Annotated in this window: 59 protein-coding genes and 1 other RNA gene (1 of these 60 only partly in view); 46 read left to right on the top strand and 14 right to left on the bottom strand. The window is 64.3% G+C overall.

Annotation, left to right across the window (positions count from 1 at the left end; all coding sequences use genetic code 11):
- The 12 genes from ASD80_RS16760 to ASD80_RS16705 all read left to right on the top strand — a co-directional run.
- On the top strand, positions 1–134 hold the 3' portion of the coding sequence (locus ASD80_RS16760) for an ABC transporter ATP-binding protein (RefSeq protein WP_156460515.1). The gene continues 1723 nt to the left of window position 1, outside the view; 134 of the gene's 1857 nt are visible here — the last part of the coding sequence; its start codon lies beyond the left edge, outside the window; it ends in the stop codon at positions 132–134.
- Positions 131–2029 carry an ABC transporter ATP-binding protein gene (locus ASD80_RS16755; protein ID WP_056235379.1) on the top strand — a complete coding sequence of 633 codons (1899 nt, stop codon included), beginning with the start codon at positions 131–133 and terminating at the stop codon, positions 2027–2029. The genes ASD80_RS16760 and ASD80_RS16755 overlap by 4 nt, the downstream gene beginning before the upstream one ends.
- A gap of 264 nt (positions 2030–2293) precedes the next feature.
- Entirely contained in the window at positions 2294–3031 is a 738-nt protein-coding gene (locus ASD80_RS16750; RefSeq protein ID WP_056235376.1) for a TSUP family transporter, read from the top strand.
- A gap of 35 nt (positions 3032–3066) precedes the next feature.
- Positions 3067–3978, top strand: coding sequence for a LysR family transcriptional regulator (locus tag ASD80_RS16745; RefSeq protein WP_056235373.1), 912 nt, complete (start codon positions 3067–3069; stop codon positions 3976–3978).
- Between the two features lie 102 nt (positions 3979–4080).
- The gene (locus tag ASD80_RS18990) at positions 4081–4461 is read left to right on the top strand and encodes a hypothetical protein (protein WP_056235371.1); all 381 of its coding nucleotides are present in this window, start codon (positions 4081–4083) and stop codon (positions 4459–4461) included.
- A gap of 50 nt (positions 4462–4511) precedes the next feature.
- Positions 4512–4997: a copper chaperone PCu(A)C gene (locus ASD80_RS16735; protein ID WP_056235369.1), complete on the top strand. Its 486-nt coding sequence runs from the start codon at positions 4512–4514 to the stop codon at positions 4995–4997.
- Positions 4997–5587, top strand: a complete 591-nt coding sequence (locus tag ASD80_RS16730) for an SCO family protein (RefSeq protein WP_056235366.1) — start codon at positions 4997–4999, stop codon at positions 5585–5587. The genes ASD80_RS16735 and ASD80_RS16730 overlap by 1 nt, the downstream gene beginning before the upstream one ends.
- Positions 5588–5749: 162 nt before the next feature.
- A complete protein-coding gene (locus ASD80_RS16725; RefSeq protein ID WP_056235361.1) occupies positions 5750–6670 on the top strand; it encodes a siderophore ABC transporter substrate-binding protein in 921 nt (306 codons plus the stop codon).
- A 77-nt stretch (positions 6671–6747) separates the two neighbouring features.
- The gene (locus ASD80_RS16720) at positions 6748–7710 is read left to right on the top strand and encodes an ABC transporter permease (RefSeq protein WP_056235360.1); all 963 of its coding nucleotides are present in this window, start codon (positions 6748–6750) and stop codon (positions 7708–7710) included.
- Positions 7711–7874: 164 nt separating this feature from the next.
- Entirely contained in the window at positions 7875–8834 is a 960-nt protein-coding gene (locus ASD80_RS16715) for an iron chelate uptake ABC transporter family permease subunit (RefSeq protein ID WP_056235357.1), read from the top strand.
- On the top strand, positions 8831–9589 hold the full coding sequence (locus ASD80_RS16710) for an ABC transporter ATP-binding protein (protein WP_056235354.1): 759 nt from the start codon (positions 8831–8833) through the stop codon (positions 9587–9589). Before ASD80_RS16715 ends, ASD80_RS16710 begins: the two co-directional genes overlap by 4 nt.
- 84 nt (positions 9590–9673) lie before the next feature.
- Positions 9674–10072: a VOC family protein gene (locus tag ASD80_RS16705; protein ID WP_056235351.1), complete on the top strand. Its 399-nt coding sequence runs from the start codon at positions 9674–9676 to the stop codon at positions 10070–10072.
- Between the two features lie 81 nt (positions 10073–10153).
- On the opposite strand, the gene ASD80_RS16700 is transcribed toward ASD80_RS16705, so the two are convergent.
- The 3 genes from ASD80_RS16700 to ASD80_RS16690 are packed head-to-tail and all read right to left on the bottom strand — an operon-like array spanning position 10154 to position 13914.
- Positions 10154–11713, bottom strand: a complete 1560-nt coding sequence (locus ASD80_RS16700) for a hypothetical protein (RefSeq protein WP_056235348.1) — start codon at positions 11711–11713, stop codon at positions 10154–10156.
- 4 nt (positions 11714–11717) lie between these two features.
- The gene (locus ASD80_RS16695) at positions 11718–12656 is read right to left on the bottom strand and encodes a DUF6384 family protein (protein WP_156460514.1); all 939 of its coding nucleotides are present in this window, start codon (positions 12654–12656) and stop codon (positions 11718–11720) included.
- Between the two features lie 31 nt (positions 12657–12687).
- A complete protein-coding gene (locus tag ASD80_RS16690) occupies positions 12688–13914 on the bottom strand; it encodes a hypothetical protein (RefSeq protein ID WP_056235343.1) in 1227 nt (408 codons plus the stop codon).
- A gap of 234 nt (positions 13915–14148) precedes the next feature.
- Between ASD80_RS16690 and ASD80_RS16685 the strand changes: the two genes are divergently transcribed.
- From ASD80_RS16685 to upp, 13 genes are all read left to right on the top strand, one after another.
- Positions 14149–14613 (top strand): CoxG family protein, encoded by a 465-nt coding sequence (locus ASD80_RS16685; protein WP_056235340.1) that lies wholly within the window; start codon positions 14149–14151, stop codon positions 14611–14613.
- 250 nt (positions 14614–14863) lie between these two features.
- On the top strand, positions 14864–14986 hold the full coding sequence (locus ASD80_RS19225) for a hypothetical protein (protein ID WP_274532325.1): 123 nt from the start codon (positions 14864–14866) through the stop codon (positions 14984–14986).
- Positions 14987–15196: 210 nt separating this feature from the next.
- A complete protein-coding gene (locus ASD80_RS16680) occupies positions 15197–16186 on the top strand; it encodes a BMP family lipoprotein (protein WP_413813386.1) in 990 nt (329 codons plus the stop codon).
- A gap of 28 nt (positions 16187–16214) precedes the next feature.
- Complete coding sequence (locus ASD80_RS16675) at positions 16215–17825, top strand: ABC transporter ATP-binding protein (RefSeq protein WP_056235444.1); 1611 nt, start codon at positions 16215–16217, stop codon at positions 17823–17825.
- On the top strand, positions 17822–18952 hold the full coding sequence (locus ASD80_RS16670; RefSeq protein WP_056235335.1) for an ABC transporter permease: 1131 nt from the start codon (positions 17822–17824) through the stop codon (positions 18950–18952). The genes ASD80_RS16675 and ASD80_RS16670 overlap by 4 nt, the downstream gene beginning before the upstream one ends.
- 1 nt (position 18953) lies before the next feature.
- On the top strand, positions 18954–19919 hold the full coding sequence (locus ASD80_RS16665; RefSeq protein WP_056235332.1) for an ABC transporter permease: 966 nt from the start codon (positions 18954–18956) through the stop codon (positions 19917–19919).
- Between the two features lie 21 nt (positions 19920–19940).
- Positions 19941–20351: a cytidine deaminase gene (locus tag ASD80_RS16660; RefSeq protein ID WP_056235328.1), complete on the top strand. Its 411-nt coding sequence runs from the start codon at positions 19941–19943 to the stop codon at positions 20349–20351.
- Between the two features lie 166 nt (positions 20352–20517).
- Positions 20518–21312 (top strand): purine-nucleoside phosphorylase, encoded by a 795-nt coding sequence (locus ASD80_RS16655; RefSeq protein ID WP_056235325.1) that lies wholly within the window; start codon positions 20518–20520, stop codon positions 21310–21312.
- Complete coding sequence (gene deoC / locus ASD80_RS16650) at positions 21309–22298, top strand: deoxyribose-phosphate aldolase (RefSeq protein ID WP_056235323.1); 990 nt, start codon at positions 21309–21311, stop codon at positions 22296–22298. The genes ASD80_RS16655 and deoC overlap by 4 nt, the downstream gene beginning before the upstream one ends.
- Positions 22299–22474: 176 nt before the next feature.
- Complete coding sequence (locus tag ASD80_RS16645; protein WP_056235442.1) at positions 22475–24874, top strand: aldehyde dehydrogenase family protein; 2400 nt, start codon at positions 22475–22477, stop codon at positions 24872–24874.
- Positions 24875–25021: 147 nt separating this feature from the next.
- The gene (gene deoA / locus ASD80_RS16640; protein ID WP_056235319.1) at positions 25022–26341 is read left to right on the top strand and encodes a thymidine phosphorylase; all 1320 of its coding nucleotides are present in this window, start codon (positions 25022–25024) and stop codon (positions 26339–26341) included.
- Between the two features lie 181 nt (positions 26342–26522).
- Positions 26523–27740 carry a phosphopentomutase gene (locus tag ASD80_RS16635; protein ID WP_056235315.1) on the top strand — a complete coding sequence of 406 codons (1218 nt, stop codon included), beginning with the start codon at positions 26523–26525 and terminating at the stop codon, positions 27738–27740.
- A gap of 23 nt (positions 27741–27763) precedes the next feature.
- A complete protein-coding gene (upp, locus tag ASD80_RS16630; protein ID WP_056235310.1) occupies positions 27764–28399 on the top strand; it encodes a uracil phosphoribosyltransferase in 636 nt (211 codons plus the stop codon).
- A gap of 227 nt (positions 28400–28626) precedes the next feature.
- Here upp and ASD80_RS16625 read toward each other — a convergent pair whose 3' ends face one another.
- The 4 genes from ASD80_RS16625 to ASD80_RS16610 all read right to left on the bottom strand — a co-directional run bounded on the left by ASD80_RS16625 (position 28627) and on the right by ASD80_RS16610 (position 31049).
- Positions 28627–29244, bottom strand: coding sequence for an HAD family hydrolase (locus ASD80_RS16625; RefSeq protein WP_162247386.1), 618 nt, complete (start codon positions 29242–29244; stop codon positions 28627–28629).
- A gap of 73 nt (positions 29245–29317) precedes the next feature.
- Positions 29318–29902 (bottom strand): TadE/TadG family type IV pilus assembly protein, encoded by a 585-nt coding sequence (locus ASD80_RS16620; protein ID WP_082555378.1) that lies wholly within the window; start codon positions 29900–29902, stop codon positions 29318–29320.
- A complete protein-coding gene (locus tag ASD80_RS16615; RefSeq protein WP_082555377.1) occupies positions 29899–30480 on the bottom strand; it encodes a TadE/TadG family type IV pilus assembly protein in 582 nt (193 codons plus the stop codon). The genes ASD80_RS16620 and ASD80_RS16615 overlap by 4 nt, the downstream gene beginning before the upstream one ends.
- A 113-nt stretch (positions 30481–30593) precedes the next feature.
- A complete protein-coding gene (locus tag ASD80_RS16610; RefSeq protein ID WP_056235297.1) occupies positions 30594–31049 on the bottom strand; it encodes a pilus assembly protein N-terminal domain-containing protein in 456 nt (151 codons plus the stop codon).
- 390 nt (positions 31050–31439) lie between these two features.
- Here ASD80_RS16610 and ASD80_RS16605 point away from each other — a divergent pair, with 390 nt between their 5' ends.
- The 8 genes from ASD80_RS16605 to ASD80_RS16570 all read left to right on the top strand — a co-directional run bounded on the left by ASD80_RS16605 (position 31440) and on the right by ASD80_RS16570 (position 39807).
- Positions 31440–31643 (top strand): Flp family type IVb pilin, encoded by a 204-nt coding sequence (locus ASD80_RS16605; RefSeq protein ID WP_056235295.1) that lies wholly within the window; start codon positions 31440–31442, stop codon positions 31641–31643.
- 126 nt (positions 31644–31769) lie between these two features.
- Positions 31770–32297: a prepilin peptidase gene (locus ASD80_RS16600; RefSeq protein WP_082555376.1), complete on the top strand. Its 528-nt coding sequence runs from the start codon at positions 31770–31772 to the stop codon at positions 32295–32297.
- A 322-nt stretch (positions 32298–32619) separates the two neighbouring features.
- Positions 32620–33552: a Flp pilus assembly protein CpaB gene (gene cpaB, locus ASD80_RS16595; RefSeq protein WP_056235290.1), complete on the top strand. Its 933-nt coding sequence runs from the start codon at positions 32620–32622 to the stop codon at positions 33550–33552.
- 13 nt (positions 33553–33565) lie between these two features.
- On the top strand, positions 33566–34963 hold the full coding sequence (locus ASD80_RS16590) for a type II and III secretion system protein family protein (RefSeq protein ID WP_162247385.1): 1398 nt from the start codon (positions 33566–33568) through the stop codon (positions 34961–34963).
- 27 nt (positions 34964–34990) lie between these two features.
- Positions 34991–36262 carry an AAA family ATPase gene (locus ASD80_RS16585; protein WP_056235285.1) on the top strand — a complete coding sequence of 424 codons (1272 nt, stop codon included), beginning with the start codon at positions 34991–34993 and terminating at the stop codon, positions 36260–36262.
- Positions 36263–36301: 39 nt separating this feature from the next.
- Positions 36302–37804 (top strand): CpaF family protein, encoded by a 1503-nt coding sequence (locus ASD80_RS16580; protein ID WP_056235282.1) that lies wholly within the window; start codon positions 36302–36304, stop codon positions 37802–37804.
- Positions 37804–38778 (top strand): type II secretion system F family protein, encoded by a 975-nt coding sequence (locus tag ASD80_RS16575; protein ID WP_056235279.1) that lies wholly within the window; start codon positions 37804–37806, stop codon positions 38776–38778. Before ASD80_RS16580 ends, ASD80_RS16575 begins: the two co-directional genes overlap by 1 nt.
- 15 nt (positions 38779–38793) lie before the next feature.
- Complete coding sequence (locus tag ASD80_RS16570; RefSeq protein ID WP_056235267.1) at positions 38794–39807, top strand: type II secretion system F family protein; 1014 nt, start codon at positions 38794–38796, stop codon at positions 39805–39807.
- A 2-nt stretch (positions 39808–39809) separates the two neighbouring features.
- Here ASD80_RS16570 and ASD80_RS16565 read toward each other — a convergent pair whose 3' ends face one another.
- Positions 39810–40037, bottom strand: a complete 228-nt coding sequence (locus ASD80_RS16565; RefSeq protein WP_056235265.1) for a hypothetical protein — start codon at positions 40035–40037, stop codon at positions 39810–39812.
- 72 nt (positions 40038–40109) lie between these two features.
- Positions 40110–40844, bottom strand: coding sequence for a tetratricopeptide repeat protein (locus tag ASD80_RS16560; RefSeq protein ID WP_056235262.1), 735 nt, complete (start codon positions 40842–40844; stop codon positions 40110–40112).
- A 432-nt stretch (positions 40845–41276) separates the two neighbouring features.
- Between ASD80_RS16560 and ASD80_RS16555 the strand changes: the two genes are divergently transcribed.
- Both ASD80_RS16555 and ASD80_RS16550 read left to right on the top strand, forming a co-directional pair.
- Positions 41277–42617, top strand: coding sequence for a leucyl aminopeptidase family protein (locus ASD80_RS16555; RefSeq protein WP_056235258.1), 1341 nt, complete (start codon positions 41277–41279; stop codon positions 42615–42617).
- A gap of 58 nt (positions 42618–42675) precedes the next feature.
- Positions 42676–43599 (top strand): helix-turn-helix domain-containing GNAT family N-acetyltransferase, encoded by a 924-nt coding sequence (locus ASD80_RS16550; protein WP_056235255.1) that lies wholly within the window; start codon positions 42676–42678, stop codon positions 43597–43599.
- Between the two features lie 58 nt (positions 43600–43657).
- Here ASD80_RS16550 and ASD80_RS16545 read toward each other — a convergent pair whose 3' ends face one another.
- The gene (locus ASD80_RS16545) at positions 43658–44596 is read right to left on the bottom strand and encodes a 2-hydroxyacid dehydrogenase (protein ID WP_056235252.1); all 939 of its coding nucleotides are present in this window, start codon (positions 44594–44596) and stop codon (positions 43658–43660) included.
- 66 nt (positions 44597–44662) lie between these two features.
- The gene (locus ASD80_RS16540; RefSeq protein WP_082555373.1) at positions 44663–45418 is read right to left on the bottom strand and encodes a c-type cytochrome; all 756 of its coding nucleotides are present in this window, start codon (positions 45416–45418) and stop codon (positions 44663–44665) included.
- A gap of 262 nt (positions 45419–45680) precedes the next feature.
- On the opposite strand from ASD80_RS16540, the gene ASD80_RS16535 reads away from it, so the two are divergent.
- The 3 genes from ASD80_RS16535 (at position 45681) to ASD80_RS16525 (ending at position 47166) form a co-directional block, all read left to right on the top strand.
- Entirely contained in the window at positions 45681–46511 is an 831-nt protein-coding gene (locus ASD80_RS16535) for a prephenate dehydratase (protein WP_056235249.1), read from the top strand.
- 77 nt (positions 46512–46588) lie between these two features.
- Positions 46589–46849, top strand: a complete 261-nt coding sequence (locus ASD80_RS16530; RefSeq protein WP_056235439.1) for a CopG family ribbon-helix-helix protein — start codon at positions 46589–46591, stop codon at positions 46847–46849.
- Entirely contained in the window at positions 46849–47166 is a 318-nt protein-coding gene (locus tag ASD80_RS16525; protein ID WP_056235248.1) for a type II toxin-antitoxin system RelE/ParE family toxin, read from the top strand. Before ASD80_RS16530 ends, ASD80_RS16525 begins: the two co-directional genes overlap by 1 nt.
- A 45-nt stretch (positions 47167–47211) precedes the next feature.
- Here ASD80_RS16525 and ASD80_RS16520 read toward each other — a convergent pair whose 3' ends face one another.
- The gene (locus ASD80_RS16520) at positions 47212–48072 is read right to left on the bottom strand and encodes an LOG family protein (protein ID WP_056235245.1); all 861 of its coding nucleotides are present in this window, start codon (positions 48070–48072) and stop codon (positions 47212–47214) included.
- 75 nt (positions 48073–48147) lie between these two features.
- Between ASD80_RS16520 and ASD80_RS16515 the strand changes: the two genes are divergently transcribed.
- Complete coding sequence (locus tag ASD80_RS16515) at positions 48148–49005, top strand: DUF817 domain-containing protein (RefSeq protein WP_056235242.1); 858 nt, start codon at positions 48148–48150, stop codon at positions 49003–49005.
- Positions 49006–49009: 4 nt separating this feature from the next.
- Here the strand turns inward: ASD80_RS16515 and ASD80_RS18855 are convergent, their stop codons facing one another.
- On the bottom strand, positions 49010–49177 hold the full coding sequence (locus ASD80_RS18855; protein WP_156460510.1) for a hypothetical protein: 168 nt from the start codon (positions 49175–49177) through the stop codon (positions 49010–49012).
- Positions 49178–49321: 144 nt separating this feature from the next.
- Here ASD80_RS18855 and ASD80_RS16510 point away from each other — a divergent pair, with 144 nt between their 5' ends.
- Complete coding sequence (locus tag ASD80_RS16510; protein WP_056235239.1) at positions 49322–49990, top strand: class I SAM-dependent methyltransferase; 669 nt, start codon at positions 49322–49324, stop codon at positions 49988–49990.
- 425 nt (positions 49991–50415) lie between these two features.
- Here ASD80_RS16510 and ASD80_RS16505 read toward each other — a convergent pair whose 3' ends face one another.
- Positions 50416–51066 carry a glutathione S-transferase family protein gene (locus ASD80_RS16505; protein WP_056235236.1) on the bottom strand — a complete coding sequence of 217 codons (651 nt, stop codon included), beginning with the start codon at positions 51064–51066 and terminating at the stop codon, positions 50416–50418.
- A gap of 130 nt (positions 51067–51196) precedes the next feature.
- Here ASD80_RS16505 and ASD80_RS16500 point away from each other — a divergent pair, with 130 nt between their 5' ends.
- From ASD80_RS16500 to ASD80_RS16480, 6 genes are all read left to right on the top strand, one after another.
- Entirely contained in the window at positions 51197–51727 is a 531-nt protein-coding gene (locus ASD80_RS16500; protein WP_056235233.1) for a sugar O-acetyltransferase, read from the top strand.
- A gap of 139 nt (positions 51728–51866) precedes the next feature.
- Positions 51867–52121, top strand: a complete 255-nt coding sequence (locus ASD80_RS16495; RefSeq protein WP_056235230.1) for an AbrB/MazE/SpoVT family DNA-binding domain-containing protein — start codon at positions 51867–51869, stop codon at positions 52119–52121.
- Positions 52115–52435 carry a type II toxin-antitoxin system PemK/MazF family toxin gene (locus tag ASD80_RS16490; protein ID WP_056235227.1) on the top strand — a complete coding sequence of 107 codons (321 nt, stop codon included), beginning with the start codon at positions 52115–52117 and terminating at the stop codon, positions 52433–52435. The genes ASD80_RS16495 and ASD80_RS16490 overlap by 7 nt, the downstream gene beginning before the upstream one ends.
- Positions 52436–52475: 40 nt before the next feature.
- Positions 52476–52571, top strand: an RNA gene (ffs, locus tag ASD80_RS18620) — signal recognition particle sRNA small type.
- A 117-nt stretch (positions 52572–52688) separates the two neighbouring features.
- On the top strand, positions 52689–54431 hold the full coding sequence (locus tag ASD80_RS16485) for a DNA polymerase III subunit gamma/tau (RefSeq protein ID WP_082555372.1): 1743 nt from the start codon (positions 52689–52691) through the stop codon (positions 54429–54431).
- Positions 54428–54751, top strand: a complete 324-nt coding sequence (locus tag ASD80_RS16480; protein WP_056235222.1) for a YbaB/EbfC family nucleoid-associated protein — start codon at positions 54428–54430, stop codon at positions 54749–54751. Before ASD80_RS16485 ends, ASD80_RS16480 begins: the two co-directional genes overlap by 4 nt.
- Positions 54752–54800 lie beyond the last annotated feature (49 nt).

Genomic DNA, 54800 nt, shown 5'->3' with positions numbered 1-54800 from the left:
TCCTCGAAGGCGGCAAGATCGTCGAGCAGGGCAGCCACGAGGAATTGCTGGCCCTGGGCGGCCGCTATCGCGCGCTCTATGACCTGCAGACCCGCCCCACCGAAGACATCGAAATCGGGAGCGCCGCCCAATGAGCGCCATCGAGGAAGACGACCGCGAAGTCGCCGCCTTTCCGGGCCAGCGCCCGCCGCGCGCCAGCGTCGGCAGTCACCGCATCGAAGAAGAAATCTTCGGCAAGGCCTACGATCCCCATACGGTGCGCCGCATCTGGGCTTTCGTGCGCCCATATCAGACCAAGATCTACCTCTCGGTCGGCGCCGTGCTGGTCTTCACCGCCACCCAGCTCGCCATCCCGCTCATCATCGGCCGCGCCATCGACAGCGGCATGACCCAGGGTGGCAATTCGACCAACCTGGCCTGGGCCGTCGCCGCCTTCGCCTTCGCCGTGCTGGTCAATTACGCCGCCTCCTGGATTCAGGAAAGCCAGGTGGGGCAGGTGGCCGAGAATGTGCTGTTCGACATGCGTCGCGCCATGTTCGCCCAGCTTCAGCGTGTCTCGCTGAGCTTCATGGACAAGACCGAGGTCGGCCGGCTGATGAGCCGGCTGCAGGGCGACGTCAATTCCATGCAGGAATTCCTCGAGACCTCGGTGATCTCGGTCGGCGACATGGTGCTGCTGTTCGGCATCGTCTTCGTGCTGCTGTCGCTCGATTTCCGGCTGGGCCTGCTGACGCTCTCCACCATGCCGGTGCTGTTCATCGTGCGTATCTTCTGGCTGCCGCCGGCCAAGCGCGCCTTCTGGGCGGCGCATGAGACCAATTCGATCACCGCCGGCGCCATGGCCGAAGGCATCAACGGCGTCCGCACCGTGCAGAATCTCGATCGCCAGAAGGTCAATTTCGACCTCTACGACGACAAGGCCTACAACAATCTGCAGACCCAGCTCACCGGCTCGCGCTTTGCCCAGGTCATGGTGCCCATCGTCGACAGCCTCACCGGCATCGCCATGGCCACGACAGTCGTGGTGGGCGGCTCGCTGGTGCTCAATGGCAGCCTCGAGATCGGCGTCATCGTCGCCTTCATCTTCTATATCCAACGCTTCTTCGATCCGATCCGCTCGCTGACCATGCAATATTCCATCATGCAGCGCGCCATGACCTCGGGACGCCGCATTACCGAAGTGCTCGATATCCCGGCCTCGATCAACGACAAGCCGGACGCCGTGGCGCTGACGCCCGACATGGATGGCTCGGTCGAGTTCAAGGACGTGGTTTTCGGCTATGCCGCCGACCGCCCGGTGCTGCGCAATGTCAGCTTCAAGGTCAATCCGGGCGAGACGGTCGCCCTGGTCGGCCCCACCGGTTCGGGCAAGACCAGCGCCATGTCGCTGGTCCACCGCTTCTACGAAGTCCAGTCCGGGGCTGTGCTGGTCGGCGGGCACGATGTGCGCGACGTGACCCAGGAGAGCCTGGGCGAACAGGTCGCCATGGTGCTGCAGGAGCCATTCCTGTTCACCGGCAGCGTCTTCGACAACATCCGCTACAACAAGGCCTCGGCCACACGCGAGGATGTCATTGCGGCCGCCAAGGCCGTCGGAGCGCATGATTTCATCACCCGCCTCCCCGGCGGCTATGACGGCATGCTGGAACAGCGTGGCTCCAACCTGTCGCTGGGCCAGCGCCAGCTGCTGAGCTTCGCCCGCGCCCTGGTCGCCGATGCCAAGATACTCGTCCTCGACGAGGCCACCGCCAATATCGACTCCTACACCGAGCGCCAGATCCAGAAGGCCCTCCTGACCCTGCTCGAAGGCCGTACGGGCATGGTCATCGCCCACCGCCTCGCCACCATCCGCGGCGCCGACCGCATCATCGTGCTGCAGAATGGCGAACTGATCGAAACCGGCAATCACGACCAGCTCATGGAAAAGCAGGGCCTCTACGCCAAGCTCTACAACATGAACTATGCCAGCTTCGACGATATTCCCGACGAACTGGTGGCGCAGGTCAATGCCAAGGCGGCGAATACGTAAGGCTGGATTTCGCCGAATCCGCTGAGCCCCCTCGCCCCTTGTGGGAGAGGATGGTTCTCCGCGTCCAGCGGAAACCGGGTGAGGGGTTTGCGCCATCCATGCTTCCATGTTGTGGATAGCACGGTGCCCCCTCATCCACCCTTCGGGCACCTTCTCCCACAAGGGGAGAAGGGAGCTCTGCGCATGGGCACCCCCTCTTGCCGCATCCGTCATGGCGCCGCCCCGCCGATAGGCGCATGACACCACCATGTTGGGGAAAATCACATGAGTCTTCTGGTGACCGCCGCCTTGCTGGTGGTGGTGTTCTTCACCTCCATGCTGTCGGGCATTTTCGGCATGGCCGGCGGTCTGGTGCTGCTGGGCGTCCTGCTCTTCATGCTGCCGGTGGGCACCGCCATTGCCGTGCAGGGCGCCATCCAGATCATCGCCAACGGCTCGCGCGCCTGGTTCTCCCGCGCCTTCATCGACTGGAAAATCCTCGGCATCATCTGCCTCGGCCTAATCGCGGCCGGGGTGATTCTCGTCGTCGTGCGTTATACGCCGGACCTGGCGACGGTCTGCATTGCCATCGGCCTGCTGCCGGTCCTGTTGTGGATTCCGCAGTCCTGGCTGGCGCTGGACGCCAGCAAGCCCCACCATGCCTTCGTCTGCGGGCTGCTCGGCGGCGGCCTCAATCTCACCGTGGGCGTGTCCGGCCCGACGGTGGACATCTTCTTCATCCGCACGCCGATGGATCGGCGCACCATCATCGCGACCAAGGCGGCAACGCAGGTGGTGTCCCATGCCGCCAAGGTGGTGTTCTACTGGCAGGCCGCCATGGTGCTGGCGCCGCTCGAATGGGGCGCCATCGCGCTGGCCGCCCCCTTCGCAATAGCGGGCACCAGCGCCGGCTATTGGGTGCTGCAGCGCCTCACCGACGCCAATTTCAAGTCGTGGACGCGCTGGATCGTCACCGCCATCGGTATTTACTACCTGATCCGCGGCATCTTCTTGCTGATCTGACGGCGATGAGTATGGTGCCGTTTCAGGGAGACGACATGGCACCATTCGATAGCGTCACGGCGCGCCTTATCCTTTTGCTGGCCGAAACCGGCTCCATCGGCCGCGCCGCCGAGCGCGAGGGCATTGCCTCTTCAGCCGTCAGCCGTCGCGTGTCGGACCTCGAAAGCCGGCTCGGCGTCGTGCTGTTCGACCGCTCGGCCCATGGCGTCAAGCTGACCTCGGCGGGCGAGGCCTATGCCCAGGGCTGTCGCACCGTGCTGCGCGCCATTGCAGACCTCGATGCCGTGATGTCCGATTTCGGCAGCGGCATGCGCGGCAGCTTGCGCCTGGCCTGCACCAGCTCGGCCCTGACCGGCCGGCTGCCGGAACTGCTGGCGCGCTACGCCGCCAAGCATGACGGCATCGCCCTCGATATCCAGGAAATGGGGGCCGCCAAGGCGCTGCTGGCGCTGGACGAGGGCAGGGCGGATATCGCCATCGTCTCGGATAATTACGATTTCACCCGCTTCGAGATCAAAGCCTTCGAGGATGATCGCGTCTGGGTGCTGGTGCCGCCCGACCATCCCCTCGCCGGGCAGATTGAGCCGCGCAAGGATATCGGCTTCGATACCGTGATCGACTACCCGATCGTCGGCATCCATCAGGCCGGCTCGCTCGACCGGCTGGTGGGTGAGGCCGCGAAAAAGGCCGGCAAGCCGCTGGTCGAGAGCGTGCGCGTCGAGAGCTTCCCCGCTTTGGTCCGCATGGTCGAAGCCGGATTCGGCATCGGCTTCCTGCGTTCGACGAGCCTGCACCTGCTGGCCGGCACCGATCTGGTCTGCGCCCCCCTGGCCGAGCCCTGGGCCCTGCGCCAACTGCTGGTCGCCCGCCGCAAGACCTCGCCGTTGTCGGCCGCCATGAAGAGCTTCATCGCCCTGTGTAGCGAAACCTATGTGCCGAGCGTCTAGGGTGGTTGCGTCGAGATATCCCCGGTCTCGCGACCGGGTGTACTCTTGCTTGCGACACTTGATCCCTTTCGCCGTCCGGCCCGCCGTCCTATGAGTGGCCACATGCACCAGACTCGCAATATCGGCAGGGAGATCGGGACGGCTTTTGCCGTGCTGGCCATCTATCTGCTGACCGTGCTGGCGCCGATGCACCATGCCCGCGCCAGCCAGCTTGCCTTCGAAGAGCTCGGCTATGCCACGATCGAAGCCAGTTGGGTGCTCTGCACGCCATCAGGCATCGACAGCCAGGACAAGGATGCCCCCGTCGCCAAATGCCCGGCGACCGGTGTCGGCAAGACCGAGCTGGTCCTGCCCATGCTCGACGCCGTGCCGGTCAGCCACGAGATTGCGCTGGCCGCCCCGCTTTCCATCCCGCTCCCGGCCTTCCTGCCGCGTGCCATCGCGCCGCCATCCGGCCCGCGCGCGCCCCCGGTTTCGATCTGACCCACCGGCCTTGCGGCCGTCCAGATCACTCAAATCACCGGAACATCATCATGATCAAACTGCTTCGTGCCGCCCTTGCGGCCGCCATTCTTGTCGCCACGCCCGCTTTCGCCCATAACGGCGTCACCCATCTTGGCGATATCAACATTTCGCTGCCCTTTACCCGCGCCACCCTGCCCAATGCGCCGGTGGCCGGCGGCTTCCTCACCATCGAGAATATCGGCAGCGAGCCGGACCGCCTGATCTCGGTCAGTTCGTCCATCGCCGGGGAAACCCAGATTCATGAAATGGCCATGCAGGGCGACGTCATGAAGATGCGCCCGCTCGCCGATGGTCTCGAAATTCCCGCCGGCGAAACCGTTGTCCTCGCCCCCGGCGGCTTCCACATCATGTTCATGGGCCTCAAGCAGACGCTGGTCGAAGGCGAAACCGTTGCCGTCACCCTGACCTTCGAAAAGGCCGGCTCGGTCGAAATCCTGCTGCCGGTCGAGGCCGCAGCGGCCGATGCCCCGACGGCCATGGAGCACGCACACTGATGGCTCTCCGCACCATCCGCACCTGGCTCTGGGTGGCGGTGATTGCGCTGGCGCTGGTGGGGGGCACTGCTGCCTTCCTGCTGCGCCAGTCGCCGCCCGCCAGCGGCTTCGGCGTGGCCGAATTCGACCTCGTCGACCAGAACGGCAACCCGGTCGATGAGGCCGTGTTTGTCGGCCATCCCTCGGCTTTGTTCTTCGGCTTCACCCATTGCCCGGAAGTCTGCCCCACCACCATGGCCGAGATGAGTGCCTGGTTCGACGCCCTGGGCGATGAAGGCGCCGACCTCCGCGCCTGGTTCGTCAGTATCGACCCCGAACGCGATACGCCCGAAGTGCTGGGCGATTATGTGAGCTGGGTCAGCGATCGCATCACCGGCATTACCGGCGCCCCCGACCAGATCGATCGTCTGGCCGATGCCTGGGGCGTGTTCCACGAAAAGGTGCCGCTCGAAGGCGGCGACTACACCATGGACCATACGGCCTCGGTTTTCCTGCTCGATGCCAGGGGCCAGTTCCAGGGCACCATCGCCTACCGCGAAGACATGGCGACGGCGCTCGGCAAGCTGCGCAACCTGCTCGCCAAGTCCTGACGCGCATGCCCGATCCGATTAAGTTCGGGTCGGGCAATTTAAAGATGACAGACTGCGTCATATTATCTTTTGACTCCGCCAATCGCTGTGGCTACGAAACCGGACAGACGTAATCATGTTTGATTGCGCGCCCCGTTCATTGCACCCGATTGGAAGAATCAGATGCTCAACCGTTCTCCCGCCATTCTCGCCGCTTTCGTTGCCGGCGCCCTGTCGTTCACGGCCATGACCGCCGTCGCGCAGGACAAGGTCATCACCCACCCGCAGGGCGAAACCACTATTTCCGGCGTTCCCGCCAAGGTGCTGGTGCAGGATTGGGCGGCCTTCGACAATCTCAATGCCCTCGGCGTGGCCGTTGCCGGTGTCCCGTCCTCCAACGGTCCGAGCTATCTCGCCGACGCCGTTCCGGCCGACGCTATCCAGATCGGTTCGCTGTTCGAGCCCGATTTCGAAGGCATCGCCGCTGCTGAAGCCGATGTCTATTTCGTCGCCGCCCGCTCGGCCTCGGCCTACGAGACCTCCAAGGATCTGGTCCCCACCATCGATCTGAGCGTCAACAACGGCGCCATCATCGAAGGCGTCAAGGCCAACATCACCAAGCTCGGCGACGTCTTCGACCTGCAGGACAAGGCCGCTGAACTCAACGCCGCGCTCGATGCCAAGGTCGACGCGGTCAAGGCCGCTGCCGAAGGCAAGGGCGATGCCCTGGTCCTGGTAACCAATGCCGGCAATCTCGGTGTCTACGGTCCCGACTCGCGCGTCTCCTGGGTCTATAACGAAGTCGGCATCGCCTCGGCTTTGGCCGACGTGAAGGATGGCGACCATGGCGGCGACGCCGTGTCGTTCGAATTCCTGCTCGAAGTAAACCCCGACTGGGTCTTTGTCGTCGACCGCGATGCCGGCACCGGCGAAAACACCGGCGCCGCTGCCGCCCTGCTCGACAACGAGCTGTTCAACCAGACCACCGCCGCCCAGCAAGGCCACGTCGTCTATCTCGACCCCCAGGCCGCCTACATCACCATGCACGGCTACCAAGGCGTGATGTTGCTGCTCGACCAGGTCCTGGCCGGCCTCAACGGCTGATCTGACTGGCGCTTCTGCGCCGACCCTGACCCGGCGTGCCCTGCACGCCGGGTTGTCTCGTGAAAGGAAGTCCCCGATTGCGCTGGCTAGGCCTTGCCATTGTGGTGACCATCGTTCTGGCCATCATCAGCCTCTTCGTCGGCGTCAGCGACGTGTCGCTGGGCGCGCTGCTGTCCTCCAGCCCCGAAGATCGCCCCATGCAGGTGCTGCTGATCAGCCGTATCCCGCGCACCCTCGCCATCATCCTCTCCGGCGCCTCCATGGCCATTGCCGGGCTGGTGATGCAGATGGTCGTGCGCAATCGCTTCGTCGAGCCTTCCACCGCGGGCACCACTGAATCCGCCAGCCTCGGTTTTCTCGTTATAACCCTCCTGGCCCCCGGCTGGCCGCTCATGGGCAAGATGCTGGTTTCGGCGCTGTTTGCCTTGGCTGGCACCGCGCTCTTCCTGCGCATCCTGCGCGCCGTGCCTTTGCGCGACGTGCTGCTGGTGCCGCTGGTCGGCATCATGCTGGGCGGCATTATCGGCGCCGTCACCGCCGTCATCGCCTATCGCTACGGCCTCATGGCCTCGCTCCTCGCCTGGAGCATGGGCGATTTCTCCGGCATCCTGCGCGGCCGCTATGAACTGCTCTGGATCGGGCTGGCTTGCTGCATCCTCGCCTATATCGCTGCCGACCGTTTCACCGTGGCCGGCATGGGCAAGGATTTCACCACCAATCTGGGCCTCAATTACCAGCGCGTCATGGTGCTGGGCCTGGTCATCGTCTCGCTGGTCAGCGCGGTCGTGCTGGTCTCGGTCGGCTCGATCCCCTTCCTCGGCCTCATCGTGCCCAATCTCGTCAGCCTGATGGTCGGTGACAACATGCGGCGGACTGTGCCCTGGGTGGCCCTGGGCGGTGCCGGCTTCGTGCTGGCCTGCGATATCGTCGGGCGCATCGTGCGCTATCCCTACGAAATCCCGATCAGCGTCGTGGTGGGTGTGCTCGGCAGCATGATCTTCCTGTTCCTCCTGCTCCGGACGCGCCGCCATGCTGCATGAGCGGCCCGTATCTGTGATCGCTGAAGGTGCACTTCCCTCCCCCTTGAGGGGAGGGATCGAGGGTGGGGGTGTCGAGCTACCAGCGCGCTCGACATCCGACACCCCCACCCCAGCCCTCCCCTCAAGGGGGAGGGAGCAGACCGTGCGTGGGGAAGCTGCGCAGCATGACTAGGCTCTCGCGCCCCGCGCTCGTCCTCATCACCCTCTGCCTCCTGGCTTTGGTCTCCATCGCCTGCTTCATGACGCTCGGCGCCAAGGGCAACTGGAGCTTCGTGCTCTCCTTCCGCGGCAAGAAGCTCGCCTCGCTCCTGCTGGTGGCCCACGCGGTGGCCGTCTCCACCGTCCTGTTCCAAACCGTCACTAACAACCGCATCCTCACGCCCTCGATCATGGGCTTCGACGCGCTCTACGTGCTGATCAAGACCGGCGTCGTCTTCTTCCTCGGCGTCGGTGCGCTGACATCGATCGACTCGCAGATGCAGTTCGGCCTCGAAGTGCTGGTCATGGTGGCCTTTTCCGGCCTGCTGTTCCGCTGGCTGTTCCTCGGCGAGGAGCGGAGCCTGCACCTGCTGGTGCTGGTCGGCATCGTCTTCGGCATCCTGTTCCGCAGCCTCAGCCAGTTCATGCAGCGCATGCTCGATCCCGGCGCCTTCAACGTGCTGCAGGACACCTTCTTTGCCAGCTTCGCCACCACCGATCCCACCCTGCTGCTCATCTCCGCCATCATTGTCGGCCTCGTGACGATAGCGGCCCTGCGCATGCTGCACAGCTTCGACGTGCTCTCGCTGGGCCGCACCCATGCCATCAACCTGGGCGTCAACTACAAGCGCACTGTCGTCATCATCCTGATCCTGGTGTCCATCCTCGTCGCCGTCTCCACGGCCCTGGTCGGCCCCGTCACCTTCTTCGGCCTGCTCGTCGCGACTCTCGCCCATTCCCTCATCGGCAACAGCCGCCATCACTTTGTGCTGCCGGCCGCGGTGCTGCTGGCCATCATCTGCCTCGTCGGCGGCCAGACCCTGCTCGAACGCGTATTCGCGTTCGACACGGCCTTGTCCATCATCATCGAATTTCTGGGCGGCATCGTCTTCATCGCCCTCGTCCTGCGGAGAGCTGCCCGATGATCGTCACATCAGAGGTCACCAAATCCTACGGCGCGACTGCCGTGGTCGATGGCGTCAGCCTCACCCTGCCATCAGGCGGCATCACCTCCATCATCGGCCCCAATGGTGCAGGCAAGTCCACGCTCCTTTCCATGGTCAGCCGCCTCATGGCCATGGACAAGGGCAGTGTCACCGTGGATGGCCTCGACGTCACCTCCACCCCTAGCGACGTGCTGGCGCGGCGCCTCTCCATCCTGCGCCAGGAAAACCACATGACCGCCCGCCTCACCGTGCGCGATCTCGTGAGTTTCGGCCGCTACCCCTATACCAAGGGGCGCCTCACCCTGGACGACAAGCGCCATATCGACGAGGCCATCACCTATCTCAACCTGACCGAACTGACCGATCGCTTCCTCGATGAGCTGTCCGGCGGCCAGCGCCAGCGCGCCTTCGTCGCCATGGTGCTGTGCCAGGATACCGATTATGTCCTGCTCGACGAGCCACTCAACAATCTCGACATGAAGCACGCCATGGGCATGATGAGGCTGCTGCGCAAGGCGGCCAACGAGCTGGGCAAGACCGTGGTTCTGGTCCTGCACGACATCAACTTCGCCTCCTGGTATTCCGACTATATTGTCGCCATGAAACAGGGCCGGGTGGTCAACCAGGGCCCCGCTGCGCACATGATCGACCCCGCCGTGCTGTCCGACATCTACGACATGGAGATCAAGGTCCACGAAATCGGTGGCCAGCGGATTTCGGTCTATTACGAATAGGATCTCCGGCCACCGTGCCATTCCCGCCTTCGCGGGAATGACGTGGTGGGGTAGTCTCGTTCCTCCAGTATCAGGAGCTGCCCCATGAAGCCGTCGATTTCCATCATCACCATCGGCGTCGACGACCTGGAGCGGGCTTTCGCCTTCTATCGCACCCTGTTCGACATTGCCGACGAGCAGATCGGGGCAGGGGAGGACCATGTGGCCTTTTTCTTCCCCAACGACTTTTCCTTCGTGCTGTTCCCGCGCGACCAGATCGCCCAGACGGCGGGCAAGGACGCCGCGGTGGCCGGTACGCCCGGCTTCGTGTTGAGCCACCAGGCATCGAATCCGGCCGAAGTCGATGCCATCCTGCACAAGGTCCTGCTGGCCGGCGGCGCCATCATCACCGAAGCCACCCTGTCCGAATGGGGCTATTCCGCCTATTTCGAAGACAGCGAAGGCAATGTCTGGGAACTGATGGCCCAGCCGCCGGCGAACTGAGGCTGAGCTACCGTGCCACGCCCTCATGGTGAGGTGCGAGCCCTTTCGCGAGCCTCGAACCACGAGGCGTGGCACGATGCCCTAAAACCCGCCGCCCGTCTTGAAGCCGGAATGCTTGCGCGTGCCCACCGAGCCGGTGCGCGGGCGCGAAAATCCGCCGCCGCTGCCGGACCCGCCGCCCCAGCCGCCGCCGAAGCCACCTGAACCGCCCTTGCTCTTGGTCTTGCCGCTACCCCCGCCGCCAAAGCTGGAATCGGGCCAGTTGAAACTGCTGCCGCCGGCATCGGGCCAGGGCGAATTTGAGCGTGAGCGGCCATTATTTGGCAGCCCTACGCCGCCGCCCCAGTCACTCGTGCCGGCGCTCCAGTTCTGGCTGCGCCGCCACTGGTCCCAATAGGAGGCGGCCGAAATGCCGCCACGCAGGAAGTCGTTGAGCACGTCGCCGACCAGTTTCTCGTCGCGGAAGGTCGAGCGCGGATCGTCGAACCGCTGCTTCTTGAATTCCCACTGGATGTCTTCCAGCTCGCGCCGCCGCGCCGCCAGGGTCTTGAGGCGTTCGTTCTGCTCGCGCGTCTCGCCTTCCTCTTCCTTGGCGCGGGCACGGGCATCGTCGATCTGGGCAACGATGGTGTCGTCCTGACCGGTGCGGGTGCGGCGCGCTTCGGCCAGCAGGGTCTGGATATCCTCGCGGCCCAGCGCCGTCGCCAGTTCCGATAGCGCCCCCTCGAACGCCGGATTGCCGCCTTGGGACAGTTGGCCCAGCGATTCGGCGGCCTCGTCGCGCCGGTCTTCGGTGGCGACGATCTCGGCATCAAGCGTGTCGATCCTGCGCTGCGCCACTTCCATGGCCTCGCGTATCGGCTTGCCGCCGGCCGCGTCGATGGCCGCCGTTTCCAGCGCGTCGACCTCGGCCTCCGCCGCCTTGGCATTTTCGATCTGCCGCTCGGCATGCTCACGCAGCCGCAGCGGAATTTCGTTCAGCATGGCAAAGTTCGGCCGCGCTTTCTGGAAGGCGATGAGGTTGGCCACCAGCCCGTCGAAATAGCGGATGAGGTTGTTGGCGCGATAGCTGGCGGTGCCATAGCCGGCCTCCCACAGATACATGAACAGCGGATCGTCGCGATAGGGCTTGCCCTTCTCGTCGCGATCGGTTTCGGCCTGTTCGGTCTTGCGCATCGACTGCGCCGCCACATCGGCCAGTTCTGTCGCCCGGCTGCGCTTGCTGGAAAATTCGGGATCCTTGGCGATGCTGTCGCCCAGCCTGGCCGCCAGGGCCTTGAGTTCAGCCTGGTGCCCCTCGAATGTCTTGAGCGTTTCGGTCCGGTCCGCGGTCAGTTTCGCCAGCGCCGCGTCGATATCGGCCACGTTCTTTTCGGCCTTGCTCAAATCCTTGGTATGGGCCTTGAGCATGTCGCGCGCCTTGCCTTCGGCCGCCGAAATGCGTCCGTCCAGCTCGCCCTGCACCGCCGGGTCGAGCCGCAACTGCGCCAGTTGGCGAAACAGTTCGGCCTCGCTTTCGCGAATCTTGCCCAGCTTTTCGGCCGAACGCGCCAGGCGCCTGGAGATTTCCTCCTCTTCGCGCCTGATGTCGCGCATGGCGTCATCCAGGCTCGCCAGCGCTTCGGGTCCACGGATACTCATTGCCCTACCACCGTGTCACTGCGCCGCCGAGAACCGGCATGTTGTATTCGACATCGAGGAAGCCGTCCGATTTGCGCCCGACCTCGTTGATTTCGATGATGCCATCGTCGCTTTTGTCGGCGGCAACCCCGTCATAGACCGCCTCGGGCACGCGCAGGCCCCACATGTCCACGATTTCGGTTTCCCCGTTTTCCTCGTTGAGGATGGGCAGGCTCAGCGCCTTGCCGTCCGCGTCCAGCGCCTCGACGACGATATAGTAGTTGGTGGCGGCGGTATTGACCTCGGGAATGGTCCAGAAGCCCGAGCGCACACCGGAGCGGTTGACCACGCGCAAGGTATATTCCTGGCGCAACTGGTCGCGCAAAGCGGTCAGGTGTGCCACCGCCTCCTCGGCGGCCACACGGTTGCCCTCGGCGGCAAAGGTCTTGCCGCGGGTGCGCAGGGCCTCGGCGTCGAGCACCGCCTGCTGCACCTTGGTTTCCTCGAAAATGGTCTGGTAGAGCGCATCCATCTGCGCCGGCAGGCCCTCGCTGAGTTCAACCCGGGCCGCCTCGGCGACGCCGTTCTGATAGGGCTGCCACACCCCGAAATAGCCCACGCCCAGCACCAGCAGCGCGATTAGCGCCGCGCCCACCGGCTTGCCCCAGTTTTTGCGGCCCACATAAAGCCGGGCCATCGTCGTGCCGAAGCCCGGCTTGGGCGGGTCGTAGACGAAGCGGCTTTCCTGCAGGGCCGCCACGCCTTCCTTGAGGATATGGTCGGGTACCTCGATGCCCTGCTGGTGGTAGATGTCGCGCAGCTTGTCGATGAGCTGGCGTTCCTTGGCATCGGTGCCAAGTTCACGCACGGCCAGATCCTGCCGGTGACGGAGCGTGTCGACCACGTCCATCGCCAGCATGACTTCATCCAGGGGCGCAGCGGGTTTCGCTGTCACGTCACTCATTGTTGGCGTTCACCCTTGGTCCGTTCGCCTCTCAGTTCCTGGTTTCGAGCAGCAGCGCATTGCCATCGGCCGCCAGCGCGGCCAGCCGGCGCTTGCCGTCTTCCACCGCGTCGCGGATTTCGGCGGAATTCTTGGTCGAGGCCACGCGCATCTCGTTGATGATGGTGCGGCTCTTCTCCTGGAAATTGACCACCGAGTCGACCAGCTTCTTGACCGCATCGGCGCGCACCGTCGGACCATAGCCGGCCTTGACCGCTTCTTCCTGCACCTTGTCGCCGATTTCCGAGAGGGTTTCGAGGCTCTTGCTCATCCCTTCCTTCATGGCGTTGAGCGTCTCGGTCGATTCATGCAGCCCGAACATGCCGGTGAACGAGGCCGAAAGCGCCGTCAGCACGGTTTCGTTGGTCGAGAAGAACGAGATCGACTGCTGGTAGACGCGCTCCTTGGCATTGGTCGTCTGCATCAGCCGCGCCATCACCACTTCGGATGTATTGTAGGAAATGGTGAGGTTGTCCGAGAGGTCCTTGGCGATCTGGTAGCGCTTTTCCTCGTTCTGCATCTCGCGCAGCTTCTCGTCGCGATCCATTTCGAGCCGCGCTCGGTCGGCCGGCACCGTACCGGCATAGCCGGCAACGGCGGCAGAGGCTGTTTCAAGGATGGTCTTTTTCTCGCCCAGCCGCTTCTCGGCGGTCTGCAGCACTTCGAGCGCCATCACCTCGGACTGTTTCAGCGCGCCACGGAAATCGCGATAGGCTTCGAGGATCGTCTGCTCGCGATCGATCTGGTCCTTGGTGTCCCTGGTCACTTCGAGATAGGTGTCGCGGATCTTGTTGAAGCGCTGGGCGATATCGCCCCGGCTCACCTTCATCCACACATTGGAGGCGCGCTCCAGCAGGTCGAGTTTGTTGTCGGCCAACTGGTCGACCATGCCCTTGGCGTCGTCGCGGATCGAATCGAACCCCTTGGTGATATCCTCATAGCGCTCGCCGATCTTCATGGCGGCGATCTGCTCGCGCACCACTTCGTTGAAGGCGCTCGCCTGGCTCAGCGTGCGGCCGATCAGCACCACGCGGGTTTCGTCGAGTTCGGTGATCTGGCTGAGCAGGCCGGTGATCGGCTGTTCGCCCTGCTGCTCGGGCCACACGCCCAGGTCGCGGATGGCGTTGACCGCCTTGTCCAGATACTGCAGCGGCTTTTCCGCCAGGACGGCAACAGGACTTGCCTTGGTCTCGGTTGCAGTGGTCACTTCCTCGGCCATTATTCGCTCCCCGTATCTCGCTATGCGGCTGAATGCGCAGTACACGCCTATAGATTGCTGCTGCCCGGCCCGCTGACAATTGCAAGGCGGCGCGGCTGCAACTATTTAGACCATATTGGTGCGAAAAAGCCGCACGTAAAGAGCGGGAAGGCACGCAATGGCCGGCACTTGTTTCACGACCCATCGCGGCGGTATTGCGGCAGGGGCCTTGCCGCGCCGGTCCGGTGGCCGCTGATGGATTTCGGCGGCCGCTACCACATCGCCGCGCCGCGTGCCGCCGTCTGGGCCGCGCTCAACGATACCGCCATGCTCAAGGCCGCCATTCCGGGCTGCCATCGCATCGAATGGGCCGGCGAAACCGCGCTCGATCTCGAAATCAAGGTCAATCTCGGTGTCGTCCATCCGGTGTTCAAGGGCGACCTGACCCTGGCCGGCATTGTCCCGGCCGAGCGTTATACGCTGTCGGGCAAGGGCAAGGGCGGCCTGCTCGGACTGGCCGAGGGTTCTGCCGATATCGTGCTGGCCGATGACGGCGAGGGGACGCTGCTGGTCTTCACCGCCATTGGCGGGGCCTCGGGCCAGATCATGCGGCTGGGCAAGGCCATCATCGGCAATTCCGCCCAGAAGGTGATCGACGGCTTCTTCGAGCGCTTCGGTGACGCGATGGGGGCTGACGTGACGCCGCTGGGGGCGAAGTAGGGCACGCCCTCGTGGTTCGAGGGTCGCTGCGCTCCCGCCTCGCCATGATGGCTACTCTTGATATGGCGCTCCAGTAGCCCTCATGGTGAGGTGCGCGTCCTTCACGCGCCTCGAACCACGAGGGCGTGACCCTGCTCCGCCGCCTTAACCTCTCCCTAACCACGCCGTATTCTGCCCTCAAGGCATCACAATCGCACGACCTTTGCCGGGTTATGACGGGGCGGTCCCGTCAATTTGAAGCAAATCCGAAATGTCCGCCCGCACCCGTGATACCATCGCTCTGTTCGCCATCGCCTCGGGCGCTATCCTGGCGGTGCTTTATGCCGATGCCGACCTGGGCCAGGTGTTCCAGGCCATCCTGGCGCACTGGTGAGCGGCTGCCCAGGCGGTGGGCAATATGCTGCCGCTGCGCTGAGCGTTGCGGCCAAAATTTGACCAATCGGAAAAATATCGGCGATTCCCTCTTGCAGGCGCCCCGTTTGCACGATTTTATCGGCTGTTAGCGCACGGAGATTGTCCGTCGGAGCCTCATGCCGACGCTCATGTGCGAGACAGGGAGACGAACTCAATGAAACTTTCCACCATTACCAAGGCCATTGCTGGCGGCGTCGCGCTGAGCGCGATCCTCACCGGTGCCGCCTTCGCCGATCCCGCCGTGATCTACGATCTGGGCGGCAAGTTCGACAAGTCGTTCAACGAAGCCGCCTATAACGGTGCCGAAGCCTGGAAGACCGCCACGGGCGGCACCTATCTCGATCTCGAGCTGCAGAACGACGCCCAGCGCGAACAGGCCCTGCGCCGCTTCGCTGGCCAGGGCGCCAACCCGATCGTGATGGCCGGCTTCTCCTGGACCGCCGCGCTGACCACCGTCGCCCCGGAATTCCCCGATATCAACTTCGTGGTGATCGACACCGTCGTCGACGCGCCCAACGTGCAGTCGATCATTTTCGATGAGCATACCGGCTCGTTCCTCGTCGGCGCCCTCGCAGCTCTCAAGTCCGAAACCGGCACTGTCGGCTTCGTGGGCGGCATGGACGTTCCGCTGATCCACAAGTTCTATTGCGGCTACGCCCAGGGCGCCAAGGCCGTGAATCCGGACATCAACCTGATCGAAAACTACACCGGCACCACCCCGGCCGCCTGGAATGACCCGGTGACCGCGGGCGAACTGACCAAGGCCGCCATCGATGCCGGCGCCGACGTGATCTTCGCCGCCGCCGGTGGCTCGGGCCTCGGCGTGCTGCAGGCTGCCAAGGATGCCGGCAAGTTCTCCATCGGTGTGGACTCCAACCAGAACTACCTGCAGCCCGGCTCGGTGCTGACCTCGATGCTCAAGCGCGTCGACGTCGCCGTGGAAACCGCGCTGACCGAGGCGGCCGACGATGCCACCTTCAAGCCGGGCCTGACCATCATGGGCCTGGCCCAGGATGGCGTGGGCTATGCGCTCGACGACAACAACGCCTCGCTCATCACCGATGACATGAAGGCCAAGGTGGACGAGCTGTCGGCCCAGATCCAGTCTGGCGCCATCACCGTCCACGACTACACCACCGACTCGACCTGCCCGCTCTAAGCGACGCTGGATGAGCCAGGATGGCCCCATGAACCCGCAGCGGCCGGAAACGGCCGCTGCTTCTGCCCCGGCCAACGGCTGGGCGATCGAGCTTGAGAAGATCAACAAGCGGTTTGGCGCGGTTCACGCCAACAAGGACATCGACCTCAAGGTTCAGCGCGGCACCATCCACGGCATCGTGGGGGAGAACGGCGCGGGCAAGTCGACGCTCATGTCCATTCTCTACGGTTTCTACACCGCCGACAGTGGCACCATCCGTGTCAACGGCACTCAGCATGCCATCACCGACAGCCGCCATGCTTTGGCGCTCGGCATCGGCATGGTTCATCAGCATTTTATGCTGGTCGACAATTTTTCCGTCCTCGAAAACATCGTGCTCGGCGCCGAGGACAGCGGCTTCATCAAGCCCAGCCTCGATCGCGCCCGCAAGGAGCTCGACCGGCTCGAAGCCGAATACGATCTCGAGGTCGATCCCGATGCCATCATCGAGGATATCTCGGTCGGCCAGCAGCAGCGCGTGGAAATCCTCAAGGCGCTGTATCGCGGCGCCGAAACCCTCATTCTCGACGAGCCGACGGGCGTCTTGACGCCCAAGGAGGCCGACGACCTGTTCCGCGTGCTGCGCACCCTGCGCGAACAGGGCAAGACGGTGATCCTGATCACTCACAAGCTGCGCGAAATCATGGCCATTACCGATTCCGTCTCGGTCATGCGTCAGGGCGAGATGGTGGCGACGCTCGAAACCGCGGCCACCAGCCCCGAGGAAATCGCCGAGCTGATGGTGGGCCGCCGCGTGCTGCTGCAGGTGGACAAGGGCCCCGCCAATCCCGGCAAGACTCTGCTCGAAGTGCAGAACCTGGTCGTCGCCGACGATATGGGCGTCACGCGCGTCAAGGATGTGAGCTTTTCCGTGCGCGCCGGCGAGATCATCGGCATTGCCGGCGTTTCCGGCAACGGCCAGTCCGAATTGCTGGAATCCATTTCCGGCATGCGCGACCAGCAGGCGGGCAATGTCCTGCTCAATGGCCAACCCCTCTCGCTCGAAGGCGATGACGGCGCCGCCCGCGCCCGCGCTGCCGGCCTGGCCCATGTGCCCGAAGACCGCCAGCGTATGGGCCTGGTGACGACCTTTTCCGAATGGGAAAACGCCATCCTGGGTTATCAGGACAGCCCCGAATACGGCGCTGGCGCCCTGCTCGATATCGGCGCGGCCAAGCAGGCTGCTGCCAACCATATCAAGCTGTTTGACGTGCGCCCGGCCAATATCGGCCTCAAGACCTCGCTATTCTCCGGCGGCAACCAGCAGAAGATCGTGCTGGCGCGGGAGATGGAGCGCGACCCTGACGTGCTGGTCATCGGCCAGCCGACGCGCGGCGTCGATATCGGCGCCATCGAGTTCATTCATAAGGAAATCATCAAGATGCGGGACGAGGGCAAGGCCATCCTGCTCGTCTCGGTGGAACTGGATGAAATCCGCTCGCTCGCCGACCGCATCCTGGTGATGTTCGACGGCGTCATCGTCGGCGAGGCCGATCCGGCCACCGCCACCGAAGGCGAACTCGGCCTGATGATGGCCGGCATCAACAACAAGACCGCGCCACGCGGCCTCGGCATCGCCGAACAGGGACCCCTCCCATGAGCGCCCGCAGACCCCTCCCGCGCTGGGCCGATGTCGCCCTGCTGCCGGCCATCAACCTGGCGCTGGCCTTCCTCGTCTCCGGGCTGGTGGTGCTGCTGGTCGGCGAAAACCCGTTCCACGCCATCCAGGTCATCATCTACGGCGCCTTCGGCTATGGCGATGGTTTCGGCTATACGCTCTATTACACCACCAATTTCGTCTTTACCGGCCTTGCTGTCGCCGTGGCGGCGCATGCGGGCCTGTTCAATATCGGCGGCGATGGCCAGGCCTATGTCGCCGGGCTGGGCGCCGTCGTCGTGGCGCTGGCGCTCGACCAGACCCATTGGCTGATCGCCATGCCGGCCGCCGTGATCGCCGCCGCTGCCGTGGGCGGTTTCTGGGCCTTCATTCCCGGCTGGCTGCAGGCCAAGCGCGGCAGCCATGTCGTCATCACCACCATCATGTTCAACTTCATCGCCGCCGCGCTGATGGTCTACATGGTCAATCGCGTGCTCAAGCCCGCCAGCACCATGGCGCCGGAATCGGCGACCATCGATGTGGCCGGGCGCGTGCCGCAGCTGCGCCAGTTCTTCTCCTTCTTCGGCTATTCGCCGGTGAACCTGTCCATCGTCATCGCCGTGCTGGCGCTGATCGGGGTCTATATCCTCATCTGGCACACCAAGTTCGGCTATGCCATGCGCGTGCTGGGCGCCAATCCCACCGCCTCGCGCTATGCCGGCATTTCCAACTCCCGGATGATCATGATCACCATGACCATTTCCGGGGCTCTCGCCGGCATGGTGGCGATCAACGAGGTCATGGGCGTGCAGAACCGTCTGGTGCTCGATTTCGTCGCCGGCGCCGGCTTCGTCGGCATCGCCGTGGCGCTGATGGGCCGCAACCACCCGATCGGCATCGCGCTCGCCGCCTTGCTGTTCGGCGCGCTCTATCAGGGCGGGCAGGAGCTGCAATTCGTCATTCCCGGCATTACCCGCGAAATGATCGTGGTCATCCAGGCTCTCGTGATCCTGTTCACCGGCGCCATGGAGGGCCTGTTCCGCCCCTCGCTCGAGCGGGCCTTCATGCTGCTGACGCCCGAGCAGAAGGCCGAGGCCATCGCCGTCTCCACCGCCAAGTCGGAGAGCTGACATGGATCTCGCTGTCATCCTCTCCATTCTCGATGCCACCATCCGCCTGTCGACGCCCTTGCTGCTGGCGTGCCTCGCCGGCATGTATTCCGAGCGCGCCGGCCTGTTCGATATCGGCCTCGAGGGCAAGATGCTGGCGGCGGCCTTTGCTGCCGGCGCCGTCGCCGCCATTTCCGGCTCGGCATGGCTGGGGCTCATGGCCGGCATGGTGGTTTCCCTCGGCACTTCGCTCCTGCAGGGCGTCGCGGCCATTTCGCTCAAGGGCAACCAGCTCATTGCCGGCGTCGCCATCAACATGCTCGCCGCCGGCATGACCACATTCCTCGGCCAGACCTGGTTTCATCAGGGCGGCCGTACCCCGCCGCTGGGTGAGGGCGGCCGTTTCGAGACCATCACGCTGCCCTTCGCCAACGAACTGGCGGGCGTGCCCATTCTCGGGCCCATCTATGCCGACCTGATTTCGGGCCACTATATCCTGGTCTATATCGCCTTCATCATGGTGGCGGTCACCTGGTTCGTGCTGTTCCGCACCCGCTTCGGCCTGCGCCTGCGCGCCGTGGGCGAAAACCCCAAGGCGGTGGATACCGCCGGCATTTCGGTGGTCAAGCTGCGCTATCAGGCGGTCATCATCACCGGCCTGCTCTGCGGCCTGGCCGGCGCCTATTTCTCCATCGCCCAGGGCTCCGGCTTCGGCAACAACATGACAGCCGGCAAGGGCTATATCGCGCTCGCGGCGCTGATCTTCGCCAAGTGGAAGCCGGTGCCGGCCATGTTCACCTGCCTGCTGTTCGGCTTCCTCGATGCGCTGCAAATTCGCCTGCAAAGCGCCGAGCTGTTCGGCATCGAAGTGCCGGTGCAGGCCATCCAGGCTTTGCCCTATGTGCTGACGGTGGTCCTGCTGGCCGGCTTCATCGGCAAGGCCGTGGGCCCCAAGGCCGGTGGCGTACCCTATACCAAGGAGCGCTAGCCCGGCGGCTGGCGGCATGACATGTCGAAGACTCCGACCGACCAGGCCTTGTTCAAGGCCGCCGAAGCCGTTCGCGCCAAGGCCTACGCGCCCTATTCCCGCTTTTCGGTGGGTGCCGCCATCCTGGCCGATGACGGCAAGATTTATTCGGGCTGCAATATCGAGAATGCCGCCTATCCGGTGGGCAACTGTGCCGAGGCCTCGGCCATAGCGGCCATGATTGCGGGCGGCGGCAAGCGCATCACCCGCATCTATGTCACCGGCCCCGGCAAGGCGCCGGTCACCCCCTGCGGCGCCTGCCGCCAGCGCATCCGCGAATTCGCCGACCTTACGGTGCAGGTGATCTCCCACGGCGTCGATGGCGCGCCGCTGGTCGCCACCCTCGAACAGTTGCTGCCGCACAGCTTCGGCCCGGAGTTTTTGGGGAAATGACCGGTCTGGGCACAAAACCATCAGTATGGGTTCCCTCCCCCTTGAGGGGAGGGACAGGGTGGGGGTGTCGCGCCATCCGCGAGCTCGATGCTTGTTGGACCTTCGACACCCCCACCCCCAGCCCCTCCCCTCAAGGGGGAGGGGAGCCAGATGTCGAGATTGCCCGATGAGCAAAGCCGCCAAAACCATCCAGAAGATCGCCGGCAAGCAGCCCATAGCCGCCGCCATCGTGCTCGGCTCGGGCCTGTCGGCCATTGGCGACCTGCTCGGCGACAAGCTCGCCATCCCCTATTCCGAGCTCAAGGGCTTTCCCGGCGGCGGCGTTTCCGGCCATGGCCGCGACCTGCTGATCGGCACGCTGGGCGGCAAGCGCGTCGCTGTGCTCACCGGCCGCGAGCATTATTACGAACACGGCAATGCCGCCGCCATGCGCCCGGCGCTCGAAGCCATGGCCGACCTGGGTGCTGAAACGCTGCTGCTGACCAATTCGGCCGGCTCGGTCGATGAGCGCTTCCGCCCCGGCGACCTGATGCTGATCGCCGATCACATCAACTATGCCGGCATGAACCCGCTCATTGGCGAACCCACCGACCGCCGCTTTGTGAACATGGTCGATTGCTATGCCCCCGACCTGCGCGCCAAGGCGCAGGGCCTGGCCGAGCGCTTGGATATCAGGCTCGGGGAGGGCGTCTATCTCTGGTATTCCGGCCCGAGCTTCGAAACCGTCGCCGAAATCCAGATGGCCATTCGTCTGGGCGCCAATGCCGTCGGCATGTCCACGGCACCAGAAGTCATCCTGGGGCGTTTCCTTGGCATGAAGGTCTGGGCCTGCTCGTCCATCACCAATATGGGCGCGGGCCTGTCGGCCGAAAACATCAGCCATGAGCATACCAAGACCATGGCAGTGCAAGGCGCGGAAAAGCTGAAAAAGCTCATCCCCGCGCTGGTGGAGGAACTATGAGCCTGCGTGTCGTAGACAACAGCCATTCCGAGGCGACCCACAAGCGCAATCCCGGTTTTCCGCTCGATCTCGACTGGGTCGAGCGCATCCGCATGAACCGTTCGGCACTGGAGCGCCGCGCCGGCACTATCGGCACCCGCCGCACCGTGAAAAAGGACTACCAGCTCGCCTGGCTGCTCAAGGCGATCACGCTGATCGACCTGACGACGCTCAATTCCGACGATACCGATGGCCGCGTCGAGCGCCTTTGCGCCAAGGCCCACCATCCCCTGCGGCAGGATATTCTCGACCGCCTCGATGTCGGCAGCCTGCGCATCCTGCCCGGCGCCGTCTGCGTCTACCACAACTTCGTCAAGACCGCCGTGACGGCGCTGGACGGCACCGGCATTCCGGTCGCCGCCGTCTCCACCGCCTTCCCCCATGGCCTCGCTCCGGTCGAAACCAAGCTCCGCGAAATCGAGCTGTCAGTGGCCGATGGTGCGAAAGAGATCGATATCGTCATCGAACGCGGCATGGTCCTGCGCGGCGACTGGCAGGCGCTCTACGATCAGGTCCAAGCCTTCCGCAAGGCCTGCGGCGACGCCCATATCAAGACCATCCTGGGCACCGGCGAACTCGCCACCCAGACCAATATCGCCAAGGCAAGCCTCGTCTGCATGCTGGCCGGCGCCGATTTCATCAAGACCTCCACGGGCAAGGAAAAGGTCAATGCCAACCTGGTCACCAGCCTGACCATGATCCGCATGATCCGCTGGTTCGCCGAGGAAACCGGTATCGAGATCGGCTACAAGCCCGCCGGCGGCATCGCCACGGCGGGCGACGCCATCAAATACATGGCGCTGATGAAGGAAGAACTGGGCACCAACTGGCTCCAGCCCCACCTCTTCCGCTTCGGCGCATCGAGCTTGCTGACCGACATAGAGCGCCAACTGGAACACGGCCTCACCGGCCACTATGCGGCGGATTATCGCCAGCCGATGGTTTGAGTTTCCGAGGCGGGCTTCGTGCCCCCTCATCCGGCGCTGCGCGCCACCTTCTCCCACGAGGGGAGAAGGGGAACCGACTGAAGACTCTCTGCTCCGTCCCCTTCTCCCCTCGTGGGAGAAGGTGCCCGAAGGGCGGATGAGGGGGAGGGCGTGCAATGCGCGCCGAGGAGATTGAAATGAACAAGATCGCGCAAATCTTCCAGTCGCTCGACTATGGCCCGGCCCCCGAAGGCCCCGACCAGGCCAATGCTTGGCTCGACAGCCATGGCCGCAAGTTCGGCCATTTCATCGACGGCAAATGGACCAAGCCCGGCAAGACCTTTGCGTCGGACAATCCCGCCACCAGCCAGAAGCTGGCCGACATCACCGACGGCACCGCCGCGGATGTCGACAAGGCCGTCAAGGCCGCCCGCTCTGCCTTCAAATCGTGGTCGGCCCTTTCAGGCTATGAGCGCGGCAAATATCTCTACGCCATCGCCCGCGCCATCCAGAAGCACAGCCGGCTCTTCGCGGTGCTCGAAACCATGGACAATGGCAAGCCGATCCGCGAAAGCCGCGATATCGATATCCCCCTCGTCGCCCGCCATTTCTACCACCATGCCGGCTGGGCCCAGCATCTGAGCCGTGAATTCCCCGACGCCGTGCCCTATGGCGTCTGCGGCCAGATCATCCCGTGGAATTTCCCGCTGCTGATGCTGGCCTGGAAGATCGCCCCGGCTTTGGCCGCCGGCAATACGGTCGTGCTCAAGCCCGCCGAATTCACCTCGCTGACCGCTTTGCTCTTTGCCGAGATTTGTGAGCGCGCCGGCCTGCCCAAGGGCGTCGTCAACATCGTCACCGGCGAAGGCGATACCGGCGCCGCCATCGTCAATCACCCTGACATCGACAAGATCGCCTTCACCGGCTCCACCGAAGTCGGCAAGATCATCCGTCAGGCCACGGCTGGCTCCGGCAAGGGCCTCAGCCTCGAGTTGGGCGGCAAGTCGCCCTATATCGTCTTCGAGGATGCCGATATCGACAGCGCCATCGAAGGCCTGGTCGATGCCATCTGGTTCAATCAGGGCCAGGTCTGCTGCGCCGGCTCGCGCCTCCTCGTGCAGGAAAGCATCGAGACCCGCTTCATCGCCAAGCTCAAGAAGCGCATGTCCACGCTCCGCGTCGGCGACCCGCTCGACAAATCCGTCGATATCGGCGCCCTGGTCGCACCCGTGCAGGTCGAACGCATCCGCGACCTGATGCAGCGCGGTACCAAGGAAGGCGCCGTGATCTATGAGCCCGATGGTGAGTTGCCCGGCGGCACCTGCTTCCTTAAGCCCGTCCTCGTCACCAATGTCTCGCCCGCCAACACATTGGTAGCCGAGGAAATCTTCGGCCCGGTCCTCGTCGCCATGAGCTTCCGTACCCCCGAGGAGGCGGTGGCGCTGGCCAACAACACCAAATACGGCCTCGCCGCCACCATCTGGAGCGAGAACATCAATCTGGCGCTCGACATTGCCCCCAGGATCAAGGCCGGCGTGGTCTGGATCAACGGCACCAACAATTTCGACGCCGCCGTCGGCTTCGGCGGCTACAAGGAAAGCGGCTTCGGCCGCGAGGGCGGCCGTGAAGGCATGAGTGCCTACTTGAAGCCGGCATGGGAAAAAAACCTCAAGCCCGCATCCAAGAGTAGCCCTCATGGTGAGGCGGGAGCGCCAGCGATCCTCGAACCACGAGGGCGTGGCACGAACCCCCTCGACACCGCCCATCTCGACCAGACCGCCAAGATGTATATCGGCGGCAAGCAGGCCCGCCCCGATAGCGGCTATTCCCGCCCCGTACTCGATCCATCGAGCAAGCTGGTCGGCGAAGTCGGCGTCGGCAACCGCAAGGATATCCGCAACGCCGTCGAAGCCGCCCGCGCCGCATCAGGCTGGTCCACTTCAGCGGCCCATACGCGCGCGCAAATCCTTTATTTCCTCGCCGAAAACCTCGACTACCGCCGCGACGAATTCGCCGCCCGCCTCAAGGCCCAGACCGGCCAGGACGGCGCCGAGGAAGTCGCGCTATCCGTCGAGCGCCTCTTCGCCTTCGCCGGCTGGGCCGACAAATATGACGGTGCCATCCACAATCCGCCCCAGCGCATGGTGGCCGCCGCCATGGTCGAACCGCTGGGCGTCATGGGCATCGTCGCCCCGCAAAGCCGCCCGCTGCTCGGCTCCATCGCCCTGCTGGCGCCGGCTTTGGCCATGGGCAACACCGTGGTTCTGGTCCCCTCGGCCAACTCGCCGCTCAGCGTCACCGACCTCTATCAGGTTCTCGAAACCTCCGACGTCCCCTCCGGCGTCGTCAACATCGTCACCGGCGACGGCGTCACTCTCGCCAAGACCCTGGCCGAACATGACGGCGTCGACGCCCTCTGGTTCGCCGGCACGGCCGAAGCCTCCGCCATGGTCGAAAGGGCCTCCGCCGGCAACGTGAAACAGACCTGGACCACCCGCGGGCTCGCCTACGACCTGGCCGACCGCCGTTTCGAAGGTGACTACTTCCTGGCCAAGGCCACCCAGGTCAAGAACGTCTGGATTCCCTACGGGGCATAACGCCCCTTCATCCGGTGCTACGCGCCACCTTCTCCCACGAGGGAGAAGGGAACCGACTGAGAATTTTCGGCTCCATCCCCTTCTCCCCTCGTGGGAGAAGGTGCCCGAAGGGCGGATGAGGGGGCCTTCCAACCAGGCACCAATCCAATGGTCTTCCTCCCCCAAGAAGTCATCCTCAAAAAGCGCAACGGCGACACCCTCGCCCCCGCCGAGATCGCCGATTTCATCGCCGGCTTCGCCGCCGGCACCGTCTCGCACGCGCAAGCCGCCGCCTTCGCCATGGCCGTCTATTTCCAGGACATGACCATGCCCGAGCGCGTTGCGCTCACCCTGGCCATGCGCGACTCTGGCACCGTGCTCGATTGGTCCGACCTCGATGGCCCGGTGGCCGACAAGCATTCCACCGGCGGCGTCGGCGACAATGTCAGCCTCATGCTCGCGCCGATCCTGGCCGCAACCGGCATCTACGTCCCGATGATATCAGGCCGTGGCCTCGGCCATACCGGCGGCACGCTCGACAAATTCGATTCCATCCCCGGCTACACCACCAGTCCTGACAACACCCTGTTCCGCAAGGTCGTCCGCAAAGCCGGCTGCGCCATTATCGGCCAGACCGCCGATCTCGCCCCCGCCGACAAGACGCTCTACGCCATTCGCGATGTCACCGGCACGGTCGAATCCATCGCCCTCATCACCGCGTCGATCCTGAGCAAAAAGCTCGCCGCCGGCCTCGGCGCGCTGGTGCTCGACGTCAAGACCGGCTCCGGCGCCTTCATGCCCACGCTGGAAAAGTCCCGCGCTCTGGCCCAGAGCCTGGTCGAGGTCGCCAATGGCGCCGGCCTCAAAACCAGCGCCATCGTCACCGACATGAACGAGCCCCTGGCATCAGCCGCCGGCAATGGCCTTGAAGTCCGCAACGCCGTCGATTTCCTCACCGGCACGCACCAGGACGCCCGCCTGCGCGCGGTCACGCTCGCCCTCTGCGCCGAAGCCGCGCGCATGGCCGGCACGGCCGCCACATCCGATGCGGCCCTCGCCCTTGTCACCGACGCCCTCGATAGCGGCCGCGCCGCCGAGCATTTCGCTCGCATGGTGACAGCCCTTGGCGGCCCCGCCGATTTCACCGCCAATATGAATCGCCACCTCGCCCCGGCCCCCATCATTCGCGACGTCTTTGCCGCAGAGCAGGGCGCCATCGTCGATATCGACACGCGCGGCGTCGGCATGGCCGTCGTCGCCCTGGGCGGTGGCCGCACCATGCCCACTGATAGCATCGATCACCGCGTCGGCTTCGACCGCCTCGCCGCCCTCGGCACCACCGTTGATGCGCAGACCCCCATCGCCCGCATTCACGCGGCCGACGAAGCCAGCGCCGCCGATGCCGAAGCCCGCCTCAAATCCGCCTATCGCCTCGGCGACACCCCGCCGCGCCACGAGCTGATCGCGGACAGGATCATGCCGGTGTAGAATGACAGATCAGGCTTTGGAAGCGGCGGCCCTTTCGCCTCCCTCCCCCTTGAGGGGAGGGACCGAGGGTGGGGGTGTCGAGGTTTCAACAGACATCAGGTTCGGGGGCGCGACACCCCCACCCCTAGCCCCTCCCCCTTGAGGGGAACGACCCCATTCGATTCACTCCGGAGTAACACCCATGCCCCGCGCCATTCTCTGCATTCTCGATAGCGTCGGCATTGGCGGCGCCCCCGACGCCGACAAATATGGCGATACCGGCTCCAACACCTATGGCCACATCGCCGAATGGGCGGCCGCCGGCAAGGCCGATCGCGCGGGCCTGCGCGCCGGCCCGCTCCACGTGCCCAATATGGATGCGCTGGGCATCGGCGCCGCCATCCAGCTCTCCACCGGCAAGTTGCCGCCCAATCTGTCCGCCACGCCCAAGGGCGGTCGCTTCGGCGTCGGTCGCGAAGTCAGCAATGGCAAGGACACGCCCTCGGGCCATTGGGAAATCGCCGGGGTCCCCGTCCCCTTCGATTGGGGCTATTTCCCCCAGGCCGAGCCCACTTTCCCGCCCGAGCTGATCGAGCAATTCATCGCCCGCGCCAAGCTCCCCGGCATTCTCGGCGACAAGCACGCCTCGGGCACCACCATCATCGCTGAACTGGGCGAGGAGAGCATCCGGTCAGGCAAGCCCATCTGCTACACCTCCATCGACTCGGTGTTCCAGATCGCCGCCCACGAGACCCATTTCGGCCTCGATCGCCTCTACGAGATTTGCCAGATCGCCTTCGAGCTGACCGAGCCCCTGATGATCGGTCGGGTCATCGCCCGCCCCTTCGTCGGGGAGGATGCGGCGAGCTTCAAGCGCACCGGCAATCGCCGCGACTTTGCCATCGCCCCGCCCGAGCCGACTTTGCTCGATCGCAACCAGCAGGCAGGCAACCAAGTCTATGCCATCGGCAAGATTTCCGACATCTATGCCGGCCACGGCGTCACCCACAAGATCAAGGGCACGGGCCTGCCCCAACTCTTCGACAAGACGCTCGACGCCATGGAAATGGCGGCCGACAACGCCTTCATCATGACCAATTTCGTCGATTTCGACAGCGAATACGGCCATCGCCGCGACGTGCCTGGCTATGCCGCGGCGCTCGAATATTTCGATTCCCGCCTGCCAGAACTGATCAGCGAGCTCCGTCCCGACGATCTGCTGGTCCTCAGCGCCGATCACGGCAACGATCCCACCTGGCAGGGCACCGACCACACCCGCGAACAGGTGCCGATCCTGCTTTTTTCCCCAAGCCTGGCGCCGGGGGAGATTGGCATTCGCACCACCTTCGCCGATATTGGCGAAAGCATTGCCCACTGGCTCGGCCTCGCGCCCGGCCGTCACGGCAAGTCTTTCCTCTAGCGCGGGCGGTGATTCCAATGAGCATGAAAACCGGCAATGTCACCGTCCTCGATCACCCGCTGATCCAGCACAAGCTGACCATCATGCGCAACAAGGAAACCTCCATTGCCGGCTTCCGGCGCCTGTTGCGCGAGATTGCTCACCTGATGTGCTACGAGGTGACGCGCGATCTCGAACTGGAAATGATCCCGATCGAGACGCCGATGGCGGCCATGGATTCGCCGGCCATCAAGGGCAAGAAGCTGGTCTTCGCCTCCATCCTGCGCGCCGGCAATGGCTTGCTCGATGGCATGCTCGATCTGGTCCCCGCCGCCCGCGTCGCCCATATCGGCCTCTATCGCGATCATGAAACGCTGGAGCCGGTCGAATACTATTTCAAGGCGCCGGCAGACCTGGCCAATCGGCTGATCATCGTCGTCGATCCGATGCTGGCCACCGGCAATTCGGCCACCGCGGCCATTGAAAAGCTCAAGGAGCGCGGCGCCACCGATATCCGCTTCCTCTGCCTGCTGGCCGCCCCTGAAGGCATCAGGAACTTCACCGAAAGCCAGCCCGACGTCCCGGTCTTTACCGCCTCCATCGACAGCCATCTCAACGAAAAGGGCTATATAGTGCCAGGCCTCGGCGACGCCGGCGACCGGATGTACGGGACCAAATAGGTCCGCGGCGCAGAACCATCGGTTCCTGCCCACCCTCCCCCTTGAGGGGAGGGTAGCGTCGCTCGGCCCGCAGGGCCGTAGCAGAGCTGGGGAGGGGGTAATTGTGTGACCACCGATGGACCCCCACCCTCAATCCCTCCCCTCAAGGGGGAGGGAGGCGATGAACATTGGCGCCGCGCCCCGGTGTTCCATCTTCCCGATGGGTCAAAGCTGCAACGTTCCGTCTACTACCCCTTCAGCGGCAGCCCCAGCGCGATCAGTTCTTTCCGCAGCATCGCCGGGTCCTTGAAATGCACCCCGTGCATGCCGTATTTCCGCGCCGCCACGATATTGGGCTCGCTGTCGTCGATGAACACGCAATTGTCCGGCGCCAGGCTGTAGCGCTCGCAGAACACGCGATAGAGCCGCGGATCTGGCTTAACCAGCCCTTCCAGTCCCGACACCACTACCCCATCGAATTTTTCGAGGAAGGGCCATTCCCCCAGCCGCGTCATCCACTTTTCCCAGGAGAAATTGGTAATGGCGAAGGTGGGAATATCCTGCTCGACCAGCTCGTTATGGATATCGATCGTCCCCTGGATGAACGGTCCGAAGGTTTCCGCCCAGCGCTCGTCGAAAGCCTTGATTTCGCGCCAGTATCTGGGGAAGCGCGTGATCAGCTTGGCCACGCCCTCGGCATAGATTTCGCCGGCATCGAATTCGAGGTTCCAGTCGCCGGTGCAGATATTCTGGTGGAACCACAGCGCGTCCTCTTCGCTCTCGAAGAGCTTGCGGAACAGGTACATCGGGTTCCAGTCGACGAATACGCCGCCAAGGTCGAACACGGGAACAAGCGTATCGGTCATGAGCATACCGCCGGAGTGGGAGAGGATGCCGGCTTGTGGCATGGGCTTGTGGGCCACGCAAGCCGGTCGCGCTTTAGTTGACGGTGATGCTGCCACCGAACCGGGGCATCAGGAAATTCTCGCGATAGAGATTGATCGGCTGGTTGAGGACGAAACCATAGAGCGGGGTATGGCTATAGGTGCCCTCGGCAACGATCACGAATGTATCCTTGGCATCGTCGCGCGCCACGTTTCTCATCGCCACCGGCAGGTCGAAGGCCGAACCGGCCTCATGCGGGCCCGCGGTCAAAGCGTCATTGGCAAATTGCCATGACCACTCGACACTCGTCGTGCCGTCCGGACGCACCCGCACCTGCGACACCACCTGGCGCAAGGGGTCGGACGGATAGGGCGTCATGATCCCGCTGGCCGCCTGAAAATAGTCGGTCAGCGCCGCCGTGGTGATCGTGGTATCGGAGCGTGCGACCAGGTCGCCCAGCGTGCCGGCAACCGACTGCACCCTGCGATCCATGGCGATCGCCGCGCTGGCCTCGACCGAGCCGATATAGACCAGCAGCATGAACGGCAGGATCAGCGCGAACTCCACCGCCGCCACCCCGTCTTCGAGGCTGCGCAACTGCCGCAAGCGGGCCAGCAATCGCTGCCAGGTCGCTCTCATGTGAAGGGCTCGTTGCGGAATACGGTGGCCGCCCCCATCAGGCGGTTGCCGTCCGGCAGGTTCCCCATGCCCAGGCCGCCCAGCGGCAGGATCACCGGCCACCGGTAATAGACCTGCACGGTCACGATGCTCGACCCCTGTCCGGGGGTGAAGGCCTCGGGGCGCGTCCACGCATCGCAGCCGTCCTCGCCCGCTTCGCAGTTCCAGTTGACCGGCGGGGTCATGCTCGCCGCATTGAAATTGTTGACCACCTGCACTTCGACATGCAGGCCATCGCAATCGGCGAACAGGCCGAAGAGCCGGTCGCAGACGTTCTGCTTGAACTGGGCCGGGGTCATGCTGGCCTGCTGGGCCTGTCCGGTGCGGATCAGCCGGCTGACATCCTGCACGGCGCTGTCGAGGATTTGCCCCGACAGGAATACGACCGAGGTTTCGAGGATCGCGCCGATGATCGAAAAGAAGGGCACGGCGAGCAGTCCGAATTCCACCGCGGTCACGCCCCGCTCGTCGCGCAGGAATCCACGCCGCCGCCGGGGCAGCAGGGCTCGTCCGATCCGCGATGCAAGACGTCGGCTCATGGTCCAGCCCGGTTTGCGCGATCCGGCAAACCTAGCGGCGCATGGATAAAAGATGGTTAGGAGCGACCCCTGGCGCCGCCACAACTGCCGCCACGGTTAACGAGTCATGAATCTCAGTTGGCGAGCTGCTGGACCAGTTGCGAGGAGGCGATGGCCTGCGACGAGAAGTTCGTGTCGTCGCCCATCATGACCACCGACTGGCAGACTGGCGCACAGGCCAGGCTCGTGCGCGCCTGCCCCTGGTAGACGGTCACCACGCCGGCCTGCATCTGCACCACCTCGATCAGCGTGTCGGCGATCGGATTGCCGGCATTGTCGAGCACGATCAGGTTGGTCTGGCCATAGCTCTTGCCGGTCAGGATCAACGTCTGCGGATCCTGGATGGTCACGTCGGCGATGCCGGGATTGCCGATGATGACCGTGGCGGCGGCGGCATTGATGCGCAGGATGCGCGCCATGTTGACATTGACGTTGATCGGCGCGCCGTCACTCGCCATGGCTGGCGCCGGAACAAGGGCCGATGCCAGCGACAGGCTGATTGCGAAGGCGGCGGCAAGCATGGGGCGCATGGGACGGTTCCGGCGTACTGGTACTCGATGCTGCCATTTTCGGTGCGAATGGTTTATATTTGGCAAACGCCTGTCAACAGTGCCCGCTCCAGTTCATCCAAGTCAGTCTGCCCGGCAATGCAGTAGAACCAGGTACAATTGGCTATTCACCCAATTGGCCGCAATACCTAGGGAAATTTGCGCAATATAGGCCGCTCCGGTGGGGCTCCGTAAAATGCGACGAGATATATTAACACTTTGATTAATATAGCAAATCGGTAGAGGAAGTGCGAATGGCTGCATCCGTCAATTAACGCAATTTCAAGGACTCCCAACTAGCGTCTGGCGGTGTTCGATGTGTGACGTGTCGAACGATGACGTCTCTAGATGACGTAAAAATGGAGCCTGGGAATGAACATCTTCGCACGTTTCGCCAAGGACGAGTCCGGCGCGACCGCAATTGAATACGGCCTTATCGCCGCTCTGATCTCCGTCGGCATCATCCTTGCCGCCTCTGCCCTCGGTACCAACCTGGGTACCCTGTTCAACGGTATCGCCGGCCAGCTCAACGTGACCGTGCCCGGCGGCACCACCACTGATGGCGGCACCACCTGATACTGACGCACAACCGGATCAAAGGGAGGAGCGCCTGCGCTCCTCCCTTTTCATTTGGGCTTTCTTAACGGCGGTTTGGCACTCTGGAGGACGCGGGTTTCGCGCCACCAGCCAGGGATCTGAACCATGTCAACCGTAGCGATGCTGCTCTTTCCGCTCGGCATGGCCCTCGCCGCATCGTCCGACCTGCTCACCATGCGCATTTCCAACAAGCTGGTGCTGCTCCTGGCGATCGGCTTTGTGGTCACGGCGCTGATTGTCGAAATGCCGCTGCAGCAATTCGCCATGAATGTCCTGTGTGCCTTCGTCGTGCTGATGGTGGCTTTCGGCCTCTTCGCCTTGCGTTGGATCGGCGGCGGCGACGCCAAGCTCGCGGCCACGACCTCACTCTGGCTCGGCTTTGTCGGGCCATCGGGAGATTTCACCCTGGTCGCCTATCTTGTTTACGCCGCTCTTTTGGGTGGCGTCCTGACGCTGGCCATTCTCGCCTTGCGGCGCCTGCCGCTGGATACGGTGTTTGTCGGCAGGCCCTGGCTGGGCTGGTTGAACCGTCTGCACGACCCCAAGCAGGGCGTGCCCTATGGTATCGCCCTGGCCCTGGCCGGCATGCTGACCTACACCAATTCGACGATCTTCGAGCGCCTCACCGCCTGATCGCTCACGCCGCCGCACGTCCACGGGGTCATTCACACCCACGGCGTCATTCCGGCGCAAGCCGGAATCCACGCGGCCAGACATATCTTCAAGCCTTCACCGGCATGGCATCGTGGTCAAGATGTCGGGCAGTAACACTGCGTGCTGGCCAAGTAGCCGACGGAAATCTACTGCCTGCGGTTCGCGGCCAAGGCAAAAAGCTAAAATTTACATATTGTTAACCGCATCCGCAAAGCTCCGATTAACCAAACTTTGACCCTTTGCGTTCAAGGTTCCCCGGTGGAATTGGGCCGATTGCGCCCGCGTACAACCGGAGTGAGTCATGAAGCCGGCGCGTATCATCTTGTTGGTCGTGGCGCTTGTCGCCGGTGGCCTGGCGGCATTTCTCGTTACCCGCGGCGGCAGTCCGGCGCCCCAGCAGATCGTCCAGACCGAACTGGTCCAGGAGGCCAGGACGCAGATTCTCGTCGCCAAGGCGCCCATCGGCGTCGGTGAGCGGCTGAGCCCGGCCACGCTCGAATGGCAGGACTGGCCCGAAGGGGCGGTGCGCCCGGAATACGTGACCATTTCCGCCATGCCCGAAGCGCCCACCGAGCTGACCGGCGCCGTGGCGCGCTTCGAATTCTTCCCCGGCGAACCGATCCGCCAGGCCAAGCTGGTCCAGAACGCCCAGGGTTACCTGTCGGCGGTGCTCACCGAGGGCATGCGCGGCGTGTCGGTCGGCGTTGCCGCCGTGTCGAGCGCCGGCGGCTTCGTCGTGCCCAACGATCATGTCGATGTGGTGCTGACGCGTCAGACCGCGGCCGGCCAGCAATCCGAAGTCATCCTCGCCAATGTGCGTGTGCTGGCCATCGGCGCCCGCCTGGGTGAGATGGGCGCCAGCGGCGGCCAGGAAGACCCGGCGAACCCCACGCCCACGCCCACCACCTTCGCAAATTCCACCATCGCCACCCTGGAGCTCGATCCGGCCCAGGCCGAAACGCTGATCAACGCCGCGACCCTGGGTCAGTTGACGCTGACCCTGCGTTCGGTGGTCGATTTCGACAATACCACGGTCGCCGAAAGCCCCAGTTCCAACCAGACAGTGCGCCTGGTCCGCTTCGGCAAGACGCAATCGATCCTGGCGGGCACCAATCCGACCCTGGTTGGCCAGCAATCCGTGCCGATGACGCCCGACCTCTACCCTCAACCCGACACGTCCGGCGATGCGGCTCAGTCCCCCGAGTCCATCCAGCCCCAGGTGGTGCCCGAATAGGGCGGAGATGATCATGATCAACCAGTTCACCACGCTCAGCCGCCGGACCGCCGGTCTTTTCGCCGTCTCGGCACTGGCTATCGGCCTGGCCCTGCCGCTCATTCCGGCCGCGATGGCCGACGAAACCCACGTCACCATCTCCGCGGCGGCCTACGGCGCCACGCGCAAGTTCGAGGTCGAGATCAACAAGACCGCCCTGGTCGATCTGCCCGCCGGCGCCGCCGAGGTGATCGTCTCCCAGCCCGGCGTGGCCGCTGCGATCATGCGGACCCGCACCCGCGCCCTCATCCAGGGCATAACCGGCGGCGATACCAACATCTTCTTCCTCGACGACCAGGGACGCACCATTGCCGTGCTGGACGTACAGGTGATCGAGGAGCCCTCCCAGGTCGGCAATGCCCTGCAGATGGCCCTGGCCCGCATTCTCCCCGGTTCCAATATTCACGTTGAATCGGTGACTTTGGGTGGCGGCACCAACCGCGTCGTGCTGACAGGCAATGTGCTGTCGGGCGAAGATCGTGAACGCGCCACGGCCGTCGCCACCCAGTTTGCCGGCGGTGCGGACAACGTCGCCAATATTCTCGATGTCGCCGGTGCCCAGCAGGTCATGCTGCAGGTTACAGTGTCCGAGATCAGGCGCGACGTGGCCAAGCAGCTCGGCATCAACCTTTCTGGCACCGTCACGCTGGGCGCCCTCAATCTCGGCTTCAACAGCACGCAGACCGCCCTGCCCAATGGCATCAGCGGCGGCTACGGCGCCGGCAACCTGCAGATCGACGCGGCCATCCGCGCCCTCGAAACGCGCGGGGCCCTCCGCCTGCTGGCGCAGCCGACGCTGACGGCCATGTCGGGTGAACCCGCCGAGTTCCTCGTCGGCGGCGAGTTCCCCATCGAAACTTCCGACGGCAATGGCGGCACCACCGTCACCTACAAGCCCTATGGCGTCGAGCTGAAATTCACCCCGACCGTCAAGGCGAACGGCACTATCGGGCTGGTTGTGGATACCGGTGTTTCCGAAGTCCAGACCGGCACCTTTGCCCTGTCGCGGCGCGACGTCAAAACCACGGTCGAGCTGCCGACCGGCTCGACCCTGGCCATCGGCGGTCTGATCGACGAACGGACCACCCAGGACATCAGCCAACTGCCTGGCCTGGGTAATATCCCGATCCTGGGCGCGCTGTTCCGCTCGCGCGACTTCCGGACCCAGCAGACCGAACTGGTCATCCTGGTTACCCCCTATCTGGTCGGACCCAGCCCGGCCAATTCCATTCCCGTGCCGACCGACCGTTCGGTGGTGGCCAGCGACGCCGAGTCCATTTTCCTCGGCAAGCTGGAGACCATGTATGGGGTCGGCAATAGTGGCGAAATGCGCGGCGGTTTCAGTGGTTCGGTCGGCTTCGTCCTCGACTGAGCCCTGGCGTCAAGGAGTTTTGGTTTCATGAGTTTCCTGTCTTCCGAGCCCAAGAAGGTCGAAGAACCCGCCGCCGACATCGCCTCGGGCGCGCGCCTCATTCCGCGCATCACCATCCAGGCCTTCTGCGAGCATTCCCAGACCGCCCAACTGGTGGAAAGCGCCATTCACGACCGGCGCATGTCCAAGGTCGCCCTGACCACCCATAATGGCGGCATCGATGGCGCGGTGGAGACCTACAAGTCCAACCCCACGCCCAACCTGATCATCGTCGAGACCAACCTCATGCCCGACGAGATTCCGGGCGCCCTCGAACGTCTGGCCGAGGTCTGCGATGCCTCGACCCGCGTCGTGGTGCTGGGCCATGTCAACGACGTGCTGCTCTATCGCGAGCTGATCCGCTCGGGGATATCGGAATATATCGTGCTGCCGGCCACCGCCCAGCAGATCGTCGGCGCCATCACCGATCTCTTCGCCTCCGAGAATGCCGCCCCCATCGGGCGCACCGTGGGTTTCGTTTCGGCCAAGGGTGGTGCCGGTGGCTCCACCGTCGCCCACAACGTCGCCTGGGCCATCGCCACCGCCTTGCGGCAGGATAGCCTGATCCTCGATATGGACCTGGCTTTCGGCACTGCCGGCCTCAACTTCAACCAGGATCCGCCCCACGGCCTGGCCGATGCGCTCCTGGCCAACCAGAAGGTCGACCAGACCATGCTGGACCGCCTGATGAGCAAGGCGGCCAACCACATCAACCTGCTGACCGCGCCGGTGACGCTCGATCGCACCTATGATTTCGAGGAGCGCGAATTCGAGCAGATTCTCGAACTCTGCCAGAACACCATGCCCATCGTGGTGCTCGATATTCCCCATGCCTGGAATGCCTGGGTGCGCCAGACGCTGGCCACCATCGATGAGGTGGTGATCGTGGCCGAGCCCGATCTGGCCAACCTGCGCAATGCCAAGAACATCGCCGATACCGTCCGCGCCCTGCGGCCGACCGAAAGCGCGCCCTGCCTGGTGCTCAACAAGGTGGGCATGCCGCGCCGGCCCGAGATCAACCCCGCCGAATTCGCCGCTTCGGTGGAATGCCAGCTCATCGGCCAGGTGCCGTTCGACGCGGCACTCTTCGGCACGGCGGCGAATAACGGCCAGATGATTGCCGAAGTGGCCGCCAACAACAAGATCAACGACATCTACCGCGCCGTCAGCATGCACGTGACGGGGCGCCAGGCGACACATGCCGGGGGCAGGTCATCGAACCTGATGAAGTTGCCCTCGTTCCTCAAGAAGCGGGCCTGAGAGCGGTCACCCTAGGCTCTCCACAACGGTAGGACGACCATGTTTGGCAAGCGCACATCCTTTGGCGGCAATACTCCGGGCGTCGGTGAAGTCCAGCGTCCGGTTCCCAGCATGGCGCCGCGAGCTGACGCGCCGGCCGCGCCCGCGCCGGCACGCCGCGCTGCCGATACCGACGCCATGGCCGCCCGCATGCGCGGTGGCGATGAGGTGGTCGATGTTCGCGCTCCCGCCGACGCCGCGCGCGACAAGGAATATTTCCACACCAAGTCGGCCATCTTCAATGCGCTGATCGACTCCATCGATCTCAGCCAGCTCGCCACCATGGACCAGGATGCGGCGCGCGAGGAAATCCGCGACATCGTCGCCGAGATCATCGCGCTCAAGTCCATCATCATGTCCATTTCCGAGCAGGAAGACCTGCTCGAGGACATCTGCAACGACGTGCTGGGCTATGGCCCGCTCGAACCGCTGCTGGCGCGCGACGACATCGCCGACATCATGGTCAACGGCTCCCAGCGCTGTTACATCGAAGTCGCCGGCAAGGTGCGCCTGACCAATGTGCGCTTCCGCGACGACGCCCACCTGATGAATGTCTGCCAGCGCATCGTCAGCCAGGTCGGCCGCCGCGTCGATGAAAGCTCGCCCATCTGCGACGCCCGCCTGCCCGATGGCTCCCGCGTCAACGTCATCGCCCCGCCGCTGGCCATCGATGGCGCCGCGCTCACCATCCGCAAGTTCAAGAAGGACAAGCTGACCCTCCAGCAGCTGGTCAAATACAACTCCATCTCGCCCGAAGGGGCCGAGGTGCTGCGCATCCTGGGCCGCGTCCGCGCCAATGTACTGATCTCGGGCGGTACCGGCTCGGGCAAGACCACTCTGCTCAACTGCCTCACCGCCTTCATCGAGAAGGACGAGCGCGTCATCACCTGCGAGGACTCGGCCGAACTCCAGCTCCAGCAGCCCCATGTGGTGCGTCTCGAAACCCGCCCGCCCAATCTGGAAGGCGAGGGCGAGATCACCATGCGCGACCTCATCAAGAACTGCCTACGCATGCGTCCCGAACGCATCATCGTCGGCGAAGTCCGCGGCCCCGAGAGTTTCGACCTGCTCCAGGCCATGAATACCGGCCATGACGGCTCCATGGGCACGCTGCACGCCAACAGCCCGCGCGAAGCCCTCTCCCGCCTTGAATCCATGATCACCATGGGCGGCTACGCCCTGCCTAGCCGCACCATCCGCGAGATGATCACCTCGTCCATCGACGTGGTGGTGCAGGCCGCCCGCCTGCGCGATGGTTCGCGCCGCATCACCCACATCACCGAAATTCTCGGCATGGAAGGCGACGTGATCGTGACGCAGGACATTTTCCTCTACGACATCGTCGGCGAGGACGCGAACGGCATGCTGGTCGGCAAGCACCGCTCTACCGGCATCACCAAGCCGCAATTCGCCGAGCGCGCCCGCTACTTCAACGAGGAAGCCAACCTCGTCGAAGCGCTCGAAAAATCCAATATCGAACAGCGCCAACTGCTGGATTCGTGATGACCACTCTCCTGCTCGTCGTTTTGGCCATGATCACCGTCGGTGCGGCGGGGTTTGCCCTCGTGCCCTCGGCGCTGGGCGGCAGCCGGGCCGACAAGCGCCGCAAGGCGCTGCAGGGCGATATGCGCGTCAACCGCCTCGAAGCCAGCGCCGCCCGCACCCGCGACGACCGGCGCAAGTCCGTGCAGCAGGCATTGAAGTCGCAGACCGATGCGCTCAATGCCAGGAAGCGCGTGAAGCTGCCGCAACTGCTGTTCCAGGCTGGCATGACCATCAAGCCGGCGGTCTTCATCCGCAACTCGGTCATTTTCGGCGCCGCGGTGCTGGTCATTCTCATCCTGGCGCAGGTGCCGATCTTCCTGGCGCCGGTCTTCGCCGTGGCGGCGGGCTATCTGCTGCCGCGCTGGTGGGTCGGCCGCAAGCGCAAGAAATACCAGGACAGGTTCCTCGACGAACTGCCCAACGCCGTCGAGGCCGTGGTGCGCGGCGTCAAGACCGGCTTGCCGCTCAACGACTCCATCCGTGTCGTGGCCAAGGATGCCAAGGAGCCGGTGAAATCCGAATTCGGCCGCGTGCTCGACCAGCAGGCTTTCGGCATGTCGATGACCGAGGCGGTGACCGTGCTGCTCGATCGCGTGCCGCTGCCCGAGGTCAATTTCTTCGTCGTCGTCATCACCGTGCAGCAGCAGGCCGGCGGCAATCTCAGCGAAGCGCTGGGGAACCTGGCCAAGGTGCTGCGCAACCGCAAGAAGATGAAGCAGAAGATCAAGGCCATGTCCTCCGAAGCCAAGGCCTCCGCCGGCATCATCGGCTCGCTGCCTTTCGTCGTCGGCATTCTGGTCAGCATCGTGTCGCCCACCTACCTGGCGCCCTTGTTCACCACCTCCCTGGGCCATGTCTGGCTGGGCGTGGGCGTCGCCATGCTGGCATTGGGCATTTTCATCATGAATCGCATGATCCAGTTCGACTACTGACCGGGAGCGCCACCCATGAATTTCGTCGAGCTTCTGACCCAGCGGGAATTCCTCATCTCGGTGCTGGCGGCCGTTTCCGCGGCAGCCGTGGTCTTCACCTTCGGCTCCAGCTTCATCGTCAAGTCCGAAATGCGCGACCGTATCAAGCGCGTGGCGCTGGAACGCGAGAAGATGCGGGCCGAAGAAATGGCGCGGCTGCGCGGCGGCGTGGCGGCCACCGAGGGTCGCGGCATCCGGCGCAGCGCCGAAACGCGGACCTATATGAAGAATGTGGTGGAGCGCTTCGATCTCAAGAAGGCGTTCCAGGACGATGCCACGGTCGACAAGCTGGCCATGGCCGGGTTTCGCGGGCAGGGCCACCTGACCACCTTCCTCTTCATGCGGTTCGCCACGCCCCTGGTCGTCTTTGCCGTGGCGGCCCTCTATGTGCTGGTGCTGTCGCCGGGCGAGCGCCCGCTCTATCTCAACCTGGCCTATGCCATAGGCGCCGGCCTGCTCGGCGTTTACCTGCCCAGCCTGCTGCTCAAGAATACCACGACCAAGCGCCAGGCCTCGATCAAGAAAGCCTGGCCCGATTGCCTCGATCTGATGCTGCTCTGCGTCGAGGCGGGCATGTCGATGGAACACGCCTTCAAGCGCGTCGCCAAGGAAATCGGCGCCCAGAGCGTCGAGCTGGCCGAGGAACTCACCCTCACCACGGCCGAGCTGGCCTTCCTCGAAGACCGGGGCCGTGCCTATGACAATCTGGGTCGCCGCACCGGGCTCGACGGCGTCAAGTCGGTGATGACCGCGCTGATCCAGGCCGACCGCTACGGCACCTCCGTCGGCCAGGCCTTGCGCGTCATGGCCGAGGAGGGCCGTGAGGGCCGCATGATGGAAGCCGAGAAGAAGGCCGCCTCGCTGCCGCCCAAGCTCACGGTGCCGCTGATTCTGTTTTTCCTGCCGGTGCTGTTCATCGTCATCATGGCCCCGGCCATGATCAAGGTCTTCGGCGGTCCGGTGGCCGGCGTGATGGGTGGCGGCGGCTGAGTTCAGGCCTTCTTGGAGACCCGCTGGCCGGCCATGCGCTCCATGGCGATGCGAGAAAAGATGTCGCCTTCGCCTATGGCCCGGTTGGCGCTGATCGAGGCGAAGCTGTTGGCGAACTGCGTATTGCGCTCCATGATCTCACGCGCTTCGGCCCGGCGTGCCTTGCGATACTCCATCTGCGCGGAGATGGAATATTCATGCAGGTTGAAGCGGGTGATCTTGTCTGCCATGGCGCCGAGTCTGCCCGCTGAATCTTAACCGCGCGTTAAGCCGCGCTCCCGGCTCGTGCCGCTTTGGGCCGGTCAGCCCTGCTCGATCATGTCCCAGCGGTTCTGCTGGGTCAGCAGCGCCCGCACATAGGCCATGTTGCTCTCGACCTGTGCCGGCGGCAATTCGGCGGCGTAGATCGCCCGGCATTCCTCGAACCGCCCCTGCAGCCCCACGATCAGCGCCAGGTTCTGCCGGATCTGGCTGGTGGCACCACGCATCTGCACCGCCCGGCGCAAATGCTGCTCGGCAGCGGGCAATTCATTGGTCATGGCGTAGCTGAGGCCCATATTGGCTTCGATCGAGGCCTCGCCGGGCGCGAACACCAATGCTTGGGCATAGATCGCCCGCGCTTCCTGGTTGCGGCCGACCTGGTCGAGCGTCGCGCCCTTGACCAGCAGCGCGTTCCAGTCCGGCGCCTCGGGGCGGATGACATTGTCGAGCACCTGCAGTGACTGGTCGAACCGGCCATCGGCCGTCAGTGCCTTGGCATAGGCCACCGCGATATCGACATCCTGCGGGTGATAGCCGATGCTGATTTCCAGCACCGACACGGCCTGTTGGCTCTGTCCCACCGCGCGCAGGGCGGCTGCATAGTGTATGGCGATGCCCTTGTCCTTGGGATTGGATTTGTAGCGGGCGGTCAGCTCGGCCAATCCCTGCTGGCTCTGTCCGGCTGGTATGCCCGAATAGTCGGGCGAGGGCATGCTGCCGCGATTGGACGCACAGGCACCGATCGCCACCGCGGCCACACCGGCCAGCAGCAGCATGCGCAGGGGTCTTGCGAGGCGGTTCCACGACAACATGCCCCTGCAATAAATCATTAACCCTAACAGGCAGTTAAGGAGGTTCGTGTTGCGTGTATCGCCTGGGCACACAAATGCTTCAGTCGACTCCCTCGCCCTTGCGGGGCTTGGAGCGACCCGAAGGGTCAAATCGCTCCAGTGGAGCGATTTGAGTGAACAAGGCCATGAGGACTGTGCCCGAATGGCTGGACGAAGGGTCGGGGATGTTTAGCCCCCGATATCCGGGCTCCCAACCTCCCCCGTCAAGGGCCTGCGCTCGGGAGCGCGCAAGCGCTACCCGAGTGGGGAGGAGCCGCGCGGTGGGCGTGGGGGAGGTCGTGCCAGCCCATATGCGCCACCCCGCGTTGCCGCGACTCTCCCACCCCGCTACAACAACGCAATACCCCGGAGTCCATCATGCCCAAAGCCCCTGTCCTCCCGCTGATCTGCGTCGAAGAGGGCAACCTCGCCGCCGCCAATCTGTCTGCGGCACACGCCGCCTGGGCCGCGGCCAATGCCTTCTCCGGCCAGGGCGGGCGCCTGCTGCCGCTGCCGGGGCAGGGTGGGGCCCTCGATGGCTGGCTCTTCGGCATGGGCGAGGCCGCCTCCCGCCCGGCTTTGGTCACCGGCCTTGCCGGCGCCGCGCTCGCATCCGGCGCCTATCGCCTCGAAGGCGCGGTGGCCGATCCAGCGCTCGCCGCTCTCGGCTTCCGTCTCGGCGCCTATCGCTTCGATCGCTATCGCCAAAGCAAGCCCGCCCCGACCCTCGCCGATCCCGGCCCCGCCGAAGTCACCCACCTCGTCGAGGCCGCCACCCTGGCGCGCGACCTGATCAACACCCCAGCCAACGACCTCGGCCCCGATGCCTTCGAGGCGGAGATCCGGGCCTTCGCCAAGGCCCGCACGATGAAGATCAAGGTTACGTCGGGCGACGACCTGCTCAAGGCCAATTTCCCCATGATCCATGCCGTCGGCCGTGCCAGCGCCCAGGCGCCGCGCCTGATCGACCTCACCTGGGGCCAGGCGGGCGATCCCAAGGTGACGCTGGTCGGCAAGGGCGTAACCTTCGATACAGGCGGTCTCGATATCAAGCCGGCCTCCGGCATGCTGATCATGAAGAAGGATATGGGCGGCGCCGCCAATGTGCTGGGCCTGGCCCATGCCATCGTCTCGGCAAAGCTGCGCCTCCGCCTGCGCGTGCTCATCCCCGTGGTCGAAAACGCCATTGCCGGCGCCTCTTTCCGGCCCGGCGACGTGCTCAAATCCCGCAAGGGCCTCACCGTCGAAATCGGCAATACCGATGCCGAAGGCCGCCTCATCCTGGCCGATGCCCTGGCGCTGGCCGATGAGGAAAAGCCCGAGCTGCTGCTCGACATGGCGACCCTCACCGGCGCCGCCCGCGTCGCGCTGGGGCCGGACCTGCCTCCGCTCTACAGCACCGATGATGTGCTGGCCCGCGCCCTCATGGATACCGGCGCCGCCGCCGACGATCCGCTGTGGCAGATGCCGCTCTGGTCGCCCTATGACGCCATGATGAGCTCCAAAATCGCCGATGTGAACAACGCCGCCAGCGGCGGCTTCGCCGGCTCGGTCACCGCCGCGCTGTTCCTGCGCCGCTTCGTTGCCAATGCCGGCGCCTGGGTGCATCTCGACATCTATGGCTGGGCCCCCGAAGCGCGCCCCGGCCGCAGCCAGGGCGGCACCGACCAGGGCATTCGCGCCGTCTACGGCGTGCTCAAGCAACGCTATCCAGCATAGTTGACTTTGACAACTAATTGGTTGACTATGTCAATAGTCAACCGTCCGGAGTCGGACCATGTCCGTCAATCCCGCCGAGATCGCGCAGGTCCGCGCCTTCAATCGATTCTACACCAAAGTCATCGGCCTGCTCGAAGAGGGTATGCACCAGAGCCCCTACACCCTGGCGGAAGCCCGGGTGATCTATGAGCTGGGCAAGCGCGGCCATGCCAGTTCGGCCATCATCGCCGAGGGCCTGGAAATGGATCGCGGCCAGATGAGCCGGCTGGTCCTGAAGCTGGTGGATCAAGGCGTGGTCGCCGTGCTGCCGCGCGCCGGGGACCGGCGCATGGTTCCCCTGGCCCTGACCGCCGAAGGCGACGCGGTCTATCGGCGTTTCAATGAAATGAGCGATGCCGCCGTTGCCAATGGCCTGTTGGAGCCGTTGGACGAATTCGGTCGCCGCGACCTTGTCGGCGCCATGCGCCGCATCGAGACGCTGCTGGGCGAGCCGGACGATACCCAATTGCTCCTCCGCCCGCATCGCATTGGCGATATCGGCTGGCTCATCCACCGCCAGGGGCTGCTCTATCACCTCGAACAGGGCTGGAACGGCGACTTCGAGACGCTGATCACCCGCATCTATGCCGAATACGAAGCCGCCCCCGCCAGTCTGCCCAAATCCTTGTGGATCGCCGAGCAGGATGGGCAGGTCGCCGGCTCCGTCTTCATCATCCCGGCCGAAGAATCCGGCACCGCGCAATTGCGCATGCTCTATACCGAGCCCGCCTTCCGCGGTCGTGGCATCGGCAAGCGCCTGGTCGATGAAGCCGTCCGCTTCTCCCGCGCCTCGGGGTACAAGCGGGTCATCCTCTGGACCCAGGACTGCCTGGTCTCCGCCCGCCGCATCTACCAGGGCGCCGGCTTCGAACTGGTCCACGAAGACAGGCACCATTCCTTCGGCACCGACCTCAACGGCCAATACTGGGCGCTGGAGCTCTGAGTGGGCCTCGCTCCCTCGGGGAGGGGCGAGGGGCGGTGGAACCCAGATGCAGGTGGCTTCAATACCCCCGCTGCCGGTCCACCACATTGATCAGCGGCTCGCCGGCCTCATGGTCGCGGATGATCTGCGAGAAATAGCGCACACCGCTTGCCGGGTCAGAAATCGCCGCGATATGCGGCGTAATATAGCAATTCTCGATATCCCAGAGCGGGCTGCTGGTGGGCAGCGGCTCGGTCTCGAATACGTCGAGGCTCGCCGCCCCCAGCGTGCCATCGCCCAGGGCCTTGACGATATCGGCCTCGCGCTGGTGCCCGCCGCGCGCCGCGTTGACGATGGCAGGCCCGCCATCGAGTCGGTCCCGCCGCAGCTTGCCAAACGTTTCGTAGTTGAGGATGCCGGTGGTTTCCGGCGTCAGCGGCAGCAGGTTCACCAGGATGTCCGTACCCGCCAGAAACGCCTCGAACGTTTCGGCGCCGGCAAAGCCCTCCACGCCCTCGATCGCCTTCGGCGTCCGGCTCCAGCTCCGCAGTGTGAAGCCCAGCGGCCTGAGGCGCGCGGCCGCGTCCTGCCCCAATACGCCCATGCCCATGATACCGACCGTCGTTTCCGAGGCGGCCGGAGGATAGAGCTGGCTCCAGCGCCGCGCCTGCTGGTCGGCGCGGAATCTTGTATAGAGCCGGTGGTGCATGGTCACATGGGCAACCACATAGTCGCTCATGCGCTGGCTGAGATCAGCGTCGACGAAGCGCACGATGGGCGCGTCGGGCAGGCGCGGATGCTTCAGCAGCCCGTCCACCCCGGCGCCGAGCGACAGCACCGCCTTGAGCCCGGTCAGCCCGTCAAAGGCCTCCGGCTTCGGCTTCCAGGCGAAGACATAGCGCACCGCCGCCGGGTCGAACCCATCGCCGCGCCGCACCACGGGGTAGGGGCTTAGCTCGGCCCGCAGCTTTTCGGCCCAGTTCGCCTCGTCGACATCGGACAGGTGCAACAGCAGCATGGCTTTCTCCTCAAGCAAAGAGCCGCGCCTTACGGGCGCGGCTCTCATTGATTCCGTCCGGCAGGCTTACTGCGCGGTGGTGGTCGGGGTGCCTTCGACCGGCGTTTCCGTCGCGGTCGTTTCCGGCGTTTCCGTCGCGGCTGCCGGCTCTGCCGCAGGGGCATCGGCGGGCGCTGCCGCAGGGGCATCGGCCGGCGTGGCAGCAGGAGCCGCGGTCTCGGCGCCTTCGGCCGGAGCCGCTGCTTCGCCATCGGCTGCGGCGGGCGCAGCTTCTTCGGCCGGCGGGAACGGTACGGGCGAGCCCGACAGCGTCTGCAGGTAGGCGAGGATGTCGGCGCGCTCCTCGGCGGTACGAATACCCGAGAACGTCATCTTCGTGCCCGGCACATAGTCGCTCGGCTTGGTCAGGAAGGCGTTCAGATTCTCGTAGGTCCAGGTATCGCCGGCAGCGTTATGCGCCAGCATGCCCTCGGAATAGGCGAAGCCTTCGACGCCGCCTTCCGGCCGGCCGACCACGCCATAGAGATGCGGGCCCTGCTTGTTGGGTTCGCCCTCGCCGAAGTTGTGGCAGGACTGGCACTTCTTGACGTCGGCGGCGCCCTTGGTGGGGTCGGCGCTGGCCAGCAGCACGCCCAGTGGCACTTCCGGCGCGGCTTCCGCAACGGCGCCAGGCGCGGCGGCTTCCGGCTCTGGCAGGGCATAGCCCGGGCCACGCCCTTCGATGGGATGGTAGATGGCTTCTGCGACAAAGCCGGCGCCCATGACGAACAGCAGCGTGCCCAGCACGGCGCCCATGATCTTGTTAAGCTCGAACGAATCCATTTGGTCTCTCTGCCGGTCCATCCCCTGTGGACGTATAGTCGAACCCGGCTCAACTTTCGATTATCCCAAAGGAAAAATCGCCTCAACGGAGCGGCCCGACGCGCGCGGAAGATAGTCGCAAGGCCGGGCGTGCGCAACCGTCCAAAGCCCTGCTGCGACAATTCCCCGCCGCTCTCCCGCAATGACCGCTCCGCCCGGTTCAATTGACTCCTTCTGTCCCGAGGTTCAAAAGCCTTCCGCCTATCAGAGATGGACTTCCTCGATGACCAAGAAGATCGCTTTCCAGGGCGAGCCCGGCGCTTTCAGCCATGCCGCCGCCTCCAATATTTTCCCCGGCGAAGAAGCGATCGGCTGCGTCACCTTCGAGGAAACCATTGCGGCTGTGCAGTCCGGCCGCGCCGATTTTGCGGTCGTCCCGGTGGAGAATTCGCTCTATGGCCGCGTCACCGATATTCACCACCTGCTGCCCCAAAGCGGTCTCAACATCATCGGCGAGACCTTCCTGCGCGTCGAGTTGAACCTGCTCGGCGTGCCCGGCGCGTCGCTGGCGGACATCAAGGCGGTGCAATCGCATACGGTGGCCCTGGGCCAGTGCCGCAATTTCATCAACGGCCACAGCCTACGCACCATCACCGGCGCCGACACGGCCGGCTCCGCGCATGAAATTGCGCAGAAGGCCGACAAGTCCGTCGCCGCCATCGCCTCCCGCTTCGCCGCCGAGATTTACGGCCTCACCGTGCTGGCTGCCAATATCGAGGACGCCACCCACAATACCACGCGCTTCCTGGTGCTCTCGCCCACCCCGCAAGAAGCCCCGCCCGACCAGGGCAAGGTCAAGACCACCTTCGTCTTCCGCGTGCGCAACGTGCCGGCCGCGCTCTACAAGGCCATGGGGGGCTTCGCCACCAACGGCGTCAATATGACCAAGCTGGAGAGCTACATGGTCGGCGGCGCCTTCACCGCCACCCAGTTCTACGCCGACATCGAGGGCCACCCCTCCGACATCGGCGTCCAACACGCCTTCGAGGAACTCGGCTTTTTCACCGACTATTTCAAGGTGCTTGGCGTCTATCCTGCGGCAGAGAGCAAGTAGGGCGAGTCGCTAGCAGGGATCGCTTGCCATTTTGCGTCGTTGTAATACGCTGTATGCTCACTAGGTGGAGCATTGTCATGGCCGGCCAGGAGCTTTCCGATCCAATCACAATCCGACTTCCGCATGACGTTCTGGCAGCAGTTGAACGAATCTCGGAAACCTCGGATCGCACCCGAAGCTGGGTTGTGGTGCGCGCTCTGCGCCTCTACCTGGCAGGAGAGGGCGCTGAGATTCTGAGCGTCGCAGACGGCCTCAAGCAGCTTGATAGCGGCGAGTCCGAAGATATGGATGACGTTATCGCCCAGGTGGAACAGATCGTCCGCGGAAATGCCGCTTGATGAAAGTGCGGCTTTCCAGGAATGCTGCAGACTATGTGCGGCAGGAAGCGGCCTATCTTAGACAGCATAGCCGGTTGGCGGCAGAGCGCTTCCTGGAAAGAGTGAAGTCCGTAAGGCGCGATCTCACCAGCTTTGGTGAAGCGGGGTTCTCCGACGAAAAGGCCCCTGTTCCGGGAATGCGCAGGATTGTCCGCAACGGCTATTTCTATGACTATCGCGTCGAGAAGAACGCGATTGAGATCGCGTTAATCTCAAGCTCGGTGAACCGGCCGTTGTTGGGCCCTTCCGACGACGATGATTTCGACTACGAGGCATAGCTGGACAGCAATCCCGGTCCATAGCCTCGCAAATGCTCGATCTCCTCAATCCCCCCGCAACACCTCATCGATCTCCGGCAGATTGTAGAACTGCCGCACGATGTCCCAGCCCTCTTCGGCCGTGTCGACGATGTTGAACAGCTTGGGGTCATCCGGCGCGATCGTGCCGGCTTCCGCCAGCGCCTCGAAATTGATGACCTTGCTCCAGAATTCTGCGCCGAACAGCAGCAGCGGCACCCGGTCCATGCGGCCGGTCTGGATCAGCGTCAGCGTCTCGAAGAATTCGTCTAGCGTGCCGAACCCGCCGGGGAACACCGCCACCGCCTTGGCGCGCATCAGGAAGTGGATTTTGCGGGTGGCGAAATAGTGGAAATTGAAGCTCAACTCCGGTGTCACGTAGAGATTGGGCGCCTGCTCGTGCGGCAAGACGATATTGAGCCCGATCGAGGGTGCCCCCACATCGGCCGCCCCGCGATTGCCTGCTTCCATCACCCCCGGCCCGCCGCCCGTCACCACCACATAGTCCGAAAAGCCCATGGCCTTGGAGGTGAACGAGGCGAGCTGGGCAAACCGCCGCGCCTCGTCGTAATAGCGCGACGCGGCTTCCAGGTTCTTCTTCTGCACCTCGTTCTTGGCCGCCCAGGCCGGCTGCCCCGGCGCCGGAATACGCGCCCCGCCAAACAGTACCACCGTCGAATTGATGCCCCGCTCGCGCAGCCGCAACTCCGGCTTGAGATATTCGAGCTGGAAGCGCACCCCGCGCACTTCCTCCGAGGTCATGAACTCGTCGTCGGCAAAGGCCAGGCGGAACGCGGCCGATTGCGTCTGCGGCGTCTGCGGCGCACGCTTGGAGGCGGCGACGTCCTGGACCGAGGTGCGCAACGAGGTGGGACGTCGTCTGGTCATGCAAAATACCGCCTTAATTCCGAAACCTTCGACAGGGCATATCCAGCCGGGGCGATGTGAGCAAGGGTGAGGGGCTTGAGCCGGTTCACGAGTTTGGAAGCGCGGATCGACGCCGCGGCGCATGCGGTCCTGGCGCGCCTGCCGCGTGGCCGGCTGGCCGATGGTCTGGTCGAGTTCCTGGTTTTCGGCCTCAAGCAGGCCTGGGCTTGCCTGTTCGGCGGGCTGATGCTGGGCATGATCCTCGTCACCCGGCTATGGTGGCCCGATATCGGCCTGGCCCGCTACGACGCCTGGTTCCTCGCCGCCCTGCTGATCCAGCTTGCCATGCTGGCCTTCCGCCTTGAAACATGGAGCGAAGCCAGGGTCATTCTCATCTTCCATATCGTCGGCACCGGCATGGAGCTGTTCAAGACATCGGCCGGCTCATGGATTTACCCCGAAGACGCCATCTTCCGCCTCGGCGGCGTGCCACTGTTTTCCGGCTTCATGTATGCCTGCGTCGGCTCCTACATGGCCCGCATCCTGCGCATCTTCGACATCACCTTCACCCGCTATCCGCCGGTCTGGATGACGGCGCTGCTGGCGGTGGCCATCTATGTCAATTTCTTCAGCCACCATTTCATCTTCGATTTCCGCTGGCTGCTCTTTGCTGTGGTTATCGGGCTCTACCTGCGCAGCGCCATGCACTATCGCGTCTTTCGCTTCCGCCATCGCATGCCCATGCTGCTGGCTTTCCTGTTGGTCGCCCTGTTCATCTGGATCGCCGAGAATATCGGCACCTGGTCGCGCGCCTGGATTTACCCCGACCAGGCCGATGGCTGGGCCCTGGTCAGCTGGGCCAAGCTGGGTTCGTGGTATCTGCTAATGCTGATCTCGGTGGTGCTGGTCACCCTGGTCCACCCACCAAAAGCCTACGAACCGGAGCGGCAGTGACCCCTCAGTCGCGCGCCAGCACCATCACACGCACGCGCTCCAGCCACTGTTTCACAGTGGCCGCCAGGCTGGGTTTGTCGTGATAGTTGCGGAGCATATATTCGGCCAGCCGATAGCCTTCCGCCACGATGCGGCGCTCGTCACGGGTCAGGCCGATGGATGGAACGCGCATGGCAGCCTCCGCTTATGGTTGACGAAACCTTAACGCGGCAAAGGGTGGCCCGTCCGGCCCGATATCGATTCATGGTTTACAGCGGCGCGCTTGACGGTGTCATTCATGTAACAATATAAGTTACATTTACCCGCGAGTGTCAGCATGTCCCATTTCAACGAAGCCGCCGCCGCATCTTATCTCGATGGCCCGCCACGCCAGGTGCCCGGCTATGCCGGCCTGCTGCGCATGACCGCGCTGCTGCTGGCCGAACGCCTGTCGTCCGACGCCCGCGTGCTGGTTCTGGGGGCAGGGGGCGGCATGGAGCTCAAGGCCATGGCTGATGCCCAGCCGCATTGGTCATTCGCCGGCGTCGATCCATCCGCGCCGATGCTGCGACTGGCGGGGCAGACCGTCGCTCCCCATGCCGCGCGCGTGCAGTTGCACGAGGGCTATATCGACGCGGCGCCCGAAGGGCCGTTCGACGCCGCCACCTGCATCCTCACCATGCATTTCGTGCCGCGCGAGCAGCGCCTCGAAACGCTCCGGCAGCTTCGCCGCCGCCTGAAGCCGGGTGCGCCGTTCGTCATGGCCCATATCAGCTTCCCGCAAACCGAGCCCGACCGCTCCCTGTGGATCGCCCGCCACGTCGCCTTTGGCGCCGCCGCGGGCTTGACCGCCGAACAGATGGAGAGCGCCCGCCAGGCCATCGGCACGCGCCTGACCATCCTGTCACCCGACGAAGAAGAGGCATTGCTGGCCGAAGCTGGCTTTGCCGGCATCAGCCAGTTCTACGCCGCCTTCAGCTTCCGCGGCTGGGTGGCCTATGGCTGAGTAATGTTGTCGCCGTAATCCTGGCGGCCGATGATCCGCATGATTTCAACACTGCCGTCGCTGATGCGGTAGTAGATCGAATCCGCGCCGCACACGCTTCGGCGATAGCCATCGCGGATATGGTCAACCGGAGATAAGGCTGTTCCGCTATGCGCTCGAGCCGCCTGAACAGCGCGCGATAATACGCATCAGCCCGGTCCTCGCCATATTCGGCCACACCGTGCCTGTAGATGCGCCCAATATCCTCCCTGGCCGCATCGTTGAGCCTATGGCTGGCCATGTCGGCGCATCTCTGCCTTGATCTCCGACAGCAACGCTTCTGCCGAAACCGAAGACGCACCGCGTTGTTCGGCAGCGATGAGCTTTTCGCGGATAGCCGCTATCTCGGAGGCAGTTTCCTGTCCTTCGCAGGGGTGCCGGGCAGGCTAGTCGGTCGGCCGAGCCGCATAGACTGCCAGTTGCGCCGCAAAGGCCCGCTGGTAGGCGGGCCGCGCCTGGGCGCGGGCAATGTAGGCCGAGATATTGGCGTATTCCTCGATGATACCCGAGCTGCGCGCCCGCAGCATCACATGCACCAGCATGATGTCGGCAGCGCTGAAATCGCCATCAATCCATTCGGCATCGCCGAGATAGGCGGACAGGGCGTTGAAGCGCTCGCGGATGCGGTCCTTGACCACCGGCATGCGCGCCTCGGCCCAACTCTTGTCGCTCTCGAGCAGCTTGGCATTCTGATATTCGACAATGGGCTGCTCCACCGTGCTCACGGCAGCAAACATCCAGGTGATGGCGCGCGCCCTGGTATTGGCATCGTCGGGCAGCAGGCCCGGGTGGTTCCGGGCGATTTCGATGATGATGCTGCCGGTCTCGAACAGGGCCAGGCCGCCCTCCTCATAGGTCGGGATTTGTCCGAACGGATTGAGCGCACGATGGGCTGGCTGCTTCATCTCGGCAAACGAAACCAGCCGCACATCATAGGGCTGGCCGACCTCCTCGAAGGCCCAGCGCAGGCGCATGTCGCGGGCGAGTCCCGCGCCCCGGTCGGGTGACGTCGCAAAGGCGGTAATGGTGGCGGTCATGGCAAGGCTCCGGTGATTGCTTCTGGCCAAGGACGATGGCCGCCCAGCTTCCCCGACATCCAGTCTGGAGACTTTCCCCGTCCGGCGTCAGCCGCGCTATCATCCGCCTCGACTCACCGGAACCCCATCAATGACCAATCCCGCCCGCTCGGCCGAAGGCCGTGCCCGCTTTGAAAACGTCCAGCGCGCCGTTCGCCTCTCGGCGCGGCTCAGCGATATCGGCTTCGACGATCTCGATGGCCTGCATACCGCCTTCTCCGAACTCATCGGCAAGCCGGTCGGCGACCGTTTCATGGTCATCCCGCCCTTCTCGACCGATTGCGGGCTCAACATCACCATCGGCCACAACGTCTTCATCAACCAGGGCTGCCACTTCATGGATATGGGCGGCATCGCCATCGGCGACGATGTGATGATCGGCCCCAAGGTCAATCTCGTCTCTGCCGGCCACCCCGTCTCGCCATCCGAGCGCCGCAACGGCATCGTCGCCAAACCCATCATCATCGGCAACAATGTCTGGATCGGCGCCGCGGCGACCATTCTTCCCGGCGTCACCATCGGCGACAACGCCGTCATCGCCGCCGGCGCGGTGGTCAGCCGCAGCGTTCCGGCAAACACCGTGGCGGCTGGCGTTCCGGCCCGCGTCTTGAAACACCTCTAGAACCTCGGCGCTCACGGCTCCCCTTCTCCCCTCGTGCCCGAAGGGGGATGAGGGGGTGTCGCAAAACACAGACCTCCTGCCAGCCGGTGTCCGTTGTAACATTGTTGTAACGGATGCCTGTTGGTGCTATGGTTCCGCCATGCAAAGCGCCCTCAAGAAGTTTGGCAACTCGGCCGGTATCGTCATTCCCAAGCCTATGCTCTCCGAAATCGGAGCGCAGGCGGGGGATCGGATCGATATTAGCGTCGAAAATGGGCGCATTGTCTTGGCACCCGTGCGTAGCGCCGTCCGCGAGGGATGGGCCGAGGCTTCGCGGCTGCTCGCCGAGGTTGGGGATGATGGACTGGTATGGCCCGAATTCCCTAATGATGACGATGAGTCCTGGGAGTGGTAGTGCGAGGCGAGGTCTGGCTTGTAGCCTATGACCCCACCGTGGGCAGTGAGATCCAGAAAACGCGGCCTGCCGTGGTCATCTCACCGCCTGAGATGCATGATTACCTGCGCACGACCATCGTCGCGGCGATGACATCCAAGGGGCATCCAGCGGTTTACCGCGTGCCGGCCCTCTTCCAGGGCGTGGAGGGTCTCGTTCTGCTCGATCAAATAAGGGCAGTCGACAAGCGTCGTCTGCTGAGACGGCTTGGCGGGCTTGATCCATCGACCCTGCATCGCGTGCTCGATACCTTGGGTGAGATGTTCGCGCCCTGAGGCCTTGCGCTCGCCCCATTTTCTTCGCATATAGCCCCTCGGGAGGTTGGCGCGGACGTGTTCCTCGCCAACCGGGTCAGGTCCGGAAGGAAGCAGCCCCAACGAGACCTTCACGGGTCGATGCCAGCCTCCTACTTAATCTGTTCACAGATGGCGTTTGGTTTCGCAAACCGGCTTGAGGCTTTTGCGGGCGGCGCGCCATTGCCCTATGGTCGGAGCATGATCCAAGGCAGATTCCCGGCAATGCGAGGCGATGGAGGGCTCGATGGCTGACGCACCGACCTCGCCCTATCTCGTCCTTGCGCGCAAATACCGGCCGCGCGACTTCACCACGCTGGTCGGCCAGGATGCCATGGTGCAGACGCTAGGCAACGCCTTCGCGCAGAACCGCATCCACCACGCCTTCATCCTGACCGGCGTGCGCGGCGTCGGCAAGACCACCACGGCCCGCATCCTGGCCCGCGCCTTCAACTACGAGGACGCCTCCGGCCCCCATCCCACGCTCGATCTCAGCGTCGAGGGCACCCATTGCCGCGCCATCATCGAGGGCCGCCATGTCGACGTCATCGAAATGGACGCCGCATCCAATACCGGCATCAACGATATCCGCGAGATCATCGACTCGGTGAAATACGCGCCGTCCTCGGCGCCCTACAAGGTCTACGTCATCGACGAAGTCCACATGCTCTCGACGGCGGCTTTCAACGGCCTGCTCAAGACCCTCGAAGAGCCGCCCCCCTATGTGAAGTTCATCTTCGCCACCACCGAAATCCGCAAGGTGCCGGTGACGATCCTTTCCCGCTGCATGCGGTTCGATCTGCGCCGCATCACGCCCGACATCATGACCGCCTATCTGGAATCGATCCTGGGGCAGGAGGGCATCAGCTTTGAGCCCGAGGCCCTGGCGATGATCGTCCGCGCCGGCGAAGGCTCGGCCCGTGACAATCTGAGCCTGCTCGACCAGGCTATTTCCCATGGCAACGGCACGGTCACCGCCGCGACCGTCAAGGCCATGCTGGGCCTGGGCGATCGTGCCCGCATCATCGACCTGTTCGAGCAATTGCTGGGCGGCCGCATTGGCGAGGCCATCGAGACCATGCGCGCCCTCTACGACATGGGCGCCGATCCGCAGACCCTCGTCGCGGACCTCGCCGATTTCACCCATCTGGTCACCCGCATCAAGGTCGTGCCCGCTGCGGCCGACGATGTCTCGCTCACCCCCGATGAACGCCGCCGTGGCGCCGAGCTGGCCGGCAGGCTGCCCATGCGCGCGCTCACCCGCGCCTGGCAAATCCTGTTCAAGGGCTATGACGAGGTGGCCCGCGCCAGCAATGGCCTGCAGGCCGCAGAAATGGCGCTGATCCGACTGGCCTATGCTGCCGATCTCCCCAGCCCCGACGATCTCATTGCCCGTCTGGCCAATCAGCCGGCCCCGGCGCCCAGCCTGCCGCCGACAGCCCCGGTCAATCGCGGCCCCTCCGGTGGTGGTGGCCCTTCTGCCCTGCGTGTCGAAGCGCCGCGCCCGGTCGTGACCGAGGCCGTGGCCGCCGCGCCCCAGCCGCAGGCGGCCCTGGCCACCGTCGCCAGCTACAGGGAACTGATTGCTCTGGCCGGCGCCAAGCGTGACGTGCTGGTCAAGCTGGCTCTCGAAAGCCAGATGCGCCCCATCTCTTTCGAGCAGGGCCGCATCGAAGTGGCGCTGGCCGACGGGGCCGATCCGGGCATGATCGCCACCCTCTCGGCCCGGCTCCAGCTCTGGACCGGCCAGCGCTGGCTGGTCAATGTCTCCAGCAAGCCGCCCGAGGGCCTGACGGTCCGCCAGGAAGCCGCGCAACGCCAGCAGGCAGCCCAGGCCGCCGCGCATGACGATCCGCTGGTCAAGGCCATTCTCGATACATTCCCCGGGGCTAAACTGGTCAATGTGACGGTGCGCGACGACGCCACTGCACTTGAACCCGATCTGCCTCCGCCCCCACTTGAAGAGGACGACGAATGAAAGACATCATGGGTATGATGAAAGCCGCCGGCGAGATGAAGGGCAAGATGGAGGCCATGCAGGCCGAGCTTGCCGATCTCGTGGTCGAAGGGCGCTCGGGCGGCGGCATGGTCGTGGTCTCGCTCTCCGGCAAGGGCGACATGAAAGGCGTCAAGATCGATCCGTCGCTCTTCAAGGAAGACGATGTCGAAGTGCTCGAAGATTTGATCGTCGCCGCCCATGCCGATGCCAAGACCAAGAGTGAAGCCGAGATGCAGCGCAAAATGGCCGAAGTCACCGCCGGCCTGCCCATCCCGCCGGGCATGAAATTCCCGTTCTGATTTTCACGCGTCCCGGCGCGTCGATGCTAACAGTCTGCTAACCAATTCG

Source organism: Devosia sp. Root635 (assembly GCF_001427605.1).
Classification (GTDB): domain Bacteria; phylum Pseudomonadota; class Alphaproteobacteria; order Rhizobiales; family Devosiaceae; genus Devosia.
Note: the sequence above shows the minus strand (reverse complement) of the source record. Positions and strands in the feature narration are given on the sequence as shown.

Bases quoted from the DNA above. Each gene is read 5' to 3' on its own strand.
- ASD80_RS16755 (WP_056235379.1), top strand. From the start codon at position 131: ATGAGCGCCATCGAGGAAGACGACCGCGAAGTCGCCGCCTTTCCGGGC.
- ASD80_RS16750 (WP_056235376.1), top strand. From the start codon at position 2,294: ATGAGTCTTCTGGTGACCGCCGCCTTGCTGGTGGTGGTGTTCTTCACC.
- ASD80_RS16745 (WP_056235373.1), top strand. From the start codon at position 3,067: ATGGCACCATTCGATAGCGTCACGGCGCGCCTTATCCTTTTGCTGGCC.
- ASD80_RS18990 (WP_056235371.1), top strand. From the start codon at position 4,081: ATGCACCAGACTCGCAATATCGGCAGGGAGATCGGGACGGCTTTTGCC.
- ASD80_RS16735 (WP_056235369.1), top strand. From the start codon at position 4,512: ATGATCAAACTGCTTCGTGCCGCCCTTGCGGCCGCCATTCTTGTCGCC.
- ASD80_RS16730 (WP_056235366.1), top strand. From the start codon at position 4,997: ATGGCTCTCCGCACCATCCGCACCTGGCTCTGGGTGGCGGTGATTGCG.
- ASD80_RS16725 (WP_056235361.1), top strand. From the start codon at position 5,750: ATGCTCAACCGTTCTCCCGCCATTCTCGCCGCTTTCGTTGCCGGCGCC.
- ASD80_RS16715 (WP_056235357.1), top strand. From the start codon at position 7,875: ATGACTAGGCTCTCGCGCCCCGCGCTCGTCCTCATCACCCTCTGCCTC.
- ASD80_RS16710 (WP_056235354.1), top strand. From the start codon at position 8,831: ATGATCGTCACATCAGAGGTCACCAAATCCTACGGCGCGACTGCCGTG.
- ASD80_RS16705 (WP_056235351.1), top strand. From the start codon at position 9,674: ATGAAGCCGTCGATTTCCATCATCACCATCGGCGTCGACGACCTGGAG.
- ASD80_RS16700 (WP_056235348.1), bottom strand. From the start codon at position 11,713: ATGAGTATCCGTGGACCCGAAGCGCTGGCGAGCCTGGATGACGCCATG.
- ASD80_RS16695 (WP_156460514.1), bottom strand. From the start codon at position 12,656: ATGAGTGACGTGACAGCGAAACCCGCTGCGCCCCTGGATGAAGTCATG.
- ASD80_RS16690 (WP_056235343.1), bottom strand. From the start codon at position 13,914: ATGGCCGAGGAAGTGACCACTGCAACCGAGACCAAGGCAAGTCCTGTT.
- ASD80_RS16685 (WP_056235340.1), top strand. From the start codon at position 14,149: ATGGATTTCGGCGGCCGCTACCACATCGCCGCGCCGCGTGCCGCCGTC.
- ASD80_RS19225 (WP_274532325.1), top strand. From the start codon at position 14,864: ATGTCCGCCCGCACCCGTGATACCATCGCTCTGTTCGCCATCGCCTCG.
- ASD80_RS16675 (WP_056235444.1), top strand. From the start codon at position 16,215: ATGAACCCGCAGCGGCCGGAAACGGCCGCTGCTTCTGCCCCGGCCAAC.
- ASD80_RS16670 (WP_056235335.1), top strand. From the start codon at position 17,822: ATGAGCGCCCGCAGACCCCTCCCGCGCTGGGCCGATGTCGCCCTGCTG.
- ASD80_RS16665 (WP_056235332.1), top strand. From the start codon at position 18,954: ATGGATCTCGCTGTCATCCTCTCCATTCTCGATGCCACCATCCGCCTG.
- ASD80_RS16660 (WP_056235328.1), top strand. From the start codon at position 19,941: ATGTCGAAGACTCCGACCGACCAGGCCTTGTTCAAGGCCGCCGAAGCC.
- ASD80_RS16655 (WP_056235325.1), top strand. From the start codon at position 20,518: ATGAGCAAAGCCGCCAAAACCATCCAGAAGATCGCCGGCAAGCAGCCC.
- deoC (WP_056235323.1), top strand. From the start codon at position 21,309: ATGAGCCTGCGTGTCGTAGACAACAGCCATTCCGAGGCGACCCACAAG.
- ASD80_RS16645 (WP_056235442.1), top strand. From the start codon at position 22,475: ATGAACAAGATCGCGCAAATCTTCCAGTCGCTCGACTATGGCCCGGCC.
- deoA (WP_056235319.1), top strand. From the start codon at position 25,022: ATGGTCTTCCTCCCCCAAGAAGTCATCCTCAAAAAGCGCAACGGCGAC.
- ASD80_RS16635 (WP_056235315.1), top strand. From the start codon at position 26,523: ATGCCCCGCGCCATTCTCTGCATTCTCGATAGCGTCGGCATTGGCGGC.
- upp (WP_056235310.1), top strand. From the start codon at position 27,764: ATGAAAACCGGCAATGTCACCGTCCTCGATCACCCGCTGATCCAGCAC.
- ASD80_RS16625 (WP_162247386.1), bottom strand. From the start codon at position 29,244: ATGACCGATACGCTTGTTCCCGTGTTCGACCTTGGCGGCGTATTCGTC.
- ASD80_RS16620 (WP_082555378.1), bottom strand. From the start codon at position 29,902: ATGAGAGCGACCTGGCAGCGATTGCTGGCCCGCTTGCGGCAGTTGCGC.
- ASD80_RS16615 (WP_082555377.1), bottom strand. From the start codon at position 30,480: ATGAGCCGACGTCTTGCATCGCGGATCGGACGAGCCCTGCTGCCCCGG.
- ASD80_RS16610 (WP_056235297.1), bottom strand. From the start codon at position 31,049: ATGCGCCCCATGCTTGCCGCCGCCTTCGCAATCAGCCTGTCGCTGGCA.
- ASD80_RS16605 (WP_056235295.1), top strand. From the start codon at position 31,440: ATGAACATCTTCGCACGTTTCGCCAAGGACGAGTCCGGCGCGACCGCA.
- ASD80_RS16600 (WP_082555376.1), top strand. From the start codon at position 31,770: ATGTCAACCGTAGCGATGCTGCTCTTTCCGCTCGGCATGGCCCTCGCC.
- cpaB (WP_056235290.1), top strand. From the start codon at position 32,620: ATGAAGCCGGCGCGTATCATCTTGTTGGTCGTGGCGCTTGTCGCCGGT.
- ASD80_RS16590 (WP_162247385.1), top strand. From the start codon at position 33,566: ATGATCAACCAGTTCACCACGCTCAGCCGCCGGACCGCCGGTCTTTTC.
- ASD80_RS16585 (WP_056235285.1), top strand. From the start codon at position 34,991: ATGAGTTTCCTGTCTTCCGAGCCCAAGAAGGTCGAAGAACCCGCCGCC.
- ASD80_RS16580 (WP_056235282.1), top strand. From the start codon at position 36,302: ATGTTTGGCAAGCGCACATCCTTTGGCGGCAATACTCCGGGCGTCGGT.
- ASD80_RS16575 (WP_056235279.1), top strand. From the start codon at position 37,804: ATGACCACTCTCCTGCTCGTCGTTTTGGCCATGATCACCGTCGGTGCG.
- ASD80_RS16570 (WP_056235267.1), top strand. From the start codon at position 38,794: ATGAATTTCGTCGAGCTTCTGACCCAGCGGGAATTCCTCATCTCGGTG.
- ASD80_RS16565 (WP_056235265.1), bottom strand. From the start codon at position 40,037: ATGGCAGACAAGATCACCCGCTTCAACCTGCATGAATATTCCATCTCC.
- ASD80_RS16560 (WP_056235262.1), bottom strand. From the start codon at position 40,844: ATGCTGCTGCTGGCCGGTGTGGCCGCGGTGGCGATCGGTGCCTGTGCG.
- ASD80_RS16555 (WP_056235258.1), top strand. From the start codon at position 41,277: ATGCCCAAAGCCCCTGTCCTCCCGCTGATCTGCGTCGAAGAGGGCAAC.
- ASD80_RS16550 (WP_056235255.1), top strand. From the start codon at position 42,676: ATGTCCGTCAATCCCGCCGAGATCGCGCAGGTCCGCGCCTTCAATCGA.
- ASD80_RS16545 (WP_056235252.1), bottom strand. From the start codon at position 44,596: ATGCTGCTGTTGCACCTGTCCGATGTCGACGAGGCGAACTGGGCCGAA.
- ASD80_RS16540 (WP_082555373.1), bottom strand. From the start codon at position 45,418: ATGGATTCGTTCGAGCTTAACAAGATCATGGGCGCCGTGCTGGGCACG.
- ASD80_RS16535 (WP_056235249.1), top strand. From the start codon at position 45,681: ATGACCAAGAAGATCGCTTTCCAGGGCGAGCCCGGCGCTTTCAGCCAT.
- ASD80_RS16530 (WP_056235439.1), top strand. From the start codon at position 46,589: ATGGCCGGCCAGGAGCTTTCCGATCCAATCACAATCCGACTTCCGCAT.
- ASD80_RS16525 (WP_056235248.1), top strand. From the start codon at position 46,849: ATGAAAGTGCGGCTTTCCAGGAATGCTGCAGACTATGTGCGGCAGGAA.
- ASD80_RS16520 (WP_056235245.1), bottom strand. From the start codon at position 48,072: ATGACCAGACGACGTCCCACCTCGTTGCGCACCTCGGTCCAGGACGTC.
- ASD80_RS18855 (WP_156460510.1), bottom strand. From the start codon at position 49,177: ATGCGCGTTCCATCCATCGGCCTGACCCGTGACGAGCGCCGCATCGTG.
- ASD80_RS16510 (WP_056235239.1), top strand. From the start codon at position 49,322: ATGTCCCATTTCAACGAAGCCGCCGCCGCATCTTATCTCGATGGCCCG.
- ASD80_RS16505 (WP_056235236.1), bottom strand. From the start codon at position 51,066: ATGACCGCCACCATTACCGCCTTTGCGACGTCACCCGACCGGGGCGCG.
- ASD80_RS16500 (WP_056235233.1), top strand. From the start codon at position 51,197: ATGACCAATCCCGCCCGCTCGGCCGAAGGCCGTGCCCGCTTTGAAAAC.
- ASD80_RS16495 (WP_056235230.1), top strand. From the start codon at position 51,867: ATGCAAAGCGCCCTCAAGAAGTTTGGCAACTCGGCCGGTATCGTCATT.
- ASD80_RS16485 (WP_082555372.1), top strand. From the start codon at position 52,689: ATGGAGGGCTCGATGGCTGACGCACCGACCTCGCCCTATCTCGTCCTT.
- ASD80_RS16480 (WP_056235222.1), top strand. From the start codon at position 54,428: ATGAAAGACATCATGGGTATGATGAAAGCCGCCGGCGAGATGAAGGGC.